This is a genomic window from Streptomyces sp. 63XJN7_1_ISO-PGPR-S23-121 (genome assembly GCF_056173025.1).
In genome coordinates, this window is record NZ_CM149653.1 from 4,148,136 (window position 1) to 4,203,605 (window position 55,470).

Sequence of the window (55,470 nt, forward strand, 5' to 3'; positions counted from 1 at the left end):
GCGCCTCCTCGACGGCCGCGAGGGCCGCCGGGCCCGGAGTGCCGGAGAGGCGGTCGGCGGCGTCGCGGACCGACTGGAGCACGTCCTGGAGATCGTCGTGCTCCGCGGCGAAGCGGTGGATGAGCGCTTCGGTGGAGGGCGTGAGGGCCGGCCGCCCGGCCCGCCCGGGGCGCAGGGCCCGCAGGGCGTTGAGGATGACGGCGACGTCGATGGCCTCCTGCAGCAGCGCGCCGGTCGCGGGCGGGAGGAGACCGACGGCGGCCGCGGCCATGGCGGCCAACGACAGCAGCATGCCGCCGAGGGCGCTCTCCACGGCGATGCGGCGCGACCGCTGGGCGACGGTGACGGCGTCGGCGAGGCGGTCGACGCGGTCGGTGGTCAGGACGATGTCGGCGGCCTCGGAGGAGGCCGTGGAGCCTCGGGCACCCATGGCGACGCCGATGTCCGCGGCGGCCAGGGCCGGTGCGTCGTTGACGCCGTCTCCGACCATCACGGTGACGGCGCGTTCACGCTCGGCCCGCACGGCGGCGACCTTGTCGGCGGGGCCGAGTTGGGCGTGGACGCCATCGAGGCCGAGCACGGCCGCGACCTCCTGCGCGGGTTCCGCCCGGTCGCCCGTCAGCATCAGCAGACGCTCGATGCCGGCCGACCGGAGCCGGCGCAGGGCCTGGGGAGCGTCGCTGCGCACGGGGTCACGCAGCAGCACGGCGCCGGCCAGGCGCCCGTCGACGGTGAGCCATGCGACGGCCGCTCCGTCGAGCAGGGCGCGGTTGTCGACCGCTTCGGCCCAGGCGGGCCGCGCCCGGGCGGTGCCGGTGCGTCCGATGAAGACGCGGTGGCCGTCGACGGTGCCGCCGGCCCCGCGGCCGGGTTCCTCGGTGACGTCCGCCGGCACCGACAACTCCAGGTCGCGCTCCCGCGCGGCATCGACGATGGACCGGGCCAGTACGTGGGGGGAGTACTGGTCGAGCGAGGCCGCCGTCCGGAGGACTTCCGCCGCCGTGCGGCCGGGAGCGGCCGTGACGTCCAGGACGCTGGGACGGCCCCGGGTCAGGGTTCCCGTCTTGTCCAGCAGGAGGGTGCGGGCGCGGCCCAGGTTCTCCAGCGCGCCGCCGTCGCGGACGACCACGCCGAGACGGGACGCGCGGGAGAGACCGGAGACGACGGCGACCGGTGCCGCCAGCAGCAGGGGGCAGGGGGTGGCGACCACGAGGACGGCGACCGCGCGCACCGCGGAGCCGCTGAGCAGCCACGCCAGTGCCGCCACGGCGAGGGTCAGGGGCAGGAACCGGGCGGCGTACCGGTCCGCCAGCCGCACGACCGGCGCGGCCTCCGCCCCGGCCTGCTGTGCCAGGCGCACGATGCCGGCGTAGGTGCTGTCCCGCTCGGTGGCGGTGGCGCGCAGTTCGAAGGCGCCGCCGGCGCTCACGGCGCCGCTGCGGACTCCCTCACCCCGTTGCCGTACGACCTGAAGGGCCTCGCCCGTGAGCACCGACTCGTCGAGGACGGCGGCGGCGCTCTCGACGCGGCCGTCTACCGGGACCACCTCACCGGGTCCGACGACCAGCAGGTCTCCGGCGGTGATTTCGCCCAGCGGCACCGTGGTCACCTTGCCGTCGGTGCGGCGGCGGGCCGAGCGCGGCGCGTGTGCCAGGAGCGCACGCAGATCGTGGGACGCGCGCCGCTGGGCGGCCTCTTCCAGGGTGCGGCCGGTGGCCAGCATGAACGCGACCAGGACCCCGGCCAGATACTCACCGACCGCCAGGGTGCCGCCGAGCGCCAGTACGGCGATCAGGTCGACGCCCGCGTGCCCGCGCCGCAGCGCGGCCACCACCCACACCACGGCGGGGACGGCGGCCGACACGGTGCCCAGCCCCCAGAAGAGGTCCGCGAGGCCCGCCGCGCCGGCGAGCCGGGCGATGCCGCCCGCGACGAGAGCCGTGGCCGTGACGGCGAGGAGGCCGGCCTCGAGCCGCGGGACCGACCGCGCCGCCGTCGAGCGGCGCAGTCGCGTCACGGGGAGGGAGAGGTTCATGGGCACCTCGGTCCGTACGGCGCGGCGGCGTCGAGCCGCTCCTTCCATCACAACGCGGCGCGCGGTCCCGGCGGCAGGGGACGACCGGCCCTCCGCGAGGGCCGGTCGGACAGCAGCGTGGAGGCCGGCACGGCGGACGGGTGCACGGTCCTGCGGAGCGGACCGTTGCTCAGTCCGGTTCCATGTAGGGGCGGCGGAGGATCTTCGCCTGATCCGATCCCCAGGGCCGGACGGCTGCCAACGCCTGTGCGACCGCGGACTCGAGTGAGCCGCTGGTGTCGACCGCGACCGCCTCGGGCCACGGCTGTTCCCTGGCCGCCATGTCGCCGGCCACGCCGGGGTCAGCATCGGACGCGCCGGGGGCGCGTGTGCTCAGGCGGGCCGCCGCCGTCTCCTCGGGAACGTGACAGTGCAGGGCCACGAGGTCGGCGCTGGTGCGTTCGGCCGTCCGCAGTGCTCTCTCGCGCTGGGCCGAGTCGATCCACGTGGCGTCCAGCACCACGGACTCGCCCCGGAGCAGGAGGGCCCCCGCGCGGTCGAGCAGCTCGGCGTAGGTCCTGGCCGTCCACTCGGGCGAATACAGGCCCTCGCCGTAGCCGGCGGCGGCGGGCTGCTCGGCGGGGAGCCCCGCCATTTCCTTGCGCAGGCGGTCGCTGCTGAGCAGTACGGCGCCGAGCCGGTCGGCCAGCGCGCCGGACAGCGTGGACTTTCCGCTGCCGGGCAGTCCGGCGACGAGCGTCAGCCGGACGACGGAGGTGCGCAGGTGGCGCAGCGCCATGGCGGCGAGCCGTTGTGCCACCGCCTGCGCGCCGGGCGCACCCTGCCGGGCCTGGATCAGGGAGACCTTGGCGCGGACGAAGGCGCGATAGGCGACGTAGTGGTGCCACAGGGAGGGCGGCGCGGGGTCCCCGGAGTATTCGCCGTACTGGGCCAGGAAGAACGCCGCGGACTCGGGGGCGCCGAGTCGTTCGAGGTCCATGGCCAGGAACGCGGCGTCGTCGAGGCCGTCGACATGGCGGAGACGGTCGTCGAATTCCAGGCAGTCGAGGATCCGCGGTCCGTCGTCGAGGCAGAAGATGTCGTCGGCGAGCAGGTCCCCGTGCCCGTCGACCACGCGCCCCTGCTCGATGCGGGCGTCGAACAACGGCTTGCGGCCCGCCAGATAGCGGCGGACCAGCCGTTCGGTCTCCGCCGTGCCGTCCAGTGCCGGGCCCTCGTCGGCCAGGGCGGCGACCTGCGCGAAGCCGGCCTCCCAGCGCGAGGACAGGGCCTCCCGCGTGCCCTGTTCGGCGATGACGGGGCCGCGGGGCGCGGCGGCGTGCCATACGGCGAGTTGTCTGGCCACGGCCCGCAGGGCGCTGTCGACGGGAGCCCCGGTCCGCACCAGATGCGCGAGGCGCAGGCCGGCGGGCATGCGCCGCATCACGACGAGTGGCTCGGCCTCTTCCTCGCCCGGGGTGCGGAGCTCGCCCAGCCCCAGGTACACGTCCGGTGCGAACCGCCGGTTGAGCTCGATCTCGCGCTCGCAGGCCGCACGGCGGGACGCCGGCGTGGTGTAGTCCAGAAAGCCGAGGTCCACCGGCTTCTTGTGCTTGTACACGCGGTCCCCCGCGAAGAAGAGCATCGCGGTGTGCGTCTCACGGGCGTCCGCACGCTCCGGTACGTCACCGTCACGCCGGCCGGCGGAGACGGGCGGGTGCGGTGGGCGCACAGGGTCCTCGTGGCGCCCCGGCTCAGTCATGGGGCACCGCTCCCGCGGTCGCGTCGGCCGACCAGGACGACATCACAGGCAGCCTCCGCTGTGCCGGGATGGTGCGTTCTCCCTTCGAGGAGTACCGCATGCGCGTGGTTGACGCATGCGGACGTCACCGACGGCGGGGAGTGCCCCGGGGTGGCCGTTCAGGGCTCGTGGGCGTCCGGTCGGACGGCAGTCTCTCCTTCGCGGTGCGGCCGGACCGGTGATGCGGCCAGCCCGGCGGGGTCGCCGGCAGGCGCGCACCGGATCCGGCCGCGAGGGGAGGGTCATCCGGTCAGGAACGCCTCGGTGGTCGTCACGAACCGGCCGGCGTCGTCGAGCCAGGGGTAGTGGCCCGCTCCCGGCTGGACCACGAGCGTGGCGTCGGGGAACAGTGCCGCGAACTCGGCCGTCGACCGGGGCGGGCTGTTCAGGTCGAACTCTCCGGCGAGCAGCAGCACGGGAGCCTCGTATCCGGCGAGCGCCGCACGCGTGGCCTCGGGGCTGAAGGCGCCCTCGGCCGCGAAGAGGGCGGCAGCCTCCTCGTTCTCCGGCCGGCTGGACGCCTGGTGGGCCCGTGCCGCGGCGTCCCAACGGCCCCAGAAGAAGGGGGCGAGGGCTTCCCAGTCGCTGCCCGTGCCCGCCGCGACGGCCTCCAGGGCGGCGAACGCGTCGGGGAACCACGGTTCGTCCGCACGAAGCCTCGCCAGCTCGCGCCGCGTCTCCCCGCTGACGGTGATGCCCACGGCCCGGGGACTGGGACCGATCAGGGCGAGCTTGCCGACGTGGGCCGGGTACCGGGCCGCGTACTGCGTCGCGATGTTCGTGCCGGCGGAGTGGCCGAGCAGGTCCATCCGGGGGAGGGCGAGGTGTTCACGGAGCGCCTCGACGTCGTCGACCAGGCGGTCGCAGCGGTAGGACGAGGTGTCTTCGGGGATCGCGGAACGGCCGGTGCCGCGCAGATCCGGGACGATCAGCCGGCGGTGCGCGGACAGGCCGCCCAGGTCGCCGAGGTAGCGGGAGTCCATCGGACCTCCCGGGAGGCAGACCAGCGGGTCGCCGTCTCCGGTCACGCGGTAGGCGAGCCGGGTTCCGTCGGGTGCGGAGAAGGTGGGCATGCCGCGGATCCTGCCACCCATAACCGAGTTGTACAACCCGGTTATGTGCGACGGCGCCGCCGGGGTATATAACCGAGCTGTGACGCACGTGGAGGACACACCCGGAAACCTCGGGACGTTGACCGAGGAACAGGCCGAACGGATGCTCGCCGGCATGAACGAGGTCATTCGCGCGGGCGAGGAGATGCGCAGGCTGCGCGCCGAGATGATCGGGCTGCTCGCCGATCTCGGCTGGACGCAGGAAAGGATCGCCCGGCTCACCGACATGAGTCAGCCCGCAGTCTCCAAGCAGGTGGCGAAGCACAGGACGGGCGACCCGGCGCCCCCGGCGAAGCTCTCGCTCGACCAGCAGGACGTGCCCTGGCTCGAAGGACGCCTCTGGGGCCTCGCCGAGGAGATCTCGGAGAACTACGACACCGCCCGCTGCACGCGCTACGTCCACGCCCTCGCCCGGGGGAAGAAGCGGTTCACGCCTCAGAACGTCGACGAGCTGCGTCGCCTCGTCGAAGCGGACCTGATGCTGCACCGGGCGGAGATGCCCGGCGGCTACCGGGACGCCTACGACGCGATCAGTCGCGGTCTCGACGTCCCCGCGAACGTCACCGCCACCGCGTCGGCCTCCGTGCGCCGTGCCCTCGCGCACCAGATCCAGCGCGACGCGCTCCGAGACGACTCCTGACCCGCGTCAGGTGAACGCGAGTACGTCCCCCACCGGCCGGCGGGGTGTGGCCGGCCCCTTCGGCCCGTACCCCAGACGGAGCACCATCTGCACGTGACCGACACCCGAACCCGGATCGCGTGCCAGCAGGCGCAGCCCCCGGTCCTCCAGGGGGTGCGAGGTCAACGACGTGGACAGACCGGCCAGGGTGCCCTCCAGCAGGACGCGCTCCAGTGCCTGGCCGGCCCTCAGCCAGTCGGCGGGGCCGTCGCCGCGGGTACTGAGCAGGGCCAGGTGCGGAGTGTGCTCGAAGGCCATACTGCCCCGGTCGGCCACCGGCCTGCGCCCGGAGAAGTCGCGCACCGGGGCCTTGCCGTCCTTCTTGAGCGGGCCGAAGGCGTACTCGGGGACGCCGTCGGTGGCCGTGTCCGCCTCGCTGCCCAGCCTCGTCCAGCGCACCAGGTCCTCGTTGGTCTCCGGGTGCATCAGGTCGCGGCTCTCGGCGTCGTGGACCAGGTCGAGCACGGTGTCGGTGTGCCAGCGTCCGGGGAAGAGCAGGACCGCCTCCTCCCGGGCCGCCGCGTCCTCCAGAGCGAGCCGGACACCCTCGGGGACGTCCTCCTCGGAGAACGGGTGGCGGCTGGTGCGGCGCTGCGGGACGGCCGGGTACAGCCGCCACAGGTCCTTCTGCCGCGGAGCGTGCGTCGGATCGGCCAGACGCACGGCCGCCAGCAGGAGCGGGTCGTTCGGGTCGGGCAGCAGGCGGGTCCGCGGCACCAGAGAGGCGTGCACGGCGGAGACACGCAGGTTGAACAGGGCCGCGCCGCAGCCGATGTGCAGCGCCCGGTTCCCGGGGTCGGACCGCGGCATGCTCCGTTCCGGGTCGGCACGCAGCAGCAGGAGGCGCTCGTCGGCCACGAAGCGGAAGCGCCACGGCTGGGCGTTGTGCATGGACGGGGCGGTGGTGGCGTCGGCGACCAGCCTGGTCACCGTATTCGCGTCGAGTTCGGCCCGGGCCACGGGGCCCTCCTCGTGACCCGGCCGGTGGGGGTGGGTGCGCCGGGTGTCCGAGTGCTGCGTCAGGTCCGGGTACGTCTCGGGGTGTTCCATGACGTCCTCCAGGACTTCGCGCTTCTGGACGTTGACGACGTCGGAGGGTCTCGGCCGGTGGGCGTGGCCGGACCCCGTCGCACACCAGGATCCCGCCGCCGGGACGGGCGAGGCATGGGCCGAGCGGCCCGGTGCCGACGGCCGGCCGGCCCTTCCGCCGGGCCGGGGGCGGGCGACGCTGAGAACCGGTCCGGCGCACGCCGGACCGGGCGAGGGTGAGCGTCATGTCGGATGTGACCACCACGGACCTGCACGAGGTGACGATGGCGCTGTCCTACCTCCACGAGGGCATGGACCGGGCCGCGACGTTCAGCCTCTTCGTGCGCGCCCTGCCACCGGAACGCGGCTTCCTGGTGAGCGCCGGAGCCGAACCGGCCCTCGACCATCTGAGCGACTACCTCGTCACGCCCGCGGACAGGGAGGACTTCGCCACCGCGCTCGGCCGCCCGCCCGCTGCCCTGGCCGCTCTGCGCGGCCTGAGGTTCACCGGCGAGGTCCGCGCGGTGCCGGAGGGCGGCGATGTCATCGCCCTGCTGGAGGAGGCGGGGCCGGCCGGCGCCGAACCGCTGCTGCGCACGGTGATGAGCGGCGGACGCCGTCTCGGCCCGCCGGACACGCTTCCGCAGGCGCACGCACGCCTGACGGCCGACCCGGCCGCGCTTCCCGCCGAGGCGCTGCGCGTCCGTGCCCCCGAACCGTGCCGGGCCGTGGTGTCCGAAAAGCTGTCCGGACTGACCGCGGACCTGCGCGGGCGTCTCGGAAGCCCCGACGCGGTCGTGTCCGCCCGTGGTTCGTCCGGCCGACCGGCCGCGTGGGCGACCCGCCGGCTGGCGCGGTGGCACGGCACCGGGCAGCGTGGACACAGCGGACAACACTCATGCGAGGTGATCATGCAACCCTCTGAGGCGGTACCACGGGTGGTCGTGGGTGTGGACGGGTCTCCGTCCTCGTACGCGGCGCTGCGCTGGGCGGCCCGCTACGCGCGGACCGTCGGCGGCGTCGTGGAGGCGATCCACGTCTGGGACACCCCGTCCGCCACGGGCTTCACCGGGCCGGCCATCGACCCGGACTTCGACCTGGAACAGGCACGTGAGCGGTTCGCGGAGGAGCTGGGTGCCGTCTTCCCGGAGGAGCGGCCGCCGGGACTGACGGAGGTACTCGTCGAAGGCGACCCCTCGGAGGCCTTGGTCCTCGCCTCGGAGGGGGCCGACATCCTCGTCGTGGGACGCCGGGGACGGGGAGCCTTCGCCAGGGCGATGCTGGGATCCGTGGGCCAGCGCTGCGCCCAGCACGCGGCATGTCCCGTCGTGATCGTCCGGCAGGAGCAGGATCCGGCGCACTGATGATCCCTTTCACTCGGTCCACGGGGCTCATTCGGTCCACCGGGCTCATTCCGTGCACCGGGCGAGCCGGCACGGGCCCGTAGCCGTCGCCGACGACCGGTACTCACGAACCGCCGGCCGGAACGATGCGGCGCCCGGTCACCCGCTCCATGCCGACGGCCAGCCACATCGAGCGCCCTCCCCCGGCCCAGGGCTCGGTGTGCGCCGCCTCGTCCAGCCCGCGCACCGCCTCGGGATCCGTCACGGCCCGTCCCCTGCCCACGACCAGGACGCTCCAGCCCCGGCTCATCGCGTCGTCGATGTGGTCGACCTCGAAGGCCACCTCCTGGCCCACCGCCTCGGTGGCGGCCGAACCGGGGGCGGTGCGGAAGGCGATCGTCCCGTCCGTCACCTCGTAGTTGACGGGGAGCACCGCGGGGCCCTGCCGCGTGATCAGCGCGAGCCGGCCCACGCCGTGCGTCGACAGCAGGGCGAGGCACTCGTGCGCGTCGAGGTCCCGCAGCAGCGGGTCGCGCAACGCCCGCCCCTGGCCGGAAGGGCGGTCAGCGCCGCCTCCCTGCAACTCGGTGTACGTGGTGCCCAGCGCGTCGGCCAGCCGCACCAGTGAACCGAACCCCGGATCGGCCGTGTGCGTCTCCAGGTAGGCGAGGTACTGCGGCGCCATGCCGGCGCGGCGGGCCACCTCCTCCAGACCGAGGCCCTCTCGCCGCCGGGCAGCCGTAAGACGCCGTCCGATGTCACCGGCCTGCCCGGTCCGCACCGCGGGCTCCGCCGGTGACTCGTGAGACCCGTCCGACAGCGCACTTCCGCCCGGTTCCGGCGCCTCCGGACCGCCGTGGTGCACATGTGCGTCCGGGCCCGGGAACACGAGCGTGACATCACCCGTGTCGGACCAGCGGACGTCGTACGGCGGCGTTCCGTCGTCGTGGTGCAGACCGACGATCTCCCCGTCCCGCCGGGTGACGCCGTCGGCCGGACTTTCGACGATCAGCCGGTCGCCCAGGTGTGCGTACATGACCGTGCCCTCTCCGTCGACGGGTCTCTCGGTCCAGCGTCACGCGCCGGCGCCGCGTCCACCAGACGGCTGACGGTCCCGGCGGGCCCCGCCGAACGGCCCCTTCTCGTCGCGGGCGGGCCCGAGGGCGGTGGGCGCCCCCAGGGACGGAGCCGCCGCCCAACCCGGTCCACCCCGGTCCACCCGGGTTCATCAGGGCCCTCCGGCCCAGGTGGGTCGCGAGGGGTGCCCGAACGGCCCCTGCACTCCCGCTCCGGCCGGCGTCAGGCTGGAGACGGCAGCCGGAGGTGAGCACGATGCGTGAAGCCCGGACCGTTCGGCGGTCTCTGTGGCGTTGGCGCCGCAATCCGCTGCGGCGCCGTGAGGACGTGCTCGATGCGTGGTTCCTGGTGGTGATGTGGCTGGCCATCGCGGTGGCCGGTCCCGTGGCCGGAGTGCTCGGGGCCCAGGCCGGCGCGGACGACGCCGCACAGCGGCGAGCGGATCGTCACGCGGTCACGGCCACGCTCGTCGCGGACGCCACGGGAAGTGGCCCGGTCGGCGGAACGACGGGGGGCCGTGTCGACACGACGGTGCGCTGGACGGCCTCCGACGGGACACAGCACTCGGGGAAGGCATCGGTCGACAAAGGGCTGAAGGCCGGTTCGCGGGTGACGGTGTGGACGGACCGGCAGGACCGTCCGGCCGCCGCGCCGCCCACCGCGGCCCAGGCCGGACTGGACGCCGCGTTCACGGGTGCCGCCTCGTCCTTCGCCGTCGTCGCGGCGGCGGCCACCGGGTACTGCGGAGCCCGGTTGGTGCTCGACCGGCGGCGCCTTGCCGCCTGGGAGAGCGAATGGCGGGAGATCGGATCCCAGTGGGGGCGGACAGCCAGCTGAAGCGGAACGTGCGGAGAGGAGACGCGATGAGCGGCTTCATGGTCGTCGGCACGGACGGTTCCACGCCGGCCCTCGACGCCGTCGCGTGGGCGGCCCGTGAGGCCTCGCTGCGCAAGATCGCGCTCCGGGTGGTGCACGCGCTGGCCCGGCCGGCGCGCCTGCCTCTGGACACCGCCCTGCCGAAGGCGGTCAGGGACCACTTCCGCCAGGGGGCGGACGCGGTGGTGGAGGAAGCGGTGCTCAGGGCCCGGACGACGGCACCCGGCGTCGACGTGTCGGGCCTGGTCCGCCCCGGAGAGGCGCTCGGCGTCCTGACCACCGAGTCCCGGACCGCCGAGCTGATCGTCGTGGGACATCGCGGCCTGAACGGGTTCGCGGGACCGCTGACGGGGTCCACGGCGACCGGGCTGGCCGCCCATGCCCGGTGCCCGGTGCTGGTCGTCCGGGAACCGGAGGCGCCGGTCGGCCCGATCGTGCTGGGCCTGGACGGTTCGCCCGCGGGATCGGCGGCCCTGCGGTTCGCCTTCGAGGAGGCCGCGGCGCAGGGTGCCCACGTCGTGGCGCTGCACGCCTGGACGGCGTGGAACGCCCCCGTGCCGCCGCCGGCGGATCCGTCCGAGCCCTACGCGTACGGGCCCGGTGTACTGGCCGCGGAGGAGGAGCGGCTCCTGGCCGAGACCCTGGCGGGCACGAGTGACCTGTATCCCGACGTCAAGGTGGAACGCAGGACCGTGCACGGCCCGACGCGTCCGGCACTGATCGAGGCGAGCCGCACGGCCCGCCTCACGGTGGTCGGCGCCCGGGGTCGCGGGGGCTTCACCGGACTGCTGCTCGGTTCGGTCAGCCAGGCCGTCCTCCATCACGCACACAGCCCTGTGGCAGTCGTACGGGGATGACCTCCCGGCACGGCCGGGCGAACCCTCTGGAGTGAGGTGCCGACCATGAGCACCGGTACGAGTCCCGCCCCGATCGTCGTCGGCGCCGATCCCGATCCGGACGAGCGCATGGCACTCGCCTGGGCCGCCGACGAGGCCCGGCGGCGGGGACGTCCCCTGACGGTGGTGTACGCGCAGGGTGAACCGGTCCCCGGATACCGGCCCGAGGGCGGCCGTCCTTCGTGGGAGCAGTGGTCGGAGGAACTGCACGTCACGGGCAACGACGTGCTGAGGACGGCGCTCGCCTTCGTCGAGGACCGCCTGCCCGCCACGGAGATCTCCGTCGTGCTGGCCGAGGGGCGTCCGGCATGGGTGCTGGCCGAGCAGTCGCGGCACGCCGAACTGGTGGTGATCGGGTCCCGGCACCTGGCCGGAACGGGGGATCCCGCTCCCTCCGCCGCGGTCGCGCTGCCCCTGACCGCCCGCGCCGGCTGCCCGGTCGTCGTCCTGCGCGAGCCCGAACACGCCCCGCGGCGGCCGCCGCACCTAGTGGTCGGTGTCGACGGCAGCCCTCATTCGGCGGCCGCCGTCGACTTCGCCTTCGAGGAGGCGGGGCTGCACGGCGCGAACCTGCGGGCCCTGTACGTGTGGCACACCCCCCTGCTCGGGGTCCTGGACGAGCACGCGGCGCTCGAGGAATGCCGTCGGGTCCTCGCCGAGACGGTGGCGGGGCGCGCCGCCGCCCATCCGGAGGTGGAGCTGCACCACGAGGTCGTCAAGGGACACCCGGTGCAGGTACTGGCCGACGCATCGGCCCACGCCCTCGGCCTGGTCGTGGGCACCCGTGGGCACGGCGGCTTCCGCGGCATGCTGCTGGGCTCCGTGAGTCAGGGCGTTCTGCACCACGCACGCTGTTCCGTGATCACGGTGCCCCACCGGCGGGACCGGTGAGCGTGCGGGCGGCCACCGTGGAGGAAGGGGCACGATCATGACGCCGACGCCGTCGGTGGTGGTGGGAGTCGACGGCTCCCCGTCGAGCCGGCAAGCGGTCAGGACAGCGGCACACGAGGCCGGACTCCGCGGTGCCGAGCTCCAATTGGTGCACGCCTTCGGCTGGCCCATCCCGCACGTGCCTCCGGGCAGCCCGCCCTGGAACCCCGGCGGGACAGGGATCCGCGAGCTGGTGGACGGCACCCTGGCCGAGGCCGAGGAACTGGCGCGCCGAGTGGCTCCGCAGGTCACGGTGGCCCGCCAGGGAGCCAGGCCCTGCTGCACCACGCGCACTGTCCCCTCGTCGTGGCACGGCAACGGCACGAGTGAGTGGGGTGTGCCCGGCTCCGGCCCGGCGGGGTCCGGGCGTCCCTGGGACGCCGGTGCCGCCCGTCAGATCTCGGTGAGCAGGTCCTCCACCTCGTTGACGTCGGCGATGCGCTCCACGGCCCCGGTCAGGGCGGCGATGCGCTCCGACTTCAGCGCACCGGTGAGGGTGACCGTGCCGTTGCGTACCCGCACTCTCACCTGTGCGGCGGGAATGCCGAGCTCGCGCAGGACGCGGGCGACGATCTCGTCGTGGATGGCCGTGTCGTCCCGCACTAGGGCGTGCAGCAGTTCGTTGCGGCTGACGACGCCGATCAGCCGGTCGTGGTGATCGGTGACGAAGATCTGCCGGACACGGGAGCGGGCGGCCCGCCGCGCGGCCTCGACCACGGTGGTCCACGGCCTGACGGTGACCGCCGGCGCCGTCATGAGCGCGGCGGCCGTCGCGGCCTCGTCGCCGCGGACGTGCCCGGGGAACAGCAGGGCGTGCAACCCCCGGTCCTTCTCCGCCCCGGCGAAGGCCGCGGCGCGGGCGAGCAGATCGGACTCCGCCACCACGCCGACGACGTGCCGCTCGTCGTCGGTCACGGGTACGGCGCCCACCTGCCGCCGCGCCATCGTGCGCGCGATGTCCAGGTACGGGGTGTCGACCGTGACCGTCGGCACGGCGGAGGACCGCTTCATGATGTCGGACACCTGGAGGCCGACGTCCGGGGTCGGCCGTTGCGCGACGCGAGGTCCGCCCGCGTCCCACGGGCCGCCCTCCGGTGACAGCTCCTCGGCGGTGGTCCCGGCCGAGTGGGACGCCATGGCCTGCAGGTAGCGCACCATGAAGTCCTGCCGGTGCCGCGGGGCCGGCCGCACGGCGGACGGTACGGCACGGCGCGCCGGCGTCGGCGCCCGACCGGCTTCTCCGGTTTCCGGGTCCCTCATGGCAACCTCCCTCGCCGCACGCTTCCCGTCCCCGGTTCCACCGTCCCTCCGGCGCCGGCCCCGGTACAGGGCCGCCCGGGCCCTGTACCCGGCCGACCAGCCCTCGTGCCGGGGAGTCGTCGGGAGCGGGATCATTCCGCGGGGTACCGGCCGACGAGTTCCCGGCCGGTGACGAGCTCCGGTTCGATGCGCACGAAGACCTCGACGGGCCAGGCGACCCAGGAGAGGAGGCCGGTGCGGACGAGGCGTTCGTGCTCGGTGCGGTCGGTCACCACGGACGCGGGTCCGGTGACGACGACGCTCCAGCCCGAGCGGGACGCCACGTCGACCTCGTCGGCCTCGAAGGCGACCACGGCTCCGTCGATGGCACGCACCAGCTCCGAGGCCGCCGACGTGCGCAGCAGCACGGCGCCGTCCGGGTCCAGGAGGTAGTTGACCGGGAGAACCGCCGGGAGGGCGTCGCGCGTGTGGACGATACGGCCCAGGGCCGCCCGCGCCAGCCGCTGCCGGCACTCCTCCAGATCCAGTTCACGGAATCCGTCGTTGCGGTACATGAGCCTGTCGTCCTTCAGGCGTCCGGAGGCGGCCCTCCGCCCTCCGGTCCAACGGCGGCCGGGGGCGGCGGCCTCAGCCCGCGTCCGCGGTGACCACGTCCCGCCGGGGCCCGCCCAGCACGACCTTGAGCGCCCCGGTGTCGGCGGCCCGTGAGAAGACGTCGTACGCCTCCTCCATGCGGTCGAGTGGGAAGGTGTGCGTCATCAGCTGGGTGAGGGGCAGCCGGCCGGCCGTGGCCATGCGCAGCAGCGTGGGTGTGGAGTGGGTGTCGACGAGACCTGTCGTGATGGTGACGTTCTTGATCCACAGGTCTTCCAGGTGCAGTGTCACCGGCTTGCCGTGCACGCCGATGTTGGCGACGTGTCCTCCGGGGCGCACCATGCGCGTGCACGTCTCGAAGGTCTCCGGCACCCCGACCGCCTCCACGACGACGTCCGCGCCGAGGCCTTCGGTGAGATCCTCGACCAGTTGCTCGGGGCCCTCCCGGGCGTCGGCCACGACCTCCGCGCCGAGCTTCCTGGCGGCCTCCAGCCGGGACGCCGCCACGTCCACGGCGATGACACGCTCGGGCGCGAACAGGCGGGCGGTGGCGATGGCGGCCAGTCCGATGGGACCGGCGCCCACCACGACGACCGTGTCCCCGGGGCGTACGCGTCCCCTGAGCACCCCCACCTCGTAGGCCGTCGGGAAGATGTCGGCGAGCATCACGGCGTCCTCGTTGGTCACCGCGCCGGGCAGGGGGTGAACGGAGAGATCGGCGTACGGGACGCGGACGTACTCCGCCTGCGCCCCGTCGATCAGGTGCCCGAGGATCCAGCCGCCGCCTCCCCGGCACTGACCGTACGCGCCCTCCCTGCAGTACCGGCACCTGCCGCAGGCGGTGATGCAGGACACCAGCACCCGGTCCCCCGGACGTACGGTCCGTACGTCGCCGCCCACTTCGACGATTTCGCCGACCGCCTCGTGTCCGAGGACGGTGCCGGGGCGGACCTCGGGGACATCGCCCTTGAGGATGTGCAGGTCGGTCCCGCAGATCGTGACGGCGTCGACTCTGACGACCGCGTCTGTGGGCTCGTCGATCTCCGGATCGGGTACTTCTTCCCAGGCGGAGCTCCCAGGGCCGTGGAACACGTAACCCTTCATCTCGTTCCTCACCCTCTCGCGGCTGTTCGGAGGTGTTCGGGAAGCGCCGCCGGCCCACCTTTCGCGCTGATCAGCGCAGGCCGGCACGGTGGCGGACGTCCACGGATTCCAGCCTGTCGGGAGTGACGACGGCGCGCTTGGGCCGGTCGGCCCCTCAAGGGGCCCGACCTCCGCGGCGAGGCCGGTCCGCCGGGGCCGCGGAAGAGGCCGGCCGGCCCCCGCCCCTCACCGTTCCGTCACCGCTCCGACCGGCCTACCGGCACCCACCAGACCAGGCGGGTGCCTCCGCCCTCCCGGCTGCCGAGTTCGAGGTCCCCGCCCAGCGTCCGCGCGCGTTCCTGCATGTTGCGCAGGCCGCTGCGGCGTCCTCCGGGCGCGAGGCCGACTCCGTCGTCACTGATCACGACCCGCACGAGCTTGCCGTCGGTCTCGAGCACCACGTCGGCACGTTCGGCGCGTGCGTGGCGGGCGACATTGGTGAGTGACTCGGAGAGCACCGCCATGATGTGGTCCGCGGTCTCCTTGGACACATACGTGTCGAGCAGACCCTCCATCCGGACACCGGGCGCGAAGCCCAGGAGCGGCGCGGCCTCACCGACCGCCCGCACCACCCGCGCGCGCAGGCCGGGAGTCGTGCCGTCGTCGCGGGAACGCAGGCCGAAGATCGTCGATCTGATGATCTTGATGGTCTCGTCCAGATCGCCCACGGCACGCAGTACACGTTCCTTGGCCGTCTCGTGCTCGATGAACCGGCCGGCGCTCTGCAGGGTCATCGCCGTGGCGAACAGGCGCTGGATCGCGAGGTCGTGGAGATCGCGGGCGATCCGGTCGCGGTCCTCCAGCAGGGCGATCTGCTCGACGTCGCGACGACGGTCCGCCAGCTCCATCGCGACGGCCGCCTGAGCGGCGAAGACCTGCAACGACTCCGTCTCCTGTGCGCTGAACTCCTCGCTGCCGGTCCCCCGGGCCAGCAGGACCACGCCCCGCACGTCTCCGCCCGAGCCGATGGGAACGGTGACCGCTGGGCCGAGGCCGTCGAAGCGCCGCGGTCCGGCCGAGATGCGTCTGTCCCGGGACACGTCCGGACTGCTCACCGGCATGCCACAGGCGAAGGCCTGGCCGACCAGGCTGCCCTCGACGGGCAGGACCATCCCCCGCAGTACCTCGGCCCCGGTCCCGATGGCCAGTTCGACCGTCAGCGAGTCGGTGCCACGTACCGGGATGGCCACCATGCCCAGCGCCGCGGCGGTGATCTCCCGGCTCCGCTCGGCGATCAGTCCCAGCACGTCGCCCTGGTCGGCGCCGGACATCAGCGTGTGCGTGATCTCGGCGTTCACCTGGAGCCACCGCTCGCGCAGCCGGGACTCCTCGTACAGCCGTGCGTTGTCGATCGCCACACCGGCCGCCACGGCCAGCGTCGACAGCACCGACTCGTCGTCCCCGTCGAACTGCAGTCCGTCACGCTTCTCGGTCAGGTACAGGTTGCCGAAGACCTGGCCGCGCACCCGGATGGGCACGCCGAGGAAGGTGTTCATGGGCGGGTGATGGGCCGGGAATCCGTACGACGCCGCATGCTCGGACAGCTTCACCAGCCGCAGTGGCGCGGGATTCCGGATCAGCTCGCCGAGAATGCCGTGCCCCTCCGGGAAGTGGCCGATGTCCGCGATCTGCTCCTCGTCGACGCCCACGGTGTGGAAGGCGGACAGCCGCTGCCCGTCGGGACCGATCACGCCGAGTGCGGCGTACTCGGCGTCGACCAGGCTCGCCGCGGCCTCGACGATGGTGCGCAGCACCTGTTCGAGCTCCAGGTCCCGCCCGACGGAGAGCACCGCCTCCAGGAGACTGTGCACACGGTCCCGCGTGCCACGGGCGGCGTCCAGGCGGGCTTGGAGCTCCCCCAGCAACTCGTCCAGCCTCAGCTGAGGCAGCTGCACATGTGCTTCACGGGCTTGTTCCGAGCTACCCACCGCTCCGCCTCCGTGGCCCTGGAGTCCCGACCGTTCCCGCTCTCCTGCCACGGTAACGGCTCAGGGCGAAGGTGGATGTCCGGCTCTCGTCCGCCACCCGCTCCTACTCGGTCACCCTCCTGCGACTCCGGCCGGTCATCGCTCAGTGCGCCGTGGACCGCATGCCGCTCTGGGCCTGTGTGGCGATGACGGCGGCCTGGATGCGGCGCTCCACGCCCAGTTTGGCGAGCAGGCGGGAGATGTGGTTCTTCACCGTCTTCTCGGCCAGGTAGAGCCTCTGGCCGATCTCGCGGTTGGTGAGTCCCTCCCCGATCAGGGCGAGGATCTCCCGCTCCCGCTCGGTGAGTCCGGGCAGGGCGTCCGGCTCCCGCTCGGGCTCGTTGCCTCCCCGCAAGCGGGCCATCAGTTTGGCCGTGGCGGTGGGGTCGAGCAGCGACTGGCCGCGGGCGACCGTACGCACGGCCGAGACGAGGTCCGATCCCCCGATCTGTTTCAGCACGTACCCCGAGGCCCCTGCCATGATCGAGTCGAGCAGCGCCTCCTCGTCGTCGAACGACGTCAGCATCAGACAGGCCAGGTCCGGCAGTCGCGAACGCAGCTCGCGGCACACGGTCACCCCGTCGCCGTCCGGCAGGCGGACGTCCAGCACCGCCACGTCCGGCCGCAGAGCGGGTACCCGCACGAGAGCCTGTTCGACGGTGGCTCCCTCTCCGACCACGGTGATGTCCGGTTCGTCGTCCAGGAGGTCGTGCACTCCGCGCCGGACCACCTCGTGGTCGTCCAGCAGGAAGACCCTGGTCGAGGTCGTCCCGCCGGCTCGCTCGCTGTCCACCATCGGCTCTCCTCGGCGTGAGTACGGACGCGAGTACCAGTCTGGCGCGCATCCGGATTCCGCGACCAGGGCCGGTCGGTCCTGTACGCCCCGCTCCCACGTACTGAAGGGAGCCGTCCGCAGCTCGCCCTCACCGAGGAGGGGCAGGTCGTCACGCGGCGGGCCGTCGAGGTGGTCCAGGAGTTGCTCCAGCAGCTTCTGGAGCCGCTCGGCGGCCTCGGGTCCGCACGGACGCGCGCGTTCACCGACGAGCTGAGGACCCTGCTCGACGCACCTCTCGCACCTTCCGCACCGAACGACGAGAGCACTCAGGGGACACCATGACCACCTCCGCTTCGACTGCCGCTGACGCCCGCTCCCTGGCCCTGGCCCACTACGCCGCCCGGGGTGTCCTGGAGCATGTCCTGGCGCGGCACGGCATCACGTTCCAGTAGCAGATCACCCTGCGCGCCGCCCTCACCGCCGACGCCCCGCGGACACCGGACGATCTCGTCGCCGAGGTCCGTGACTCGCTCAAGGCCGATCCGGCCGCCATCCGCGCCACTCTCGACGAACTGCTGGCCAAGCAGCTCCTCGTCGCCGACGGCATACACCTGCTCCCCACGGACGCGGGGCGTGAACTGACGGCCGCCGTCGGCGCCCGCATCTGGGGCGGGATACCGGCCGAGGACCTGGCGGCCGCCGGGCGCGTCCTCGCCCTGGTCAAGCAGCGCGCCGACGCGGAACTCACCGCGCCGACCGCCTGACCGGGCCGCGGGCAGGAGGGTGGCTGTGAAGGGCGGTCGCCTCCGCGGCGTAGAGCACTGCGGGGCTTCAGCCGAACGATCGTCCCCGCAGGTATGAGATGAGGCCCGGGGTCACAGTTCCCTTCACAGCCATACCTCCGACAACACTCACGGCCGCGCCTGCATTCCCGCACGCAGCGCCGCCCGCCCCGGCCACCGAGGCGGCGCGGGGCGGGCGCGGCGGGAGGGCGCGGGTCAGCCGACCTGCCACATGAAGCTGCCGCCGTTGTTCGCCGCGACGGCGAACATCACGATCATGAGGACGATGTCGACCACACCGAGTCCGATGGCCCACTTGGCCATCGTGGAACCGGTCTGCCGCAGGGCCACGGCACCGAAGACGATGGCCAGCGGACCGAGGACGATCGGCAGGGCGAACAGGCCAACGATGCCGCAGACCAGTCCCGCGATCGCCAGGCCGCCCGTCCGGCTCGTGTGGTGCGCGCTCGTTCGGCTGTAGGACGACATCGGTATCTCCCAAACTGTCGCGGTTGGCTTCTTTTATGCCTTCGGTTCCTTTCGGATTGCCCGTCCCTGCCGGGTCATGCCTCCCAACTTCCTTGACCCGGCGAAAAGTTGTCCGGCAGCTCGCCGCCTTCGGACACGGCACCCGTGGTACGGCACAGGCTTGGCCACTCCCAGCGCGGGCGGGGGTCCGCGTCTCAAGGAGGGTGCCGCACGTGGCCGTTGAGTACTGGTACGCCTCGGTCGCACGCCGGCTCGGAGCCCCACCGCGCCTCGCCCCGTGCTGCACGTACGACGTCACCGGCGCACCCTGGAAGGTACGGCGCCCGGGGCGTACCGCTGCGCGGCACCCCGACCGCGCTCGCCCTGGAGTTTCCCACTCACGAGGTGACCGACCATGAGCTCGGACGAAACGCGCGAACGGCTCCGGCTGATGCGGGAGAAGGCCAGGAACCTGGCCGACGCCGCGGAGCGGGCCGGCGATCCGCAGCAGCGTGCCCGTCTTCGCGAGGAGTCGCGCTCGCTGGAATCCCGTTGCGAGCAGGAGAGCGGCATGCGCAGCGGGGACATCTACCCCACGGAGTAGACACCGCCCCCGGCGGCGTGGGCCGGTGCGGCGCGCGCCGGGGAGGGAGTGCTGGGAAGATGGAGGCAGGGCGCCACCCGTGACGTGGCGAGGGCGGACGGGTGGTGGACACCGTGGCCGAAGCCGATGACAACTCCGGAGGAGCAGGTTCCCCGTACGCCGGCCCCTCGGGTGATCCGTTCCTGCGTACCCGGTTCGCCGTTCCCGCGCGGCCGGCCACGTTCCTGCGCCGGCAGCGGCTCGTCGAGCATCTCGACCGGGCGCTCACCACACCGCTGACCCTGGTCAACGGCGCGGCCGGGGCGGGCAAGACCCTGCTCACGGCCGACTGGGCCTCCGGACTGCGCGAACCGGTCGCCTGGCTCACCGTCGAGGCGGGAGACCGACGACCCGGGGTCTTCTGGGCCTACGTCTTCGAGTCCCTGCACGCCTGCGGGGCACGGGCGGCCGGCGTGGTCGGAGCCCCCGCGGACCCGGGCGGCGTGGGACGCGGACTGCTGGCCTCGCTCGCCGCCGAGCTGGACTCCCGTGACCGTCCCGTGGTCCTGGTGCTGGACGAGTACGACCGGATGACCTCCCCCGAGGTCGCGGAGGAGCTGGAGTTCGTACTGCACCACGCCGGACGGGGACTGCGTCTCGTCCTCGTCACCCGCACCGAACCGCTGCTTCCGCTGCACCGCTACCGGGCCGCCGGAGAGCTGACGGAGATCCGCGGCGCCGAGCTGTCGTTCACTCCCGAGGAGGCCGGTGTACTGCTGGGGCGACACGGCCTGCACCTCCCGGCACACGCCGCGTCCGCCCTGGTGGAGCGCACCCGGGGCTGGGCCGCCGGGCTGCGCCTGTCCGCGCTGGCGGCCCGGGAGACCACCGACCCCGAGCGGTACCTGAAGGAGTTCGAGGCGGGTCACAGCACGGTCGCGGACTTTCTGCTGGCCGAGGTCCTGAAGGGCAGGACGGAGGAGACGCAGGACCTGCTGCTGCGGGTCAGCATCCTGGACCGTTTCTGTCCCGGCCTGGCCGACGCCCTGACCCTGCGGACCGACGCCGAACCCCTCCTCGCGGGGCTGCACCGGGAGAACGCGTTCATCGAGCGGCTCGGGCACGCCTGGTACCGGCTGCACCCGCTCTTCCGGGAGATCCTCCGGGCCCATCTGCGCGAACGCATGCCGGGCGTCGAACCGGAACTGCACCGGCGGGCCGCGCGGTGGCTGCGCGGTGCCGGCTTCCTCCCGGAGACGCTCGCGCACGGCGCCGCCGGCGGCGACTGGGACCTCGCCGCCGGCGCGCTCGTCGACGACCTCGCGATCGGCCAGCTCTTCACGGGCCTGCACGCGAACGGCCTGACGCAGCTCTTCGCCGGCATGGGGTCCGGGGCCGGGAGCCCGGCGAGCGACCTCGTGCGGGCGGCCGGCGCGCTGTCCCGACGCGACCTCGACCAGGGGCTGACGCAGCTGCGGCGCGCGGAGGAGCGGTTGTCCGACAGCGCACCCGGCCAGGGACCGGCCCGGCTGAGCTGCACGCTGCTCGAGGCGCTCGCCGCGCGGCTGACCGGATGTCCGCCACGGGCCGAGCAGGCCTGCGCGGCCGCCGAGGAGCTGCTGCGGGAGCTGCCGGCGGAACTGCTGGACAGGCACCCGGAGCTGACCGCGCTGCTGATGACGCATGTGGGCTCGACGCGTCTCTGGGAAGGCCGTTTCGACGGCGCGCGCGCCGTCCTGACGAGGGTGGCCGGAACCCCGGGCGGGGCGGCCACGGTCCTGCCCCGTACAGATTCCGTGGGACACCTGGCGCTGCTCGACTACCTGAACGGCTGGCTCGGCCGCGCGGAACGCAGGGCCCTGGCCGCGGTGTCGGAGGGAGAGCGGGCGGGTCTGCCCCGGCCTCCCGGAGCGGGCCTCGGCCGGCTGGTCCTGGCCGCGGTGGCCGTGGACCGCCATGAACTGGACCGGGCCCGGGCCCTGCTCGACGAGACGGCCCGGCTCCCGGCGCGGGAGCACGATCCGGTGCCGACCGCGGGGCGGGCCCTCGTCACGTCGCGCCTGCTTCTCGACAGCGGCGACGTGGGCTCCGCCGTCGGGGCTGCGGAGCCCGTCGTTGCCGCGGCCGTGGCATCGCCCTGGGCCGAGAGCCACGCGGCGCTCGTCGTCTCCGCCGCCTTTCTGGCCGAAGGACGGCCGGACGAGGCCGTCCGGACGCTCCACGGCGTCTCCGGCGACCAGCCGGTGTGCGCGGTGGAGGCCGCGGCGATCCAGAGCGCCGCAGGACACACCCGGGAAGCCGTCGACCTGCTGGACACCGTTCGCGCCGAGGGACGCGCCGGCCCCGTGGTGAGCGTGGGAGCGGCACTGGTGAGGGCCCGGGCGGCCCAGGAGTCGGGGAACGCGGCGGCCGCCCGCGGGCTCGTCGCACGGGCGCTGCTCGACGCCCGGCGCGAGCGGCTGCGGCGACCCTTCCTCAAGGCAGGAGACTGGATCGGGCCGCTGCTGGCCACGGCCCCGTCGCGCGACCTGGCCGCGGGCTGGCTCGTCACCGGCCCACCGCGGCGGCAGGGTGGACGACCGCGGCCCGAGCCGGGCCCCGCGCCCCTGGTGGCGGTGGAACTGAGCGCACGCGAGCGTGACGTCCTGCGACGGCTGGCCCGCATGATGTCGACGGAGGAGATCGCCGACGATCTGTGCGTGTCGGTCAACACGGTGAAGACCCACCTCAAGAGCGCGTACCGCAAACTGGCGGTGAACCGGCGCAACGAGGCGGTGCACCGGGCTCGCGACCTCGGCCTGCTGTGACAGCGCGCCCGGGCAGCGGCCCTCCCCCGTGGAGGGTGAAGCACGCGGCGCCCTCGTCGGGTCCGATGGAAGGACGTACGCCGCGACGCGGGAACGGCGGCGGCCCGGCGCGAGGTGCGGGTCACCGCTCGGGCGTTCAGGCGCCGGCGTACCGGGCCGACTCGGCGAGGTGGACGACGTGAAACACTGGCGGGCCTTGATGGTCCTGGGCACGGCGCAGTTTCTGATGGTCCTGGACACGTCCGTCATGAACGTGTCGATCAGCCGGCTGGTCGAGGACTTCGACACGGAGGTCACCGCCATCCAGGCCGTCATCACCCTGTACGCACTGGTCATGGCCGCCTTCATGCTCATCGGCGGCCGGCTCGGCGACATCGTGGGGCGGCGCCGCATGTTCCTCACGGGGCTGGCCGTCTACGGTGTCGGGTCGGCCGTCACCGCCGTGGCGCCCACGCTGTGGGTCCTCACGCTGGGCTGGTCCGTCGTCGAGGGGCTCGGAGCCGCCATGGTGCTGCCGGCCATGGCGGCCCTGGTCGCGGAGTCCTACCGCGGACGGGACCGGGCCGTCGCCTACGCGGTCATCGGCGGGCTCGCCGGAGCCGGCATCGCGGTCGGCCCGCTGCTCGGCGGCTGGATGACGACGTACCTCACCTGGCGGCTGGTCTTCGCCGGCGAGGTCCTGGTCGTCGTGGCCGTGCTGCTGTGCCGAAGGGTGATCGCGACGCCTGCCCCGGCCGGACCGCGTCCCCGGCTGGACGGCGTCGGCGCGGTGCTGTCCGCCGCCGGGCTGGGACTGGGCGTACTCGGGGTTCTGCAGAGCAGCACCTGGGGCTGGGTGCAGCCCCGCAACCCGCCCTTCACCGTCCTCGGCTTCTCCCCCACCCTGTTCGTCGTGGGCGCCGGGGTCGCCGTGCTGGCCGTCCTCCGGTCCTGGGAGCGGCGGCGGGAGGGCCGCGGCGCCGACCCGCTGGTCCACCTGGCCCTGCTGGGCCGGCCGGTGCTGCGGGCCGGTCTGACGACGCTGCTGAGCCAGAACCTGATCCTCCTCGGGCTGTTCTTCGCCATCCCGCTGTACCTCCAGGTGGTGCAGGGCTTCGACGCCTTCCAGACGGGGCTGCGGCTGCTTCCCGTGTCCGCCACCATGCTGGTGACCTCCCTGTGCGGATCCTCGCTGGGGCGGCGGGTGGGACCGCGCCGGGTGGTGCGGCTGGCCCTGGCGATCCTGGTGGCCGCCGTCGTGTGGCTGCTGGCCACCATCGACCCGGCCATCGACGACGCGCAGTTCGCGGGAGCGATGGCCGTGCTCGGCGTGGGCGTCGGCCTCCTCGTGTCGCAGCTCGGCAACATCGTCCAGTCCGGCGTGGCCGAGGACGAGCGCAGCGAGGCCGGCGGGCTCCAGTTCACGGCCCAGAACCTGGGCTCGGCGCTGGGCACCGCGCTCATCGGGTCGATTCAGGTCGGCGCGCTGGCCCACGCCTTCACCGGCCAGGTCGCCGACGACCCGCGGCTGTCCCCGGCGGCCCGCGAGCAGGTCGGGATCCGCCTGGAGGCCGGCGTCACCTTCGTCGCCACCGACCAGGTGCGCACCGCGGCCGAGCAGGCCGGACTGCCACCTCCCGAGGTGGACGCCGTCACCGACTCCTACGCCTCCGCACAGCTGGACGGGCTGAAGGCGGCGATCCTGGCCACGGGCGGCGTCGCGCTGGTCACCTTCCTGGTCACGTCGCACCTGCCGGCCGCCCGGGCAGGCCGTCCGGACGAGCCCGTGCCCGATACCGACCCGGCCGGGACGACCGGATCGACGCGCTGAGCGGCGAAGGGGAACGCGGATGTCCGGAGGCGAGAGCGGAGCCGGAGGCGCCGCCGGCCGGCGGGAGCGGCGGACCGAGCGGCGGGCGCACGCCGACTACACCGGCGGCGTCTACGGCTCCATGCTCGCGGCCTCCGTCGTGGTCGGCGCGGGCGCCCTGGGATCGTTCCCCCGTGCCGAGCTGGTGCTGCTGCTGTTGCTCACCGGCCTGGTGTTCTGGCTGGCCCACGTCCATGCCGAGCTGTTCGGCGCGCGGCTCGCCAGGAACCCACCGGACCGTCGGGAGATCCTGCACGTGTGCCGGGACGAGTGGCCGATCGTCAAGGCGGCCGTACCGCCCGCCGCGGCCGTGGCCGTGAGCCCCTTGCTGGGGCTGGACGTCCAGGGTGCCCTGTGGCTGGCGCTGTCCGTCGCCGTCGCCGGCCAGGTGGGCTGGTCCGTCGCCGCGGCCCACCGCGCGGGCGCCTCGGGGCGGCTGATGGCCACCACCGCGTCGGTCAACGTACTGCTCGGCCTGCTGATCGTCGTCTTCAAGATCGCGGTGACGCACTGAGGCCGCGCCGGCGAGTCACCTGTACAGGGTGAGGACGCGGAGGGCCGCGAAACGGATGATCGGAGGTGGAGAGCGCCGTCCGCGCCCGAGCGCGGATGAGTTCCGAGCCCGTCCGGTGGGAGGGACCGCGCGTGCGCTACGAGATCCGAGTCGAGGGACACCTGTCGGAGACGCTGGCCAACGCGTTCCCGGAACTGGAACACGTGGTGATGTCCGGCCAGACCGTCCTGTTCGGCAGGGTCGTGGACGAGGCGCAGCTGTACGGTCTGCTCGCGCGTTGCCAGTCACTGGGGCTGCGTGTCGTCGAGATGCGGCAACTCCCGGAGTGAGAACGCGTGTCGGCGCCGGTGATCAGTGACGTTCCGTATGCGGTGCGCTGTAGTGCGGTGCCGCCGCGTGCCGGGCGAGCGCTTGATCCCGTCGGCTCCGAACGGCTGAGCATCGTCCCGGCTTGACCCTGACGCCGCTGGAGACATGACGATCGCGCTGCAGGCAACACGCGGATCGTCATCGGAGGCGCAGGACATGCGAGGCAGAGGCATTCATTACGACACCGGCACCTTTCCCAACGGCGACACCTCCCGCCCCGTCTTCGACGCCGACGTCGTCGCGCGGGACATACGGGTCATCGCCGATGATCTGCATTGCACCGCGATCCGCATCACGGGCGGTGACCCGGAGCGGATCGAGACCACCGCACGGCATGCGGCGACCGCCGGGCTGGAGGTCTGGTTCTCGCCGTTCCCGTGCGAGATGACCGACGAACAGATGATTCCGTACTTCGCCGACTGCGCCGAGCGAGCCGAGCGCCTACGTCGTGACGGCGCCGACGTCGTCCTTGTCACCGGCTGCGAACTGAGCCTGTTCGCCCGCGGATACCTGCCCGGCGACACCTTCAACGAGCGCATCCCGGTCCTGGCAGGCCCCGACCGCGAGGCCGCGCTCCGGCCCCTCCCCGAGAAGGTCAACGCCTTCCTCGGCGAGGCCGTCCGCACCGTCCGCCCCCTCTTCGCCGGACCGGTCAGTTACGCCTCGTGCCCCCTGGACGGCGTGGACTGGAGCCCGTTCGACATCGTCGGCCTGGACGCCTTCCGGGGCCTGCGCAACGCCGCCACCTACCGCGACGACCTGCGTGAGGAGTTCGTCCACGGCAAGCCGGTCGCCATCATGGAGGTCGGCTGCTGCACCTTCCACGGGGCGGGTGACTACGGCGGCTCGGGCTGGTACGTGGCCATGGGGGCGGACGGTGTCACCCCCAAGCCGGACCTGGTGCGCGACGAGAGCGAGCAGGTCCGTTGTCTCGACGAGCTCATGCCCGTCTTCGAGGACGAAGGCGTCGACTCCGTCTTCTGGTTCAGCTTCGCCGGCTTCGGCACCCCCCACCGTCTGTCCGGACCGGATCCCGACCTCGCCTCCTACGGCATCGTCAAGATCCTCGACGAGCACAGCGAGTACCCGGCGGACGCGCGCAGGTACCCCGACATGCCCTGGGAACCGAAGGAGGCGTTCCACGCCCTGGCGAGCCGCTACCAGGCCCTCGGGCAACAGAGGGCTGCCCAGCACCTGGGTATCCGGTAGGGCCGCCGAGGACCCGGTTTCGCCTGCCCGACGCGACAAGTGGTTCTCCGACACCTCCGAAGCGACTCTCAGCGACGTTCCGCCTTGATCCGGCCCGAGCGGCAGGCGGCGTTCAGGGCTTCGTGGTCCCGCTCGTTCTGGTCGGCGTACGACTGGGCGAACTCGGCGAGCGCGCGGTCGAAACGGTCGCTGCCGCCCAGGTAGGCGGCGAGCGCGAGGGGGTCGCCGGAACGGGCGTGGGCCCGCGCCAGGCAGGCCCCGCACAGGCGGCCGAAGAGCGAGAGCAGGTCGGGGCCCATGGTCTCCGGCCGCGCGATGCCCTTCCAGTCCCAGAGCTGGCGCACGTAGAAGTCCCGGCCCTGCCCGTCCAGGCCCGTGACGTGGGTCCAGCCGAGGAAGATGTCGCTGGTGGTCTGGATCAGGCGCTCCCCCGTCACGACGCGGCGGCCCTGGTTGTCGTAGCGCTCACCGCCGGTGTGGGCGGCCAGTACCGACTCCGAGGCCTCCTTGGCCTGGAGCAGCAGGGGGTCGTCGTCGTCCCTGCCGAGCAGGAGGAGCACCCAGCAGCGGGTGCCGACGCTGCCGACGCCCACCACCTTGCGGGCCATGTCCACCAGCCGGTAGTGGCGCAGCAGGTGCCGGCGCTCGGCGGGCAGCGTCCGTGCGTAACCCTCGACGAGGGACCGCAGTTCCTTCTCCCGGCCGGCCTCGGACGGGTCGGCCAGCAGGTCTTCGAGCGGGGTGATCAGCGGTGGGTCCGGTGTGATGCGCCGGCCCTCCGCCGTGAGGCGGGTGAGCTTGGCGAACGCCCTCAGGTGGGTCCGGGTGCGGGCCTTGACGGCGGCATCGCGGAGGCGGCCTCCCGCCCCCGTCTCCGTCGCCATCAGCTCTCGCACGTGGTCGGCGTCGTCCTGGGCGTACCAGATGTCCAGGGTGGGCATGCGGGCGAACTCGCGCATGCGCTGCCGGTAGGCGCCCACGCAGGCCCGCACGGTGCCGTTCTGCTCCTTGGCCGAGAACCCGTTCTCGCGCGCTGCGATCACGAACCCCGCGGCCAGACGCTTGACGTCCCACTCGAACGGTCCGGGCAGGGTCTCGTCGAAGTCGTTGATGTCGAAGACCAGGCGGCGCTCCGGCGAGGCCAGGAGCCGGAAGTTCAGCGGATGGGCGTCCCCGCACAGCTGCACCTGGAGTCCGCTGCCGGGCAGCGGCGCCAGGTCCGCCGCCATGATCCCCGCTGCGCCGCGGTAGAAGCGGAACGGCGATTCCAGCATCCGGCCGTAGCGGATCGGCACCAGTTCCGGTACGCGCTCGGCGGACTGGCTCTCCACGAGCTCGACCGGATCGGGACGTCGCTGGCCGGGCTCGTACCAGCCGTGGCACGACCGCGAGGCCCGCTTGCGGGCCTGCCTGCCGTAGGCGGCTCGCTCGGCCGGTGTCAGGGAGGCGGTGAAGGCGCCGGCTGCGGTCATGGTGTGCCTCCGGTTCCGCGGGACCGGCGTCGCCACCGCCCGTGCCCGTGCGGTTCGTCCCGCGTCTCTTCGTGTCGTCGGCACCGATCCGGCCGACGGCCCGGGTCTCCAGCTCACCGCCCCGATGGCTCGCACGGATCACCCCTGACGGGTGATCCCGGTGCCGCCGCGGGACCGCCCCGGGCGCGGGACCGGTGAACCGTCGGCGCGCCGAGCGGCTCGTGGGCGCCCGGAAGGGACGCCGTGCGCGGCCGCCACACTCACCCGCGCCGGGTGATGTCACCCGGCGCGCCTCGTGACCACTCTGGAAGAGGTACGGAACGACTCTGCCGGGCCCCGCCCGGAACGGAGGACGGACATGAGCGCACAGACCTATCTGGCGTACGACTATCCGCTGCTGGGCGCCTTCTGGACCCTGCTGCTGTTCTTCCTGTGGATCATGTGGTTCATCCTGCTCTTCCGCATCATCACCGACATCTTCCGCGACGACGGGCTGAGCGGCTGGGCGAAGACCGGCTGGCTGGTGTTCTGCATCGTCCTGCCCTTCCTGGGCGTCTTCGTCTACGTCGTCGCCCGCGGCAGGAACATGGGCCGCCGGGAGGCGGTACAGGCCCGCGCGCAGCAGGAGGAGTTCAACTCCTACATCAGGAAGACCGCGGCCGGCGGCCGCTCCAGCAGCGTCGACGAGCTCACCCGGCTCTCCGAGATCCGGGACCGGGGGGTCATCACGGACGAGGAGTTCCGCCGGGCGAAGGAACTGGTGCTGACCGGTCACGGTCCGTCGGACCACCCGGGAACCACCGGCACCGGCGCCTCCGCCCGCTGAGGCAACCGCACACCACGAATCGAGGCCGAAGAAGATGACCGCACCACACGCCCGTCCCGCACACACCGCCAGGCAGGACTGGGCGACCGGTCTGACCGCCTTCGCCGCCGTGATGCTCTTCCTCGTCGGACTGCTCGACGTCTTCCGGGGCATCATGGGGATCGCCGAGGACGACGTCTTCGTCACCACGCCCAACTACGTCTTCGCGTTCGACCTCACCGGCTGGGGCTGGGTCCACCTCGCGCTGGGCGCGCTCGCCATGGTCGTCGCCGTCGGACTGCTCAAGACGGCGATGTGGGCCCGGGTCCTCGGCGTCGCCATCGCCGGACTGGTGATCATCGCCAACTTCCTCTCCCTGCCGTACTCCCCGGTGTGGTCCGTCGTCATGATCACCATCTCCGGCTTCGTCATCTGGGCCCTGTGCGTGGTGCAGCGCGGCAGCAACCTCTACGACACCTCCGGTGACCGCGGGACGCGCTAGCGGCGAGGCGGGGAACAGGGACCGACCGGTGCGGTCACGAGGTGACGGTCCGGGACCGGAAGGAGCAGTGTCCCGCCCGCACGTCGCGTTCGCGCCTACCGTGAACAGCACACGAGACGGTCGGCGGCAGACGGGCAGCACGATGGACGGACAGCAGGTCGACTACGCGGCGGTGTTCCACGCCCTTCCCGGCATGGTCGCACTCCTCGACCGCGACCTCGTCTACGTCGACGTCAACGAGGACTTCACCCGGCTCACCGGCCGCCCCCGCGAGACGCTGATCGGCCGCCACATCTTCGACGTCTTCCCCGAGAACCCGGACGAGCGGGCCGCCACCGGCATGCGGGAGACCCGGGCGTCCCTCCTCCGCGTGATGGCCACCGGCGATCGCGACACCATGGCCGTGCTCCGCTACGACATCGAGGACTCCGACCGTCCCGGCCACTGGCGGGAACACTTCTGGAGCCCCGTCAACGCGCCCGTGACGGGCCCCGACGGCCGCGTGGCACTGATCGTGCACCGGGTGGAGGACGTCACCCAGCTCATCCGCGCCCGGGACGGCGCGGGGGACGGCGACCGTGCGCGGGTCCTGGAGTCCGAGCTGTACACCCGATCCCGCGAGCTGCACGCGGCCAACGAGAGGCTGCGCGCGTCGCAGGCCAGGGACCAGCAGGTGGCCCTCGCCCTCCAGGAGGCGATGCTCCCCTCCCTCAGGCCCGTCGGACACCACCGGGCGGCCGTGCGGTACCGGCCCGCGGTCGGCGGGCTCCGGGTGTGCGGCGACTGGTACGAATTGGTCGACCTGCCGGGGGACCGCATCGCGGTGGCCGTCGGGGACGTCGTCGGCCACGGCCTCGGCGCGGCCTGCGTCATGGGGCAACTGCGCAGTGCGCTCAGCGCGGCGGCCCTCGTCGCCGACGGCCCGGCACAGGTCCTGAAGGTCCTCGGGCTGTACGCCCGCTCGGTCGAGGGCGCGGAGTCGACCACCGTGGCGACCACCTTCGTCGACTGGCAGGACCACACCGTCACCTACAGCAGCGCCGGGCATCCCCCTCCGGTGCTGCTCGCCCCCGACGGCACGACGACCTTCCTCGACGAGGCCACCGACCCGCCGCTCGGCGCCCGCCCCGAACACGTCCCCCGACCTCAGTCCACCCTCCCCTTCACCGAGGGGGCCACCCTGGTCCTGTACACCGACGGCCTGATCGAGCGCCGAGGCGAGGACATCGACGTCGGCCTGGCCCGCCTCGCCGACTGCCTCGCCCGCCACCGCCGGGCCGACCCCGAACCCCTGGCCGACGCCCTCCTGGCCGATCTGCTGGGCGACGACGGCAACACCGACGACACGGCCATCGTCGTCGTACGCCTGTGAGCGGCCCGCCGCGTGAATGGAGAGACACCATGACTCGGACCAGCACGGACAAGGCGCACGCGCCGTTCTTCTCCCGCCCCGGCGTCCGCCGCCTCATACCGTTCGCCCTGATCACCGCGATCGCTCTGATCTTCATCTTCGAGAACCGTGCCAGTGTCGAGATCCGCCTTCTCGTTCCGATGGTGACCATGCCGCTGTGGGGCGCGCTCCTGATCGCCTGGGGCCTCGGCATGCTCGCCTGCCTCTTCACCGTGCGCCGGCGGTCCAGCCGGCACTCACGCCGGATGGGGTGACGCGGCGGTGCCGGCCGGCACGCCGGTACGCGTCGACCGGCTCCAGTGGAAAGGCCCCGGCACGGTGGCCTCCGGCGGCCGCGGGACTCGTCACTGCCGGCTGGGCCGTCCGACGCGTGCCAGGAGGACGGCGATGTCGTCCTGGGCGGGTGCGGGGGCGAAGTGGCTGAGCAGGGTGTCGCCCATGCGGTCCAGTGGGTGGTCGCCGCCGCTGAGCAGACCGGTGAGGTCGCGCAGGCGCTGGTCGAGGTCACCGCCCCTGGTCTCGATCAGGCCGTCCGTGAAGAGTACGAGGACGCTGCCCGGGGGCAGCACGACGTCGGTGGTGACGTAGGGGATGTCGCCGATCCCGAGGGGGCCCCGGGAGGCAGGCCGAGCAGGCGTGCGGTGCCGTCCGGGGTGATGAGGACGGGCGGCGGGTGCCCGGCGCACGCGAGCCGGCAGTGTCCGGTCGTGGCGTCGCAGACCGCGTACAGGCAGGTGGCCAGCATCGCGTCGTCGATCTCCTGCACGGTGCGCTCGAGGTGGCTGAGCACCTGGTCGGGCGGCAGGCCGAGGTGGGCCAGGCTGCGCACGGCGGTGCGGATCTGCCCCATGGCCGCGGCCGCGGTGATGCCGTGGCCCATGACGTCGCCGATGACCAGGGCGGCCGTACCGGGGCCCAGCGGGACGACGTCGTACCAGTCGCCGCCGACCTCGTTGACGTCCGAGGCCGGCTGGTAGCAGTGGGCGATCTCCATGCCCTGCGGCGGGCTCAGGTGCCGGGGCAGCATGCTGCGCTGCAGGATCAGGGCGGTGTCGTGCTCGCGGTGGTAGAGCCGGGCGTTGTCGATGCTGAGCGCGGCACGGGCGGCGAGCTCGCCCGCGAGCGCGAGGTCGGCGGTGCCGAAGGCGGGGCTGCCGGCGCCGCGCAGCAGGGTGGCGACGCCCAGGACGAAGCCTCGGGCGATGAGCGGGACCATCATCGTCGAGTGCACGCCCAGCCGGTGGAGCCGTCCCGGGGTGGCGGTGTGCCGGGCGGCCCGGGCCAGCGTCGCGGCGTCGAAGTGCTCCAGCAGGTAGGGGCGGCGGTCGACGAGCGACTGGGCGTAGGGCGCACCGATGGGGAAGTGGAGTGTGGCGCCGACCGGGGCGAGGGCGTCCGCGGCCGTCAATGCGCGGGCCGGAGCCTTGCCGAGCCGGCGCATGACCGCGCCGGACACCAGGCCCGTCAAGGGGTCGGCGCCCTCGATGACCTCGGCGAGGACGTCGACGGCGGCGATGTCGGCCAGGCGGGGCACGGCGACGTCGGCGAGTTCCTGCCCGGTGCGCGCCACGTCCAGTGTGGTGCCGACCCGCAGGGAGGCGTCGTTCAGCAGTTCCAGCCGGGCGCGTCCCCCGGAGGTGGCCGCGTCGTCCTCCTGGTGCGCGGTGATGTCGATGATCGACGCGCTGACCCCGAGCGGGCGGCCGCGGGGGTCGTCCAGGCGGAAGTAGGAGCAGGCCCAGACCCGGTCCAGGTCGGGGGTGGCCGGGGTGCGGCCGACGCGGCGGAAGTTCACCACCGCTTCGCCCGTGTCCAGTACCCGGCGCATCGCCGTCTCCAGCCGAGCAGCGTCTGCGCCGCCATCGCCCACTGCACCGTGCGGCCGTCGCCGTCGCAGACGACGAGCGCGACCGGCAGCACGTCCCACCAGGCCGCCTGCTCGACCGCAGTCGGCTGTTTCCGCGCCCAGGATTCCGGCATGCCGTCTCTTGATGACCAGGGCAATGACCAGGGCATTGCGTCACGTGGTTCAGCTGCGGAGCCGCCACGGTCGCCCGGTCGGGGCCGGCCGTCCTGGCCCGTCCGTCGGGAAGACCGAAGACGTCGCTCCTCTCCTGCTGTCTAACCCATGTGCCGTGAACCCGCATCCCGGCGCTCCTGTTCACCCTCGACTCGGACGTGGCCGCCGACGACCACGGCTCACCGCTCGTCGCCCCGGCCGCCGCCGAGGCGCTGGGACAGGTCACGGACACCTTCTCCGCCGCGCTGGGCGGACGCACCGGGACACTCGCCCTGGCGGAGTCGCTCTGAGGGGCGACGGGTGCCGGCCGTGCCGGCCCGCCGGGGACGCGGCGGGCCGGCCGGTCCGGCGGGCTCAGGGCAGGAGTTCCGCCACCAGCGCCGCGACCTGCGCCACCTCGATCAGGAAGCCGTCGTGGCCGCGGGGGGACTCGACGACCCGGAGGCCGTCGGCCGTGCCGATGCCGGCCGCCAGCTCCGCCTGCTGCGACAGGGGGTAGAGCCGGTCGGTGTCGACCCCGGCCACCAGGGTCCTGGCGGTCACCCGGCCCAGCGCGGCCCGCACACCGCCACGGCCCCGGCCGATGTCGTGGCTGTTCATCGCCTCGTTCAGCACCACGTAGCTGCCCGCGTCGAAGCGGCGTACCAGCTTGGCGGCGTGATGGTCGAGGTAGGACCCGACCCGGTACCGTCCGCCCGACCACGGGTCCTCCTCGGCCTGGGCGGAACGGCCGAAGCGGTCCTGGAGTTCCGGCTCGCTGCGATAGGTGACGTGGGCGAGCCGCCGGGCGAGACCGAGTCCGGCGTGCGGCCCGTGCGGATGGGCGTGGTAGTGCCCTCCGCGCCAGTGCGGGTCGGAGCGGATGGCACGCAGCTGGATGTCGGCCCAGGCGATCTGCTCGGCGCTCGCGGCGGCCGTCGTGGCGAGCAGCAGCAGCGCGTCGGTCCGTTCGGGATGCGCGACGGCCCACTCCAGCGCGCGCATGCCGCCCATCGAGCCGCCCACCACCAGGGCCCAGCGTTCGATGCCCAGTGCGTCCGCCAGGCCGGCCTCGGCGGCGACCTGGTCCCGCTGGGTCAGGAACGGGAAGTCACCGCCCCAGTGACGTCCGCCGGGACGCGGTGAGGCCGGGCCCGTGCTGCCCTGGCAGCCGCCGAGGACATTGGGGGCCACGACGAACCAGCGGTCCGTGTCGAGGGCCCGCCCGGGCCCGACGAGCCCGTCCCACCAGCCGGGAGTCGGATGTCCGGGCCCGGCGGGACCGGTCACGTGGCTGTCACCGGTGAGGGCGTGCAGCACCAGCACGGCGTTGGACCGGTCCGGAGCGAGCCGCCCCCAGGTCTCGAAGGCCAGCCGCAGGGAGGGGAGCCGGCCGCCTGCCTCCAGGCTGAGCGGCGCCTCGCGCTCGTACCACTGGCGACGCCCGGGCGGGTCCCCCTCCCGCCAGGCCCCGGAGGCCGGCGGGAAGGGGACCTGTGCAGGCGTCAGTACGGTGTTCAGGACGCGCCCTTCGCCGCCCGGAACCCGGCCTCCAGGTCGGCCTTCAGGTCGGCTAGGTTCTCGATGCCGACGGAGAGCCGCACCAGACCGGGCGAGGCGCCGGTGGCCGCGAGCTGCTCCTCGTCCAGCTGGCTGTGGGTGGTGGACGCCGGATGGATGATGAGGCTGCGGACGTCACCGATGTTGGCGAGGTGACTGAACAGTTCGACGGCGTCCACGAAGCGCTTGCCGGCCTCGACGCCGTCCCGCAGTTCAAAGGCCAGGACGGCGCCCCCGCCGCGGGGCAGGTAGCGCCGGCCGGCTTCGTACCAGCGGTTGGACGGCAGCCCCGGATAGTGGACGGCGGCGACCTCGTCGCGCTGCTCCAGCCACTCCGCGAGGGCCTGGGCGTTCGCGGAGTGCCGCTCGATGCGCAGGCTGAGTGTCTCCACGCCCTGGAGCAGCAGGAACGCGGAGTGCGGGGAGATGGCGGGGCCGAGGTCGCGCAGCAACTGGACCCTCAGCTTGACGGCGAAGGCACCGGGGCCCAGCGCGGGCCAGTAGCGCAGGCCGTGGTAGCTGGGGTCGGGCTCGGTGAAGTCGGGGAACCGGTCGGAGCGGGCGCCGAAGTCGAAGGTCCCGCCGTCGACGACGACTCCCCCGATCGTGGTCCCGTGCCCGCCGAGGAACTTGGTGGCCGAGTGGACGACGATGTCGGCGCCGTGCTCGATGGGCCGCAGCAGGTACGGGGTGGGCACGGTGTTGTCCACGATCAGCGGGACACCGGCTTCGTGCGCGACGTCGGCCACGGCCCGGACGTCGAGCACGTTGCCGCGCGGGTTGCCCAGCGACTCGGCGAACAGTGCCTTGGTGCCCGGCCGGATCGCCGCCCGCCATGCCTCGACGTCGTCCGGGTCGTCGACGAAGGACACCTCGATGCCGAACCTGGGGAGCGTGTGGCGGAACAGGTTGTACGTGCCCCCGTACAGGGAGGCGCTGGAGACGATGTGGTCACCCGAGCCGGCCAGCGTGAGAAGGGCCAGGGTCTGCGCCGCCTGCCCGGACGCCAGCGCCACCGCCGCGATTCCGCCTTCCAGGGCGGCGACGCGCTGCTCGAAGACGTCCTGGGTGGGGTTGTGGATGCGGGTGTAGATGTTGCCCGGCTCGGCGAGCGAGAACAGGTCGGCGGCGTGCCGCGTGTCCCGGAACACGAACGACGACGTCTGGTAGATCGGCGTCGCCCTGGCGCCGGTCACCGGGTCCGGTGCGGCGCCCGCGTGAATCTGCTTGGTCTCGAAGGACCAGGCCGAGGTGTCGGGCCCGGTGGACTCCTCGTCCGGCGTGTGACCGGCGGTGACGGAGTCGATCGGCTGGCTCATGGTGCTGCTCCCTTGTACGGAGGGCGGAGTGCGTGACGCGCGGGTGCGCGCCGCGGCGGGACGTCGCGGCGCGCCGACGGCGCGGGGGAAGAACCGCAAGACCGAGCGTCGTGCCCGGACGAGGGCAGCGGTCGGCGCGGCGGGGAGGAGGGACGGGCAAAGGCCCGGGCGAGGCGTCAGCCCTGAGCGGTACAGCCCGTGGTGGTGACACGCACGTAGTCGACGTGGCGGCGGGTCACGAGCACGGTCATGACGTCAGAGAAGCACACCGCCGCGCCGTGGCACCAGTACGGCGGGCGACGACGCGGATCCTGACACACGCCCGCAACACAACTGCCGTGGACGTAGTCGGGGTTGCCGCATCGGCCGGCCCGCGGCGCGGGCGATCACGGTCGGTATCCTTCCTGGCATGTCGACCCCCGTACCGCCCGCTCACGGCACGTCCTCCGGCGACCCGGCCCCCACCGCACCGGCACGCCGCTCGCGTCCGGCCCCGGCCGTCGCCCTCGTCGCGGGACTCGTGCTGGGCGCGGGCGGGGTCGGCGCCGCCTGGGCCCTGAGCGGCGACGGCGACTCCCCCGGCAACGACGCGGCCCGCGACGCCCGACACGCCTGCGACGCGCTGCGCGGCTTCGACGAATCCGACTACGGGGCCAAGGGCGCCGAGGGCGACGTCGCCCTGAACCGTCTCGCCGCCGCCGTCGTGCTGTCCGACGCGGCAGCCGCGGGTGAGGCCGAGTACAAGCCGCTGGCCGAGGCCATGCACCGGGTGCAGAACCAGCACTACCGCTTCGCGGACTTCACCGAACCGGAAGTGCGCAAGGACCTCGAGGCCGCCCGGTCGGAGTGCGCCGGTCTCTGACCGCCGGGTCAGCCGGCCCCCGGGTCGTCGTCCGCGGCGGCTCCCGAGGCTTTCACGAGCACCTCCCCGGCCGCCGTCCGCACGTACAGCACCGACCGCCCGGACCGCCGTCGTTCCACCAGTCCCGCGTCCAGCAGCACGCGCAGGTGTCCTCCGACCGACCCCAGGCCCTTCCCGGTGACGGCGACCAGCTGCGTCGTGCTCATGGGAGTTCCCAGCAGCACCAGCAGTCCCGCCCGCGCCGTGCCGACGAGTGCCCCGAGTGCCGTCGGCACCGGGCGCCGGTCGTGGTCGTCGGCGAGCACCCCGAGACACGGGTAGACGACGGCGTAGCGTTCCTGCCCCTCCCACGACACCCAACTGGTCCTCGGTGTCACCGGCATGAACAGCAGATCGGCCCCTGCGGAGATCTGCCGCGGCGGACAGTCGTTGGGGTTGACCTGGAGACGGCTCTCCCCGATCCACCGTGCTCCCGGTTTGAGCGAGTCCAGTACGGCGGCCCAGCCGCCCTGGCTCACCTGCGCCGTCCGGGCGACCGCGTCGGCCTCCAGGACGCGCCGACGGCGCTCCCAGTACGGTCGTACGGTCTCCTCCCAGACGTACGCCAGGAGCGCGGTCGCCCGCTCGGGCAGGTCGTCCCGCTCCAGAGCGTCGGGGAGCCGCCCTCCGAGGGACACCCGGAGGTCGGCGCGGGCCTCGGCGGCCCCGGTCTCCCGCACCCGGGTCACGGTCTCCTCGAAGCTCTCCCCGACGCACGAGGTGGGACAGAAGAAGTCGGCGATCCAAGAGGTGCCGAGTGCTGCCCGCACGAGCGGGGCGGTCACCGGGTCGCCCGCGAGGCGCGCGCGGTAGCCGGGCAGGTGTGCGCGCAGCCATGCCTCCTCGCCCGGATGGGCACCGGTCCCCGTGTGCAGCAGCTTCAGGCTCGCGAACGTCTCGGCGAACGGAGAGAGTACGAACCGGCTGCGGGCGAGGGTGTCGGTGCCGATCTGCCACAGGCCCATGCGCACGACCTTTCGGGTGTCGGCGAAACAGTACCCGCGCTCCCCGGCCCGGTCCGAGACTTCGGCGCATGCGCAGTTACCGCTCCCTGTTACGCACCCCGGAGTTCACTCCGTTCCTGCTCTCCTTCGCGGCCTTCGCCGTGGCCCAGACGATCGGCGGTCTGGCCCTCGGCACGTTGGTGTTCCGGGCCACCGGCTCCCCGTTCCTGTCGGCGGTGAGCATGTTCGGTCCGCAGCTCGCGCAGTTGCTGGGCGGCGCGTTCCTGCTCTCGGGCGCCGACCGCCTGCCCCCGCGAGCGGTCCTGTCCGGGCTCGGTCTCGCCTTCGCGGCCGGTACGGCGGTGCTGGCGGTGCCGGATCTGCCCGTCCGGGCGGTCTTCGCCGTCGTCCTGGTGCAGGGCCTGGTGGCGTCGCTGGGCGGTGGGGTGCGCGGGGGACTGATGACCGAGATCCTGACCAAGGACGGCTACGTCCTCGGACGTTCGGTGTACAACATGCTCTGGGGGCTGACGCAGATGGCCGGTTTCGCGACGGGCGGCGCGCTGCTGGTGCTCCTGTCGCCCCGTCTCTGCCTGCTCCTCGCGGCGGCGGTGTACGCGGTGTCGGCGCTCGTCACGCGCCTGGGTCTCACCGCCCGGCCGCCGCGCTCCCCGGGCCGCCCGTCGGTCTCGGCGACCTGGCGCACCCACTCGGTGCTGTGGTCCTCGCGTTCCCGTCGTCTGACGTATCTCGGTCTGTGGGTCCCCAACGGGCTGATCGTCGGCGGCGATTCGCTGTACGTCTCCTACGCCCCGGGAGCCGCCGGCACGCTGTACGCGCTCGGGGCACTCGGTATGTTCGCGGGTGACCTGGCGGTGGGCCGCCTGGTGCCGGTCACGGTGCGCCCCCGTCTCGCCACGCCGCTGCGCCTGCTGCTGGCCGTTCCCTACCTGTTCTTCGTCCTGCGGCCGGGGATGGCGCTGTCGGCCGTGGCGGTCACGGTCGCCTCCGTCGGCTTCGCCGCGAGCCTGGTGCTGCAGGAACGCCTGATGTCGCTCACCCCCGACCACCTCGCGGGCCAGGCTCTCGGCCTGCACACCACCGGCATGGCCGCCCTGCAGGGCGTCGGGACCGTCCTCGCGGGCGCGTTGGCCCAGCTGACCTCACCGGCCGCGGCGATGACGCTGATGGCGGCCGGGTCCGTCACCGTGACTCTCGCCCTCGCGGCGTGTGCGCCCCGCCGCCGGCGGTCGCCTCGTCGTCCGTCGGGTCCGCCTGCCGATCACGCCGGGGATCCCGCGTCACTCGCTCGAGAAGGCACGCTTCCGTGTCGCCGTGACGATCCATACCGCCCCGGGGATGCGGACACCGTCCGCCGTCTCGAACTCGGAAAGTGATTCCCGCACTTCGGCCCGGAGACGGGTGACGGTCGCCGGGTCGACGTCGCGCGGGTTGTGGCGCGTCGGGCCCATGGAGAAGACGAAGTCGGCGGCGTCGCCGGCGTCGGCACCGAAGGTCATGGGCGCCGCGCAGGGTGCCACCTCGACGTCGGTGAACCCCCTGGCGGCGAGCACCCGGCGGATGCGGGTGGGTTCCAGGAGTGACCCCATGCCCCGGGAAGCGGGGGACGCCTCGCGCAGGAACGGTGACAGGGCGGCGGTCGCCCGGGCGTAGGCGCTGTCGGGGCCGGCGGGCTGCGGGCCGAGGAACGCGAGGCGGCCGACGGGCACGAGCGCCTTCCGCAGATGGGTGAAGGCCGCGACGTGGTCGGCGAAGAACATGACACCCCCGCGGCTGATGAGGACGTCGAACCCGCGGTCGGGAAACGGGTGCACCTGTGCGTCGCCCTACTCGAAGGCGACATTGACGAGGCCCTCCGCCGCCGCGTCACGGCGGGCGCGTTCCAGCATCGGCCCGGACAGGTCGACTCCCACGACGTTCCCGTCGTACGCCCGGCGTGCTGCCTGGCGCGTCGTCTGGCCGGTACCGCAGCCGACGTCGAGGACCGAGTCCCGTGCCTCGATGCCCGCGGCGGCGAACAGGGGTGCGGGGCGACCAAGCTGCAGGAGATCGCCGACCGGGCGGGGGTGGCGGTGCAGACCATCTACTTCGTCTTCCGCAACAAGCCCTCGCTGCTCAAGGAACTCGTCGACGTCGCGATCGCGGGCGACGACGAGCCCCTCCCGACGATGGAACGGCCCTGGTTCACGGAGATCAGGACCGCGCCCACGGCCGGGTCCGCGCTGGCCGCACTGATCACGGGTACCCGCGGGACGCTCGAACGCATCGCGGCCGTCAACGAGATGGTCAGGGCCGCGGCGGCGACCAATCCGGAGATCCGGGATCTGTGGCCGGAGCGTACGGGCCCGCGCTTCACGGTGATCTCCACGGCCGCGCAGGCCCTGGCCGGGAAGCCGGGCGTCCTCAACGACCTCCCCGTCGAGGAAGCGGCGGACATCCTGTACGCCGTCCTCAGCCCGGAGCTCTTCCTGGTCCTCACTCGCGACCGCGCGTGGCCGCCGGCCAAGTGGGAGCGATGGGCGTACGACACTCTCAGCGCCCAGCTACTGGGCGACTGAAGGATTCTGACCGGTCGGCTTCGAGAGGACGACGGCCGTGATCACCCGGGGCCGGCGAAGGCCTCGGCCCGGGCGCCCGGGGTGCGCGCCCGGGGCCGTGGCGTGCGGCGTGACGGCGTCGCCGTCAGGCGGAGAACGCCTGCGCCCCGAGCCGCGTGCGACGATACGGTGAACTGACGTTCGGGGGAATGGTTCGGCGGGGGGGACGGCATGAAGCAGGGTGAGCGGGAGGAGCGCCGGACGGCACCCGGGGCAGTGGTCGCCGTCGGGGCCGTAGGGGTGCTGGCCGTCGCCGCGCTCGTACTGCGGCCCGCCGAAGGGCTGCTGCACGCGGGCAAGGGGCCGCTGGGCCACTGGGGCATCGTCGCGATCGGGCTGTCCGTCGCCTGGGCGGTGGGGGCCACGCACGCCGCCCAGCGTCTGCGGCCGCGGATCGGCGCCGACCGCGTCGGGTTGCCACCGGGCGAGGAACGGCTGCGGCAGGCCGCCGTGCCACTGCTGCTCGCCGGGCCCGGTGTCGTCGGCGTCCTGGCCCTGGTGCTGCACGCGTTCACCCGCGACAGCACACCGCCCCCGTCGATGGACCTCCCGCCGCCCTCCCCGACGCCGCCGCCCTCCATGCCGCCGGCCCGCAACAGGTCCACGCCCGGCGAGGATGCGGGGCACGCCATGTCCCTGCCGCTGTACCTCCTGCTCGGTCTGCTGGCCGTGCTCGTCGTCCTGATCGTCGCGGTGGCCGTCGTGCGGCGCCTGCGACGGATCGGGCTGACGGTGCCACCGCGCCCCGACCTCGCGGGCACGCGAGTGGAGGACGACGACGCGAGGTTGCTGCTGTCCGCCGTGCGATCGGGCCGGCGTGCCCTGGCCGACGCCGGTGACGCCCGGGCGGCCGTCATCGCCTGCTACGCCGCGATGGAGGACGCCCTCGTCGCGTCCGGCGTGCGGCGGCACGCGTCCGACAGTCCGGCCGACCTGCTCACCCGCGCCGCCGCCGCGGGTCTCGCCCCGAGTCCGGCCGCGCCGCGTCTGACCGCACTGTTCCGCGAGGCCCGCTACTCCTCACACCCGATGGGTGCCCCGCACCGCGAGGCCGCGGCCGAGGCCCTGGAGGAGATCGCCTCGCTGCTCCAGGACCGGGAGACCGCGCGGTGAACCGGGCCACTGACCGGTTCCCCGAGCCGGAACCGCTCCCGCTGCGCCGACTCGGGCTGCTCGGCGGGGCGGTCGCCGGTTCCGGTGTCCTGCTCGTCCTGCTCCTCGACGGACCCGTGGCGGCCGGTGCCGTCGTGGCCGTGCTCGTCGTCGCGGCGCTGGTGGCCGCCCGGTACGTCGCCGGGGCGGCCGCCTTCGACAACGGACGGCGCGAAGAGGTACGGCTGCTGCGGACCCGGGCGCCGGGCATGGGCGAGTGGCGACGGAACATCCGGACCGCCACCGGCCCCGACGGGGTCCTCTACTACCGCGCGGTGCTCCGGCCCGAACTGCGCCGCCTGTACGCCGCCGTGCTCGCCGAGCACCACCATGTGTCGCTCGACCAGCAGCCGGAGCGGGCCGCCGAGCTGATCGGGCCCGGACTGTGGCCGTGGCTGGGGCCGGAACCGCCCCGGACCGGGCCCGACGGCGACGTTCCCGTCGACGTGCTGCGCGACCTCGTCGACCGGCTCGAAGCACTCGGCACACCCGCACCGCGAACTCCGAGTCCCCGTACCCGTACCCGTAAGGAAGAAGCGACGTGACGAGCCCCTCCGTGTCCGAGCCCCGCACCGCCGAGCAGGTCGGCCGGCAGGCCGATGCCGTACTGCGCGAGGTCGGCCGTGCCGTCGTGGGCAAGTCGGACGCCCTCGAACTCGTGATGCTGGCCGTGCTGGCCGGCGGGCACGTCCTGGTCGAGGACCTGCCGGGGCTGGGCAAGACGCTCCTCGCGCGGTCCTTCGCCACCACGCTCGGCCTGGACTTCCGCCGGATCCAGTTCACGCCCGACCTGCTGCCGTCGGACGTCACCGGGGCGCCGCTGTACGACCAGCGCACCGGCGAGATGGTGTTCCACCCCGGGCCCGTCTTCACGCACCTCCTGCTCGCCGACGAGATCAACCGGACGCCGCCCAAGACGCAGGCCGCGCTGCTCGAGGCGATGGCCGAGTCGCAGGTGACCGTGGACGGCGAGACCCGGCCGCTCGCCGAACCGTTCCTGGTGATCGCGACCGCCAACCCGGTGGAGTACGAAGGCACTTACTCCCTCCCCGAAGCCCAGCTGGACCGGTTCCAGCTGCGCGTGCGGATGGGGTACCTGGACGCCCGCGAGGAGCTGGCGATGCTGCGCGCGCGGATCGACCGGGCCGCGCCCGAGGCCGTGCTCGACACGCTCGCCGGGCCGGCCGACGTCCTGGCGTGGCGGGCCGTCGTGGAGCGCGTGGAGATCGACGACGACCTGCTGGAGTACGCCGTCGCGCTGGTCGGCGCGACCCGCGGCCATCCCCAGATCAGCATCGGCGCCTCGCCCCGCGGCGGACTCGCCCTGGTCCAGCTCGCGCGTGCCCGGGCCGTGCTGGACGGCCGGGACTACGTCGTCCCGGAGGACCTCAAGAGCCTCGCGGTGCCCGCGCTGGCCCACCGGGTTTCGCTGCGGCCGGAGTTGTGGGTGCGCGAGGTGTCCACGGACGACGTCCTGCGTGAGATCGTCGACAGCGTCGAAACGCCGTCCACGCGGCGCACGGCCGCCGTCCCGTCGTGACCGCGTCCGCGTCGCGGCCGAGTGCCGCGGTGGTCCGTGCCCTGGAGGGGCGTACGTGGCCGACGCAGCCGCCGCCCCCGCCGCCCGGCGGGCCGCGTCCGGACGAGCGGACGTTGCGTCTGCTGACCGTCGCCGTCGTCGCGCTGTCCGCCGCCCTGCTCACCGGCCGGGCGTGGCTGTTCGCGCCGGCGGCGGCGGCGCTGGTGCTGCTCGCGCTCTCCCTGCCCCGCGCCTACGCGCGTCGCATCGAGACGTCGACGACCGTCGAGCCGAGGCGCTGCTTCGAGGGCGACACCGTCACCGTCCGCATCTCGGTGGCCCACGACGGCAGCGCCGTCCGTCTCGATCCCGGTGTCACGCTCGGCCCGGGCCTGCGTCTGGACGAGGTCGTCGTCGGCTCATCGACGGTGACGTTGCGTCACACCGCGCTGCGCTGGGGGCGCTGGTCGCTCGGTCCGGTGGACCTCGACGTGTACGACGCCGGGGGCACCGTGCGCCGCACCGTGCGGGTCGAGGCGGCCGAGGTGTCCGTGTTCCCGCAGGCCGCGCAGGCCCGGTTCACGCCGATACCGGCGCGGCTGCCGCAGCGGCTCGGTGAGCACGCCTCGCTGGAGGCCGGAGAGGGCGTCGAGGTCGTCGGGGTGGGGCCGTGGGTGCCCGGGGAGCGGCAGCGGCGCATCCACTGGCCGTCGACGACCCGCCGCGGAGCCGTGCAGCTGCACCGGTTCGCGGCCGAGCGGGCCGCCGACGCGGTGATGCTGCTCGACGCGTTCGGCGACGTCGTGGACCCGGTGACCGGGGTGTCGTCCCTGGACGAGACGGTGCGCGCCGCGGCCGGACTGGCCCGGGCCTATCTGCGCACCCACGACCGGGTGGGGGTCGTCTCGACCGGGGGCACCACGCGATGGCTGACGCCGGGGACCGGGGACGCGGCGTTCTACCGCATCGTCGAGAGCGTCCTCGACGTCCGCAAGGACCGCCGTTTCGACGGGTCCGGGCTCGAGCGGGTGCCGCCGCCGGCGCTGCCGGAGGGAGCGCTGGTGTACGTGTTCACTCCGTTGAGCGACGCGCGGGTGCTGAAGGTACTGCGGGATCTCCAGGGGCGGGGGCGCCGTCCGGTCGTCGTCGAGATACCGAGCGGGGATCCACAGGTCGAACCCGGTGATGTAGCGGGTGAGTTGGGGCTCCGGTTGTGGCATGCGGACCGGGACGCGATGCGGTTCGCGCTGCGGGACAGCGGGGTGCCGGTGCTCCGGCACGTCGTGGGCGAGCCGTTGGATCTGGCGCTGGCGCCGTTGCTGTCGGGTCGGATCGAGAGCCGGGGGCGAGGTCGATGACGGTGCGCGGTACGCGGGTGGGCCTCCGCGAGTACGTCGAGTACTGGGCCGGGACGGTGCCGGTGCGGGTGCTCGGTGTGGCGGCCGTCGTGCTGGCCTGGCGGCCGTGGGTGACGGTGACCGGTGTGCGGGGGGCGGTGCTGTTCGGGTGCGCGGTCGTCTGCGCGGCGTGGGCGGCGGCCGCGGTGGACCGGCGGCCGTCGCTGGAGTCGGCGCGCTGGTCTCACGTTGCGTCGCGGCACCGTACGACGGTGCTGGCGGGGGGTGTCGTGGTGATCGCGGCGTTCGGGGACCCCGCGTGGTGGGAGAGGGTCGGGGTGGTGACGCTGCTGGTCGCCTACCTGGTGGCGAGCGAGACGTGGCTGTGGCGGCGGGAACGCGGGACCGTGCGGGTGTGGGCGGAAGCGGTCGGTGCCTGTGCGGGGGCCGGGCTGGTGCTGGTTGCCGCGGCTGCTCCGGTGACCGGGACGGGGTCCGGGCTGGGTCGGGTGGTAGCGGCCGGGTTGGTCGCTGGGTTGGCGGTGGCCGGTGGCGCGGTGATGGGCGTCCGGCGGTGGGGCGGCAGGGGGACGGAGGCCGGGGCGCAGGGCCCGCACCTGACCCGGTAGCGGTGATCCCCGCCCACGGCTTGTGCCCTTCGCACCCGGCGACGAGGAAGCCACGCCCGGGGCGCGCCCGTCCGGAGACACATCATCACGCTGGGTGAGGGTTCGTGTGGCATCCGAAGGAGGCGGGAGGGATGCTCGGCCGGGGGCCCTGTTCGCCGCGGTGAAAGGACACGCAATGCCGATCTGCACGACGCGAGACGGTGTCGAGATCTTCTACAAGGACTGGGGGCGTGGCCGTCCGGTGGTGTTCAGCCACGGCTGGCCGCTCAACGGTGACGCGTGGCAGGACCAGCTGAAGGCCGTCGCCGACGCCGGTTACCGCGGAATCGCGCACGACCGGCGCGGTCACGGCCGTTCGACGCCGGTGTACGACGGCTACGACTTCGACACCTTCGCCGACGACCTGAACGACCTGATCACCAGCCTCGACCTGCGGGACGTGACGCTCGTGGCGCACTCGATGGGCGGCGGCGAACTCGCCCGCTACATCGGCCGCCACGGCACCGGACGAATCCGCTCCGCCGTCCTGCTGTCCGCCATCCCACCGCTGATGCTGCAGGGCCCGGACAACCCCGAAGGCGTCCCGCAGTCCGTCTTCGACGACATCAAGGCCGGGATCCTCAAGGAGCGTTCCCAGTTCTGGAAGGACACCGCGGTCGGCTTCTTCTCCGCCAACCGCGAGGGCGACAAGGTCACCCAGGGCAACAAGGACGCCTTCTGGTACATGGCCATGGCGCAAACCATCGAAGGCGGTGTCGACTGCGTGGACGCCTTCGGCACGACGGACTTCCACGAGGACCTCAAGAAGTTCGACATCCCGACACTCGTCGTGCACGGCGACGACGACCAGGTGGTCCCGATCGACGCCACTGGCCGCAAGTCCGCTCAGCTCATCGCGGACGCCGAGCTGAAGGTCTACGAGGGCGGCTCGCACGGCATCGCCCTGGTGCCGGGCGACAAGGAACGCTTCAACCAGGATCTGCTGGAGTTCCTCAAGCGGTGACCTGCCTGTCCGCCGTCCGCCAGGTCCTGGACGGTGCCGCGGGTGGTGCTGGGCGGAAGCGGGCCATTTACATAAACTATGAATATAAAAATGCTATGCTTCGGGCATGAGTCGTCAAGGCACCGCTCCTGGCGCGTCCGCCGACATCGGCGCAGCCCTCTACAGCCTGGCCACCAGGGCCGCGAGACGCCTGCCCCGGGACATGAGCCTGACGTCCGCCGCCACCCTGGCCACCCTGGACCGGACCGGCCCGCGGCGCATCACCGATCTGGCCGCGGTCGAGGGCGTCACCCAGCCCGCGATGACCGCCCTGGTTCGGGTGATGGAGCAGTCCGGCCTGGTCGAGCGGCGGGGCGACGCGTCCGACAAGCGGGTCACGCTGGTGTGCCTGACCGAGGCCGGCGCCTCCTATGTCCGGACGCGGCACCAGGCGGGCGTCCACGCTTTCGAGCGGTTGATCGGCGAGCTCACCGGCGACGAGGTCGAGGCGCTGATGGCGGCCCTTCCGGCGCTGAAGCATCTGGCAGAGCTCGAGAGCCAGGACCGCGAAGGGCCGAAGCAGTGACCGGGCAGCCGGTCGGCGGGGTCGCGGCGAAGACGTTCCCGGTGGCGCGTTCCGAGGCGCGGCTGCTGGTCCCCGCCCTGATGTTCATCGCTCTGGTCGTGGCGGCGGTCGGCAGCCTCGGGGCACCGCTCATCACCAGCGTGGCGACCTCGTTCCACGTCTCGCTCGGCAGCGCGCAGTGGACGCTGACCGTCGCGCTGCTCAGCGGCGCGGTCGCCACGCCGGTCCTGGGCCGGCTCGGAGCCGGCCCGCACCGGCGGGCCACGATCCTCGCCACGCTGGCGGTCGTCGTCGCCGGCAGCGCGCTCACCGTGCTGCCGCTGCCGTTCGCGTGGCTGCTGGCCGGCAGGGCGGCCCAGGGCGTCGGGCTCGGGCTGACGGCGCTGATGATGGGCGTGGCCCGGGACCACCTCCCCGAGAAGCGCGGCGCGGCCGTGATCGCCCTGATCTCGGTGGTCTCGATCATCGGGGTCGGCGTCGGCTACCCGCTGGCCGCCTTGCTCGCCGAGCTCGGCGGGGTACGGGCCGCCTACGGCCTCGGTCTGGTCGTCACCGCCGCCGCGCTCCTGACCGCGTGGCGCTCCATGCCCGAAGCACCCGAAGGACGCTCCGCCCACGTGGACGTGGCAGGCGCGGTCGTCCTGGCCGCCGCACTGCTCCTGGTGCTGTTCCTCGCCGGCGAACGGAATCTGTGGAGCCGGCACCTCGCCGTGGCGGCGAGCCTCACCGTCGTCGCGGTGGTGCTGCTCTGCGTCTGGGCCGTCATCGAGCTGCGCAGCACGACGCCCCTGGTCGATGTGCGGGCGGTGCGGCACCCGGCGGTCGCCGGGGCGAATCTCGCCATGTTCGTCGGCGGCATCGGCATGTACCTCCTGCTCACGCTCATCACCCGGTACGCACAGACGCCGCACGGCACCGGCTACGGCTTCGGGCTGACGACCTTCGTCGCCGGGCTGGTCCTCATCCCGTTCTCGATGCTGGGGTTCGTCGCCGGCAAGCTCACGCCGCGCGTCCGGACGCGGATCGCCGACCCCCTGCTCCTGGCCGGCAGCGCCGTCGTGGTCGGCGGTGGGTTCGCCCTGTTCGCGGCGGCCCGGTCGGACCTGGCCGAACTGTTCGCGGCGATGGGCGTGCTCGGCTTCGGCGTCGGCGGCTTCTCGGCCGCGATGCCCGGCGTCATCCTGGCCGTCACCCCCAGGAGCGAGACGTCGAGCGCCATGAGCTTCAACTACGTCGTCCGCAGCGTCGGGTACTCCCTGGGCAGCGCCATCGGCGGGCTGATCCTCGCCGCGGGCACCGGCCCCGGCCACCTCTTCCCCGACGACAGCGCCTACACCACCGCGGCGCTGGCCGGCATCGGCGCCATGGCGATCACGACGCTGACGAGCCTCGCTCTCACCCGCCGACGCTCGTCCGCGACCAACCCGTGAGTCGGTTGCACTCATCCCAACACTGGAGGTTCCGTGCCCAAGGGCTACTGGGTCAGCGCCTACCACACCATTTCGGACCCTGAGAAGCTGGCTGCCTACAACAGGCTGGCCGGTCCGGCCGTCAAGGCCGGGGGCGGTCGGACCCTCGCCCGTGGCGGTCGGGTCGTGGCGCATGACGCCGGAATCGCCGAGCGCACCGTCCTGGTCGAGTTCGACAGCTTCGAGCAGGCCGTCGTGGCGCACGAGAGTGCGGCCTACCAGGAGGCGCTGGCCGCCCTCTCCGACGGCGTCGAGCGCGACTTCCGCATCGTCGAGGGCATCGACTGACCGAGGTCCAGCCGGATCTTCACCGAAGCCCGGAGTAACCGCCGGCCTCCGGCCTTCGTGATCCCGGCAGGCCGGGCCTGCGACGCCCCGCCTGCCTCATCCGGTCAGCGCCATGATCCAAGAGGAACGGTTCTAGTCCCTCGGGTCCGGCTTCCAGTCCGGGGCGAGGAGTCCGAGGACCACCTCGTCCAGGAACTCGCCCATCACCCAGGCCGAGGAGCGCAGCACGCCCTCGCGGACGAACCCGTTGCGCCCGGCGGAGCGCAGCATCGCGGCGTTGTCCGACAGGGTCTCGATCTGCAGCCTCTGCAGGCCGCGCACGGCGAACCCGTAGTGGCACAGCACCGCGACCACGTCGGTGCCGTAGCCCTTGCCGCGGCAGGACGGCAGCAGCCCCAAGCCGATGTGCGCGGACCGGTTGTGCAGGTCGATGCCCCACAGATTCGCGGTGCCGACCAGCGTGCCGCCGTCCAGCTCCACCACCGAGAAGGGGACGTGCCCCTCCTCGTCGTCGTCCACCACCAGCCGCGGGTCCTTCGCACCCGGCGTGATCGGCCGCCACGGCCGGCCTCCGGCGCGCGAGGAGTTGACCACGTCGTCGTAGAGCTCGGTCCGCAGGACCGGGATGTCCGCCTCGTGCCGGGCCCGCAGCCCGACCTTGCCCCCTCGTAGCATGCGAGCTTCCTATCCGATCGGGCCGGCCGGCGGCAATCCGTTTGGACGGCCGGCCCCGGCTCGGCACCCCACGGAGCAGCGGTTACCTGGGGTCGGGCTCCCGGGCGGTGCCGGTGGCCCGGGAGGTTTCCTCTCCGTGCGGGTGCTTGCTTCGCCGGGCCGCGCCGAGTGCGGCGAGCACCGCACCGACGGCGACGACCACCAGGCCGCGCAGCCACACCTCGGCCTCGATCTGCGTGGCCAGCACGACGCAGGACACGGCACCCAGCACGGGCAGCACGGTCGGCGTCCGGAAGTGGTCGGTGCCGCCCGGGTCGCGGCGCAGGACGAGCACGGCGGTGTTGACCATGAAGAAGACCACGAGCAGCAGCAGGACCAGGGTGGACGCCAGGGTGGCGACGCTGCCGGTGAGCGCGAGGAGCATCGACAGCAGGGTCGTCACCGCGATCGCGGCCCACGGTGTCCGGCGGCCGGGCAGCACCTTGGCCAGCCCGGCGGGCAGGAGTCCGTCCCGGGCCATGCCGTAGGCCAGCCGGGAGGACATGATGCCGGTGAGCAGCGCGCCGTTGGCGACGGCGACGAGCGCGATGGCACTGAACAGGCGCGTCGGGACTCCTCCGGCGGCCTTCACGACCTCGAGCAGCGGGCCGCTCGACTCGGCGAGCCGGGAGGTCGGTACGGCCGCGGACGCGGCGACGCCCACCAGGACGTACACGGCCCCCGCGGTGGCCAGGGCGCCGAACAGGGCGCGGGGGTAGGAACGCCGCGGGTCGCGGGTCTCCTCGGCGACGTTCACGGACGTCTCGAACCCGACGAAGGAGTAGTACGCCAGCACGGAGCCGCTCAGCACGGCCGCCGCGGCCCCCTTCTCCGGCGTGCCGAGCTGGACGAGGCGTCCCGCGTCGCCGTCGCCGCGCAGCAGCAGCCACCCGCCGAGGACGATGATGACGACCAGGCCGCTCACCTCGATGACGGTGGCGACGACGTTGGCGCGGGTCGACTCGGTGATGCCTCGGGCGTTGACCAGCGCGAGCAGGGCGAGGAAGAGGACGGCGACGACGCCCACCGGGAGCGTCACGAAGGCGGACAGGTAGTCGCCCCCGAAGCCCCGGGCGAGGGCCGCCACGGAGACGATGCCGGCGGCGAGCATGCAGAACCCCGCGATGAACCCGGCGAACGGCCCGAAGGCCCGCGTGGCGTAGTGGGAGGCCCCGCCCGCCCGCGGGTACTTCGTCGCCAGCTCCGCATAGGACGCGGCCGTCAGCAGCGCCAGCAGCAGCGCGACGACGAGCGGCACCCACACGGCTCCCCCGGTGTCGGAGGCCACCTGCCCCACGAGGACGTACACGCCGGCGCCGAGGACGTCGCCCAGGATGAAGAAGTACAGCAGCGGGGTGGTCAGCGCGCGCTTGAGCGCGGGACCCGATACGTCCGCCGACGGTTGTGTTCCGACATTCGCCATGTCGCCTCATGTCCCCCGAATACGGAAGACCACGCTCACGGTGCGTCCCACGGTGCGCGACCTTCCTCCGTGTTCTTCGCCACAGCACCACTGCAAATTTCCGGGTCCGGAGCGCGGCGATTCACCGCATTGCAGCACTGTTGTACGCCGATTCTTCGGCCTGGAGTCGGTTCTGCCAGCTCATGACCCCTGAGTAACCCTGCGCGAGACGACGGCTTTATGATCGTTAACGAACTGCCGCGTCACGCCCGCGCCCCCTTCCGGAGGGTTCTTGACGACCGCGAACGCAGGAGGTCGAGCGGGACGCGTCAGTGACACGCGTGATGAAAGGTGAACTCCATGGCCCTCGGGCTGCTCCGACGCCGGCGTTCCCGCGGCTCGTCCGATGCCCCGCCGAGCCTGTCGGTCCCCCTGCCGCCCGGCGCGGGAGGTTTCGGTTTCGAGGTCGTCGACCCCATGGGACAGCCCATGGGCGGAGCCGACGTCACGGTGACCGCGGTGGACAGCCACCGCGTGGCGACCCACGGGACCACCGACCCGAACGGCTACTTCGTGGCCACGCTGCCACCCGGCTCCTACAGCGTGATGACGGTGGCCGAGGGCCTGGCGCCGGCCCGCGAGAACCTCGACATCACCGCCGGAGTGGCGCTTCCTCCCGTGCGTGTCGCGCTGGAGTCCGCCCGCCAACTGGAACTGCCGACGGCCGGCACCTGGCTGTTCGACCCCCCGCACACCGCGATCCGCTTCATCGCCAAGCACGTGGGCATGGCCCATGTGCACGGCCGCTTCACCCGCTTCCAGGGCGGTATCCGCGTCGCGCCGAACATGGCCGACTCCCACGTCTCGGTGCGCATCGACGCCTCGAGTCTCACCACGGGCAACAACACCCGTGACAACCACCTGCGTTCCGCGGACTTCCTCGACGTCGAGCGGTATCCGTACATCGACTTCACCAGCACCCGGTTCGTCTACCGCGGTGGGTCCAAGTGGACGCTGCACGGCACGCTCACCATGCACGGCACCAGCCGCTCCGTCGGTCTCGACACGACCTACCTCGGGACGGTGAACGGCGGCTACGACCAGGAACTGCGTTGCGCGGCGCTCGCCAAGGCGGAACTCCACCGGGAGGACTTCACCCTCAACTGGCGTTCCATGCTGGCCCGCGGCATCGCGGTGGTCGGGCCGACCGTCCAACTGGAGCTGGACGTGCAGGCGATGTACCGCACCCACGACACCCCCACTCCCCCGGAGTAGGCGACGGTGGCCGGGGATCCGCCGGGCGGCCTCGTCGTCGTCATCGAGGACGTTGTTAGGCTCCCCCGGTGAGGATTCCGGGAACCGAAGAGATCCGTGCGCTGCACCGGAAGTACGCCCCGACCACCGAGGCGTTCGATCTCGTGCACACCCACTGCGAGATCGTCTGGAGCATCGCCGAGCAGCTCCTCACCGCGCCCCGTCTCGGTCACCTGGACGCCGAACTGGTCCGCGCCGGCTGCCTGTTGCACGACATCGGCGTCTACCGCCTCTACGGGGACGACGGACGGCTGGACCACGGCAACTACATCCGGCACGGGCTGCTCGGCCACGGGATCCTGGAGGACGAGGGCTTCCCGGAGACGCTGCGCCGCTTCTGTTCCCACCACACGGGAGTGGGGGTCACCAAGGAGGACGTCGTGACCCAGGGCCTCCCCCTGCCCGTCGCCGACTACCTGGCGGTGACGGACGAGGAGCGGCTGGTCATGTACGCGGACAAGTTCCACAGCAAGTCCAGGCCCACGGCGTTCCTCACAGCGGACGAGTACGCCTCCCAGGTGCGCCGCTTCGGTGCGGACAAGGTCACCGCTTTCCAGGCCCTGCGCACGGAGTTCGGCGATCCCGACCTGTCCGTGCCGCCGCCGCGCGGCGCGACGCCCGCCCGGCCGTGACCGCCGTCGGCTACGGTACGGCGCACGGAGTCACCCACGAGGAGTCGAGACATGGTCGGTCGTCCGAGCGCGCGTTGACGTTGTGGGCCGTGACCGGCCCGTCATCGCGTGCTGCCCCTGATGCGCGGCACAGCGAGCCTTCCCCCGCCCGAACACCGCCGGCACACCGTTCAGGTGCCGGCGGCGGGCCTCGTCGTCGGCCACCCGAGGGACTCCCGTGCCGTCCGCTTCCCCCGCCGTACCCGATTCCGTCGAGCCCGTGCCCTCGAGCCTGTGGGGGGACGCCGACTTCCGCAGGCTCTGGCTGGGTCAGACAGCCTCTCAGCTCGGTGAACACACGAGTCTGGTCGTCCTGCCGCTCCTCGCGGTCCTGACGTTCGACGCCAGTGCCGGTCAGCTGGGCGTCCTCCGCGCGGTGGGCCAGGCGCCGGTGCTGCTGCTCTCGCTCGTCGCCGGCGCGTGGGTGGACGGGTGGCGGACCCGGACGACCATGGTGCTCGCGGACGCCGGCCGGGCTCTGGCGCTGGGCGCCGCCGCATCGGCCTGTGTCCTCGGCCTCATGGTCCTGCCCGGCCTGCTCGTGCTGGCCTTCGCCGTCGGAACGCTGTCCGTGTTCTTCGACGTGGCCTACCAGACGTCTCTGGTTCGCATGGTGGAACGCGACCGGCTCGTGCGGGGCAACAGCGCACTGGAGGGCAGCAGGTCCGCGGCACAGGTCGGGGGTCCCGCTCTCGGCGGTGCGTTGGTGTCGCTGCTGTCGGCACCGGTCGCTGTCGCCTCCGGCGCACTGTTCTTCGCGTTGTCGTTCCTGTCGATCCGGCGCGTCCGCCGGTCCGAAGCGGTCCCGGGACGCGCGGAGCACGCGCCCCGGGTCCGGCGCCGCGTTCGCGAGGGCCTGCGCTTCGTGGCCGGCGACCCCGCACTGCGGACCGTGTGCCTGGCCTCGGCCGTCTTCCAGTTCTCCTTCGCGGCCGTGACGACCGTCCAGCTTCTCTTCCTGCCGCGGGAACTGCACCTGTCGGGCACGGTCGTCGGGCTCGCGCTCGCGGCGGCGGGGCCGGGGGCGCTGGTCGGCTCGGCGCTGGCCGCACGGCTGCCGAGCCGGTTCGGTCACGGCGTCGTGCTCGTGTGGGCGGCGGTGCTCGGCGACGGCGCGTTCCTGTGTGTGGCGGCGCTGCACGGTTCGTCGGCCGTGACGGTCACCGCGCTCGTCGCGGTCGGCTTCGTGTTCGGGCTCGGCGGCCAGTTGGTGAACGTCACGCTCATGGCCGTCCGGCAGGCCGTCACTCCGGACGGGATGCAGGGCCGGGTGGCCGCGACGATCACGTTCGCCGGCATGGGGACGGCGCCGCTGGGTTCGCTGGCCGGCGGATTCCTCGCGGCGGAGTGGGGGCTGCGCACGAGTCTCCTCGTGACGGCCGCGGGCATGATGCTCTCCCCGGCGGTGATGGCCTTCTCCCCGCTCGCCCGCCTGGGCCGTGAACTTCCGGAACCGGGCCGCCCATGACGCGGTTCACCGCCCGAGCGGCCTGCGCCTGACGCGGCCCCCATGCTGGTGGGGGCGTCTGGGTAGGCTGGGAACGGCAGCACAACGCGAACGAGATCAGGAGCAGACGTGAGCGAGCCGGCGCCCATCGCCCAGCAGCAGCAGATCGCCAGGGAACTCCACGTGGCAGAGAACTTCGACGCCGAGCAGGAGATCGAGCGCCGGGTGGCCTTCCTCGCCGAGCGGCTCACCTCCACCGGTCTGCGGTCCCTCGTCCTCGGGATCAGCGGCGGAGTGGACTCCACGGCCGCGGGCCGCCTGTGCCAGCTCGCCGTCGAGCGGGCCCGCGCCGCCGGCCACGAGGCGCGTTTCTACGCGATGCGGCTGCCCTACGGCGCCCAGGCCGACGAGCACGACGCGCAGCTCGCGCTCTCCTTCATCCAGGCCGACCATGTGCTGACCGTCGACGTCAAGCGCGCGAGCGACGCCGCGCTGGAGGCCGCGGTGACCGCCGACGTCGCCTTCCGCGACGCCCACCACCAGGACTTCGTCCTCGGCAACATCAAGGCCCGGCAGCGCATGATCGCCCAGTACGCGGTGGCGGGGGCGCACGACGGCCTGGTCGTCGGTACCGACCACGCCGCCGAGGCCGTCTCCGGTTTCTTCACGAAGTTCGGTGACGGCGCCGCCGACCTGGTGCCGCTGACCGGCCTGACCAAGCGCCGGGTGCGCGCCCTCGCCGACGCGCTGGGTGCTCCCTCCGAGCTGGTGTGGAAGACGCCGACGGCCGACCTGGAGACCCTCGCCCCGGGCAAGGCCGACGAGGACGCCCTCGGAGTCGCCTACGACGACATCGACGACTTCCTGGAGGGCAAGCCGGTGGACGAGGCGGTCTTCAAGAAGATCGTCGCGCGCTACCACCTCACCGAGCACAAGCGTCAGCTGCCCATCGCCCCCTGAGGGAGTGGGTGTCACCGCCCGCCGGGTGTCCGCCCGGCGGGCGGCGGGGCCGGATGCCGGTGCCGCTCGGTACGACGCCGTTCTGCTTGGGCGGCCACGCCGACCTGACGGTGGATCAGCAGCACCGCGATGACCGGGCCGTACGTAAGCTGGGATTGCCACGATCCCCACGCCCAGCCGGCGTGACGGAAGCGATGGCCTGGGTTACCGCTGCCGTCCCTACTGCGCATCCGGTTACGGAGTCCGACATGACCACACCCATGGACCTGCTGATCGTCACCTTGGAAACCGCCTCCGACCGCCCTGTGGAGAAGGGCGATCTCTCGCTGGCGCTCGCGGGGGCGGAACTCGTCGACCTGCTCGGCACCGGAGCCGTCACTCTGCACGGCGACCGCATCGTGCCCGGCACGCAGCGGGGCATGGACGATAGTCTGCTGGACGAGGCGGAGTCGTCGCTCGACCGGGTGGCGCCGTACGAGTCCGTCGAGGATTGGCTGTGGCGCCGGGGCCGCGGCCTGTCCGAGGCATATCGCGCCACGCTGGAAGCGGAAGGGGACGACACCCGGCAACGGCGCGGCTGGCTTCGCCGCAGGTCCGACCGGCAGACTCCGGTCGACTCGCCGGCCTGGCGCCACGCGGCCGAGCGCTGGAGGTCGGGCGAGCCGGTCCTCTCCGGCCTCGCCGCCGTCGTGGGGGTGCACGACGAGCCGGTCGGCGACTTCGAGGGTTTCGACGCCGACGCGCTCGTGACGGTACTGACCGCCGTCGAGGACGCCGTGACGGAACTCGCGGGGGTACGGCAACAGCGGCAGATCGAAGAGGCGGCCTTCGACAACATCTGGCGAGCGCCGTGACGTCGTGCGAGGCCCGGCGGCGGACCACTCCCCCGGCCCCGGGACTCGGCCGTCCGGGGGCTTGACCGACGACACGCCACGCCAAAGTGCGCACGGCATGCATCACGGCGGGATCATCCGAGGTAGAGAAGGGCGGCGACGCCCAACCCGAATCAGCAGATCGTCAAGTGCGCGACCTGCAGCGCGTGTTCCCCAGCTGCGCCGAAGCCCGTCCCTCCGTGACCGAGGCGCGGTACCCAGCCCCGAAGCGTGTGTTCCCTGCTCCTCCTGTTCCGTTCGACGTCGCCCCCTCCGGCACCGGCCTACGACTCTCGAGCACCGCGGTCCCGAGAGCGCGGACCGGGCCCTGGCCCCAGGTCAGTACGCACGAAGGGGAGGTACGCAATGCGCGAGTGGAAGGTGTGGCGGAGGTTTCGCAGGAGCTGCGTCATCGTGGCGGCCGGCATGACGGCCACGTACTGGACGCTGCGCACCGTGCAGGCCGGGATCGACCTGTACGGGTCCGTCGGCCACTGGGTGTGACGGCCCGGGAAGCCGA

Annotated in this window: 54 protein-coding genes and 5 pseudogenes (1 of these 59 cut by a window edge); 38 read left to right on the forward strand and 21 right to left on the reverse strand. The window is 73.0% G+C overall.

All coding sequences use genetic code 11. The features are described 5' to 3' along the window. The 3 genes from AC0VYN_RS18515 to AC0VYN_RS18525 form a co-directional block, all read right to left on the reverse strand. Positions 1-2,035, reverse strand: the 5' portion of a protein-coding gene (locus AC0VYN_RS18515) for a heavy metal translocating P-type ATPase (protein ID WP_475531818.1). Its footprint begins 296 nt before the window's first position; only the first 2,035 of its 2,331 coding nucleotides appear in the window; it begins with the start codon at positions 2,033-2,035; the stop codon falls past the left edge of the window. Between the two features lie 169 nt (positions 2,036-2,204). Further along, on the reverse strand, positions 2,205-3,776 hold the full coding sequence (locus tag AC0VYN_RS18520; protein ID WP_475531819.1) for a bifunctional aminoglycoside phosphotransferase/ATP-binding protein: 1,572 nt from the start codon (positions 3,774-3,776) through the stop codon (positions 2,205-2,207). Between the two features lie 281 nt (positions 3,777-4,057). Then, positions 4,058-4,888 carry an alpha/beta fold hydrolase gene (locus tag AC0VYN_RS18525; protein WP_475531820.1) on the reverse strand — a complete coding sequence of 277 codons (831 nt, stop codon included), beginning with the start codon at positions 4,886-4,888 and terminating at the stop codon, positions 4,058-4,060. A gap of 79 nt (positions 4,889-4,967) precedes the next feature. Between AC0VYN_RS18525 and AC0VYN_RS18530 the strand changes: the two genes are divergently transcribed. After that, entirely contained in the window at positions 4,968-5,567 is a 600-nt protein-coding gene (locus AC0VYN_RS18530; protein ID WP_475531821.1) for a sigma-70 family RNA polymerase sigma factor, read from the forward strand. Between the two features lie 6 nt (positions 5,568-5,573). Here AC0VYN_RS18530 and AC0VYN_RS18535 read toward each other — a convergent pair whose 3' ends face one another. Beyond that, the gene (locus AC0VYN_RS18535; protein WP_475536915.1) at positions 5,574-6,566 is read right to left on the reverse strand and encodes an Acg family FMN-binding oxidoreductase; all 993 of its coding nucleotides are present in this window, start codon (positions 6,564-6,566) and stop codon (positions 5,574-5,576) included. A gap of 380 nt (positions 6,567-6,946) precedes the next feature. On the opposite strand from AC0VYN_RS18535, the pseudogene AC0VYN_RS18540 reads away from it, so the two are divergent. Together AC0VYN_RS18540 and AC0VYN_RS18545 are read left to right on the forward strand one after the other, a co-directional pair. Beyond that, positions 6,947-7,114 (forward strand): annotated as a pseudogene (locus tag AC0VYN_RS18540) (nicotinate phosphoribosyltransferase); the annotation flags it as partial. A gap of 432 nt (positions 7,115-7,546) precedes the next feature. Continuing rightward, positions 7,547-7,999: a universal stress protein gene (locus AC0VYN_RS18545; RefSeq protein WP_385466340.1), complete on the forward strand. Its 453-nt coding sequence runs from the start codon at positions 7,547-7,549 to the stop codon at positions 7,997-7,999. 103 nt (positions 8,000-8,102) lie between these two features. On the opposite strand, the gene AC0VYN_RS18550 is transcribed toward AC0VYN_RS18545, so the two are convergent. Then, positions 8,103-9,014, reverse strand: a complete 912-nt coding sequence (locus AC0VYN_RS18550) for a pyridoxamine 5'-phosphate oxidase family protein (protein WP_475531822.1) — start codon at positions 9,012-9,014, stop codon at positions 8,103-8,105. Between the two features lie 296 nt (positions 9,015-9,310). Between AC0VYN_RS18550 and AC0VYN_RS18555 the strand changes: the two genes are divergently transcribed. The 4 genes and pseudogenes from AC0VYN_RS18555 to AC0VYN_RS18570 form a co-directional block, all read left to right on the forward strand. Further along, positions 9,311-9,892 carry an Rv1733c family protein gene (locus AC0VYN_RS18555; protein WP_475531823.1) on the forward strand — a complete coding sequence of 194 codons (582 nt, stop codon included), beginning with the start codon at positions 9,311-9,313 and terminating at the stop codon, positions 9,890-9,892. A 26-nt stretch (positions 9,893-9,918) separates the two neighbouring features. After that, on the forward strand, positions 9,919-10,788 hold the full coding sequence (locus tag AC0VYN_RS18560) for a universal stress protein (protein WP_475531824.1): 870 nt from the start codon (positions 9,919-9,921) through the stop codon (positions 10,786-10,788). A 45-nt stretch (positions 10,789-10,833) separates the two neighbouring features. Further along, positions 10,834-11,718, forward strand: a complete 885-nt coding sequence (locus tag AC0VYN_RS18565; RefSeq protein ID WP_475531825.1) for a universal stress protein — start codon at positions 10,834-10,836, stop codon at positions 11,716-11,718. Positions 11,719-11,755: 37 nt separating this feature from the next. Next, positions 11,756-11,905 (forward strand): annotated as a pseudogene (locus tag AC0VYN_RS18570) (universal stress protein); the annotation flags it as partial. Between the two features lie 245 nt (positions 11,906-12,150). On the opposite strand, the gene AC0VYN_RS18575 reads toward AC0VYN_RS18570, so the two are convergent. From AC0VYN_RS18575 to AC0VYN_RS18595, 5 genes are all read right to left on the reverse strand, one after another. Beyond that, positions 12,151-13,017, reverse strand: a complete 867-nt coding sequence (locus AC0VYN_RS18575) for a CBS domain-containing protein (RefSeq protein WP_475531826.1) — start codon at positions 13,015-13,017, stop codon at positions 12,151-12,153. 131 nt (positions 13,018-13,148) lie between these two features. Then, complete coding sequence (locus AC0VYN_RS18580) at positions 13,149-13,571, reverse strand: pyridoxamine 5'-phosphate oxidase family protein (RefSeq protein WP_385466361.1); 423 nt, start codon at positions 13,569-13,571, stop codon at positions 13,149-13,151. A gap of 73 nt (positions 13,572-13,644) precedes the next feature. After that, complete coding sequence (locus tag AC0VYN_RS18585) at positions 13,645-14,715, reverse strand: zinc-dependent alcohol dehydrogenase family protein (protein ID WP_475531827.1); 1,071 nt, start codon at positions 14,713-14,715, stop codon at positions 13,645-13,647. A 236-nt stretch (positions 14,716-14,951) separates the two neighbouring features. After that, positions 14,952-16,682 carry a sensor histidine kinase gene (locus AC0VYN_RS18590; protein WP_475531828.1) on the reverse strand — a complete coding sequence of 577 codons (1,731 nt, stop codon included), beginning with the start codon at positions 16,680-16,682 and terminating at the stop codon, positions 14,952-14,954. Between the two features lie 142 nt (positions 16,683-16,824). Then, positions 16,825-17,517, reverse strand: a complete 693-nt coding sequence (locus AC0VYN_RS18595) for a response regulator (RefSeq protein ID WP_475531829.1) — start codon at positions 17,515-17,517, stop codon at positions 16,825-16,827. 117 nt (positions 17,518-17,634) lie between these two features. Here AC0VYN_RS18595 and AC0VYN_RS18600 point away from each other — a divergent pair. Both AC0VYN_RS18600 and AC0VYN_RS18605 read left to right on the forward strand, forming a co-directional pair. After that, a pseudogene (locus tag AC0VYN_RS18600) lies at positions 17,635-17,838 on the forward strand (MarR family transcriptional regulator); the annotation flags it as partial. Next, positions 17,835-18,260, forward strand: a pseudogene (locus AC0VYN_RS18605) (MarR family transcriptional regulator). The pseudogenes AC0VYN_RS18600 and AC0VYN_RS18605, both read left to right, overlap by 4 nt. Before the next feature lie 234 nt (positions 18,261-18,494). Here AC0VYN_RS18605 and AC0VYN_RS18610 read toward each other — a convergent pair. After that, positions 18,495-18,767, reverse strand: coding sequence for a DUF4190 domain-containing protein (locus AC0VYN_RS18610; protein ID WP_475531830.1), 273 nt, complete (start codon positions 18,765-18,767; stop codon positions 18,495-18,497). Positions 18,768-19,161: 394 nt separating this feature from the next. Here AC0VYN_RS18610 and AC0VYN_RS18615 point away from each other — a divergent pair, with 394 nt between their 5' ends. From AC0VYN_RS18615 to AC0VYN_RS18640, 6 genes are all read left to right on the forward strand, one after another. Continuing rightward, positions 19,162-19,350, forward strand: a complete 189-nt coding sequence (locus tag AC0VYN_RS18615) for a DUF6381 family protein (protein WP_385466378.1) — start codon at positions 19,162-19,164, stop codon at positions 19,348-19,350. Positions 19,351-19,463: 113 nt separating this feature from the next. Next, positions 19,464-22,136 (forward strand): winged helix-turn-helix domain-containing protein, encoded by a 2,673-nt coding sequence (locus AC0VYN_RS18620; RefSeq protein WP_475531831.1) that lies wholly within the window; start codon positions 19,464-19,466, stop codon positions 22,134-22,136. A gap of 178 nt (positions 22,137-22,314) precedes the next feature. After that, entirely contained in the window at positions 22,315-23,946 is a 1,632-nt protein-coding gene (locus tag AC0VYN_RS18625) for an MFS transporter (RefSeq protein ID WP_475531832.1), read from the forward strand. Between the two features lie 19 nt (positions 23,947-23,965). Next, positions 23,966-24,499 carry a hypothetical protein gene (locus AC0VYN_RS18630; protein WP_475531833.1) on the forward strand — a complete coding sequence of 178 codons (534 nt, stop codon included), beginning with the start codon at positions 23,966-23,968 and terminating at the stop codon, positions 24,497-24,499. Between the two features lie 131 nt (positions 24,500-24,630). Next, a complete protein-coding gene (locus tag AC0VYN_RS18635) occupies positions 24,631-24,828 on the forward strand; it encodes a hypothetical protein (RefSeq protein ID WP_385457304.1) in 198 nt (65 codons plus the stop codon). A 196-nt stretch (positions 24,829-25,024) separates the two neighbouring features. Further along, positions 25,025-26,077 (forward strand): hypothetical protein, encoded by a 1,053-nt coding sequence (locus AC0VYN_RS18640; protein WP_475531834.1) that lies wholly within the window; start codon positions 25,025-25,027, stop codon positions 26,075-26,077. Between the two features lie 68 nt (positions 26,078-26,145). Here the strand turns inward: AC0VYN_RS18640 and AC0VYN_RS18645 are convergent, their stop codons facing one another. After that, positions 26,146-27,549, reverse strand: a complete 1,404-nt coding sequence (locus tag AC0VYN_RS18645) for a DUF2252 domain-containing protein (RefSeq protein WP_475531835.1) — start codon at positions 27,547-27,549, stop codon at positions 26,146-26,148. Positions 27,550-27,907: 358 nt separating this feature from the next. On the opposite strand from AC0VYN_RS18645, the gene AC0VYN_RS18650 reads away from it, so the two are divergent. From AC0VYN_RS18650 to AC0VYN_RS18665, 4 genes are all read left to right on the forward strand, one after another. Then, the gene (locus tag AC0VYN_RS18650) at positions 27,908-28,375 is read left to right on the forward strand and encodes an SHOCT domain-containing protein (protein WP_475531836.1); all 468 of its coding nucleotides are present in this window, start codon (positions 27,908-27,910) and stop codon (positions 28,373-28,375) included. A 34-nt stretch (positions 28,376-28,409) separates the two neighbouring features. Next, positions 28,410-28,856: a DUF7144 family membrane protein gene (locus AC0VYN_RS18655; protein ID WP_475531837.1), complete on the forward strand. Its 447-nt coding sequence runs from the start codon at positions 28,410-28,412 to the stop codon at positions 28,854-28,856. A gap of 142 nt (positions 28,857-28,998) precedes the next feature. Beyond that, entirely contained in the window at positions 28,999-30,228 is a 1,230-nt protein-coding gene (locus AC0VYN_RS18660; protein ID WP_475536916.1) for a PP2C family protein-serine/threonine phosphatase, read from the forward strand. A gap of 29 nt (positions 30,229-30,257) precedes the next feature. Continuing rightward, entirely contained in the window at positions 30,258-30,521 is a 264-nt protein-coding gene (locus tag AC0VYN_RS18665; RefSeq protein ID WP_475531838.1) for a hypothetical protein, read from the forward strand. A gap of 90 nt (positions 30,522-30,611) precedes the next feature. On the opposite strand, the pseudogene AC0VYN_RS18670 reads toward AC0VYN_RS18665, so the two are convergent. After that, positions 30,612-32,137: pseudogene (locus AC0VYN_RS18670) on the reverse strand (SpoIIE family protein phosphatase). Beyond that, complete coding sequence (locus AC0VYN_RS18675; RefSeq protein WP_475531839.1) at positions 32,059-32,247, reverse strand: hypothetical protein; 189 nt, start codon at positions 32,245-32,247, stop codon at positions 32,059-32,061. The pseudogene AC0VYN_RS18670 and the gene AC0VYN_RS18675 overlap by 79 nt, the downstream one beginning before the upstream one ends. 198 nt (positions 32,248-32,445) lie before the next feature. Between AC0VYN_RS18675 and AC0VYN_RS18680 the strand changes: the two genes are divergently transcribed. Beyond that, the gene (locus AC0VYN_RS18680; protein ID WP_475531840.1) at positions 32,446-32,577 is read left to right on the forward strand and encodes a hypothetical protein; all 132 of its coding nucleotides are present in this window, start codon (positions 32,446-32,448) and stop codon (positions 32,575-32,577) included. Between the two features lie 64 nt (positions 32,578-32,641). On the opposite strand, the gene metX is transcribed toward AC0VYN_RS18680, so the two are convergent. Then, entirely contained in the window at positions 32,642-33,787 is a 1,146-nt protein-coding gene (gene metX / locus AC0VYN_RS18685) for a homoserine O-acetyltransferase MetX (RefSeq protein ID WP_475536917.1), read from the reverse strand. Next, entirely contained in the window at positions 33,784-35,145 is a 1,362-nt protein-coding gene (locus tag AC0VYN_RS18690; RefSeq protein WP_475531841.1) for a bifunctional o-acetylhomoserine/o-acetylserine sulfhydrylase, read from the reverse strand. The genes metX and AC0VYN_RS18690 overlap by 4 nt, the downstream gene beginning before the upstream one ends. A 409-nt stretch (positions 35,146-35,554) precedes the next feature. On the opposite strand from AC0VYN_RS18690, the gene AC0VYN_RS18695 reads away from it, so the two are divergent. Beyond that, on the forward strand, positions 35,555-36,007 hold the full coding sequence (locus AC0VYN_RS18695) for a hypothetical protein (protein ID WP_475531842.1): 453 nt from the start codon (positions 35,555-35,557) through the stop codon (positions 36,005-36,007). A gap of 8 nt (positions 36,008-36,015) precedes the next feature. Here the strand turns inward: AC0VYN_RS18695 and AC0VYN_RS18700 are convergent, their stop codons facing one another. Continuing rightward, positions 36,016-37,011, reverse strand: coding sequence for a helix-turn-helix domain-containing protein (locus tag AC0VYN_RS18700; RefSeq protein WP_475531843.1), 996 nt, complete (start codon positions 37,009-37,011; stop codon positions 36,016-36,018). A 68-nt stretch (positions 37,012-37,079) separates the two neighbouring features. Between AC0VYN_RS18700 and AC0VYN_RS18705 the strand changes: the two genes are divergently transcribed. After that, complete coding sequence (locus tag AC0VYN_RS18705; RefSeq protein ID WP_475531844.1) at positions 37,080-38,387, forward strand: MFS transporter; 1,308 nt, start codon at positions 37,080-37,082, stop codon at positions 38,385-38,387. Here the strand turns inward: AC0VYN_RS18705 and AC0VYN_RS18710 are convergent. Beyond that, on the reverse strand, positions 38,292-38,825 hold the full coding sequence (locus tag AC0VYN_RS18710) for a hypothetical protein (RefSeq protein ID WP_475531845.1): 534 nt from the start codon (positions 38,823-38,825) through the stop codon (positions 38,292-38,294). The two genes, AC0VYN_RS18705 and AC0VYN_RS18710, sit on opposite strands and share 96 nt — an antisense overlap. Before the next feature lie 12 nt (positions 38,826-38,837). Beyond that, complete coding sequence (locus AC0VYN_RS18715) at positions 38,838-39,056, reverse strand: class I SAM-dependent methyltransferase (protein ID WP_475536918.1); 219 nt, start codon at positions 39,054-39,056, stop codon at positions 38,838-38,840. Between AC0VYN_RS18715 and AC0VYN_RS18720 the strand changes: the two genes are divergently transcribed. From AC0VYN_RS18720 to AC0VYN_RS18765, 10 genes are all read left to right on the forward strand, one after another. Beyond that, complete coding sequence (locus AC0VYN_RS18720) at positions 38,967-39,569, forward strand: TetR/AcrR family transcriptional regulator (protein ID WP_475536919.1); 603 nt, start codon at positions 38,967-38,969, stop codon at positions 39,567-39,569. The two genes, AC0VYN_RS18715 and AC0VYN_RS18720, sit on opposite strands and share 90 nt — an antisense overlap. 210 nt (positions 39,570-39,779) lie before the next feature. Further along, positions 39,780-40,721: a DUF4129 domain-containing protein gene (locus AC0VYN_RS18725; RefSeq protein ID WP_475531846.1), complete on the forward strand. Its 942-nt coding sequence runs from the start codon at positions 39,780-39,782 to the stop codon at positions 40,719-40,721. After that, complete coding sequence (locus AC0VYN_RS18730; protein ID WP_475531847.1) at positions 40,718-41,305, forward strand: hypothetical protein; 588 nt, start codon at positions 40,718-40,720, stop codon at positions 41,303-41,305. The genes AC0VYN_RS18725 and AC0VYN_RS18730 overlap by 4 nt, the downstream gene beginning before the upstream one ends. Further along, positions 41,302-42,300: an AAA family ATPase gene (locus AC0VYN_RS18735; protein WP_475531848.1), complete on the forward strand. Its 999-nt coding sequence runs from the start codon at positions 41,302-41,304 to the stop codon at positions 42,298-42,300. The genes AC0VYN_RS18730 and AC0VYN_RS18735 overlap by 4 nt, the downstream gene beginning before the upstream one ends. Further along, complete coding sequence (locus tag AC0VYN_RS18740) at positions 42,297-43,637, forward strand: DUF58 domain-containing protein (RefSeq protein ID WP_475531849.1); 1,341 nt, start codon at positions 42,297-42,299, stop codon at positions 43,635-43,637. The genes AC0VYN_RS18735 and AC0VYN_RS18740 overlap by 4 nt, the downstream gene beginning before the upstream one ends. Then, a complete protein-coding gene (locus AC0VYN_RS18745; protein ID WP_475531850.1) occupies positions 43,634-44,245 on the forward strand; it encodes a hypothetical protein in 612 nt (203 codons plus the stop codon). The genes AC0VYN_RS18740 and AC0VYN_RS18745 overlap by 4 nt, the downstream gene beginning before the upstream one ends. 175 nt (positions 44,246-44,420) lie before the next feature. Then, the gene (locus tag AC0VYN_RS18750; protein WP_475531851.1) at positions 44,421-45,248 is read left to right on the forward strand and encodes an alpha/beta fold hydrolase; all 828 of its coding nucleotides are present in this window, start codon (positions 44,421-44,423) and stop codon (positions 45,246-45,248) included. Positions 45,249-45,450: 202 nt separating this feature from the next. Further along, positions 45,451-45,813 carry a MarR family winged helix-turn-helix transcriptional regulator gene (locus AC0VYN_RS18755; RefSeq protein WP_475536920.1) on the forward strand — a complete coding sequence of 121 codons (363 nt, stop codon included), beginning with the start codon at positions 45,451-45,453 and terminating at the stop codon, positions 45,811-45,813. Beyond that, on the forward strand, positions 45,810-47,243 hold the full coding sequence (locus AC0VYN_RS18760; RefSeq protein ID WP_475531852.1) for an MFS transporter: 1,434 nt from the start codon (positions 45,810-45,812) through the stop codon (positions 47,241-47,243). Before AC0VYN_RS18755 ends, AC0VYN_RS18760 begins: the two co-directional genes overlap by 4 nt. Positions 47,244-47,276: 33 nt before the next feature. After that, complete coding sequence (locus tag AC0VYN_RS18765; RefSeq protein WP_475531853.1) at positions 47,277-47,570, forward strand: DUF1330 domain-containing protein; 294 nt, start codon at positions 47,277-47,279, stop codon at positions 47,568-47,570. A gap of 132 nt (positions 47,571-47,702) precedes the next feature. Here AC0VYN_RS18765 and AC0VYN_RS18770 read toward each other — a convergent pair whose 3' ends face one another. Continuing rightward, positions 47,703-48,245 (reverse strand): GNAT family N-acetyltransferase, encoded by a 543-nt coding sequence (locus AC0VYN_RS18770; protein WP_475531854.1) that lies wholly within the window; start codon positions 48,243-48,245, stop codon positions 47,703-47,705. 82 nt (positions 48,246-48,327) lie between these two features. After that, positions 48,328-49,707 carry an APC family permease gene (locus AC0VYN_RS18775; protein WP_475531855.1) on the reverse strand — a complete coding sequence of 460 codons (1,380 nt, stop codon included), beginning with the start codon at positions 49,705-49,707 and terminating at the stop codon, positions 48,328-48,330. 339 nt (positions 49,708-50,046) lie between these two features. On the opposite strand from AC0VYN_RS18775, the gene AC0VYN_RS18780 reads away from it, so the two are divergent. From AC0VYN_RS18780 to AC0VYN_RS18805, 6 genes are all read left to right on the forward strand, one after another. After that, a complete protein-coding gene (locus tag AC0VYN_RS18780; RefSeq protein ID WP_475531856.1) occupies positions 50,047-50,961 on the forward strand; it encodes a YceI family protein in 915 nt (304 codons plus the stop codon). Positions 50,962-51,029: 68 nt separating this feature from the next. Continuing rightward, a complete protein-coding gene (locus tag AC0VYN_RS18785; protein WP_475531857.1) occupies positions 51,030-51,632 on the forward strand; it encodes an HD domain-containing protein in 603 nt (200 codons plus the stop codon). A 217-nt stretch (positions 51,633-51,849) separates the two neighbouring features. After that, a complete protein-coding gene (locus AC0VYN_RS18790; RefSeq protein WP_475531858.1) occupies positions 51,850-53,139 on the forward strand; it encodes an MFS transporter in 1,290 nt (429 codons plus the stop codon). A 108-nt stretch (positions 53,140-53,247) separates the two neighbouring features. Beyond that, positions 53,248-54,078, forward strand: a complete 831-nt coding sequence (nadE, locus tag AC0VYN_RS18795; protein WP_475531859.1) for an ammonia-dependent NAD(+) synthetase — start codon at positions 53,248-53,250, stop codon at positions 54,076-54,078. A gap of 248 nt (positions 54,079-54,326) precedes the next feature. Further along, positions 54,327-54,932, forward strand: a complete 606-nt coding sequence (locus tag AC0VYN_RS18800; protein ID WP_475531860.1) for a GOLPH3/VPS74 family protein — start codon at positions 54,327-54,329, stop codon at positions 54,930-54,932. Between the two features lie 384 nt (positions 54,933-55,316). After that, the gene (locus AC0VYN_RS18805; RefSeq protein WP_385457357.1) at positions 55,317-55,454 is read left to right on the forward strand and encodes a hypothetical protein; all 138 of its coding nucleotides are present in this window, start codon (positions 55,317-55,319) and stop codon (positions 55,452-55,454) included. Positions 55,455-55,470 lie beyond the last annotated feature (16 nt).

What these genes read in the sequence shown, in the direction of transcription:
- AC0VYN_RS18780 (WP_475531856.1), top strand. Translation starts at nt 50,047, where the DNA reads ATGGCCCTCGGGCTGCTCCGACGCCGGCGTTCCCGCGGCTCGTCCGAT.
- AC0VYN_RS18775 (WP_475531855.1), bottom strand. Translation starts at nt 49,707, where the DNA reads ATGGCGAATGTCGGAACACAACCGTCGGCGGACGTATCGGGTCCCGCG.
- AC0VYN_RS18525 (WP_475531820.1), bottom strand. Translation starts at nt 4,888, where the DNA reads ATGCCCACCTTCTCCGCACCCGACGGAACCCGGCTCGCCTACCGCGTG.
- AC0VYN_RS18725 (WP_475531846.1), top strand. Translation starts at nt 39,780, where the DNA reads ATGAAGCAGGGTGAGCGGGAGGAGCGCCGGACGGCACCCGGGGCAGTG.
- AC0VYN_RS18550 (WP_475531822.1), bottom strand. Translation starts at nt 9,014, where the DNA reads ATGTACGCACACCTGGGCGACCGGCTGATCGTCGAAAGTCCGGCCGAC.
- AC0VYN_RS18755 (WP_475536920.1), top strand. Translation starts at nt 45,451, where the DNA reads ATGAGCCTGACGTCCGCCGCCACCCTGGCCACCCTGGACCGGACCGGC.
- AC0VYN_RS18750 (WP_475531851.1), top strand. Translation starts at nt 44,421, where the DNA reads ATGCCGATCTGCACGACGCGAGACGGTGTCGAGATCTTCTACAAGGAC.
- AC0VYN_RS18615 (WP_385466378.1), top strand. Translation starts at nt 19,162, where the DNA reads ATGAGCTCGGACGAAACGCGCGAACGGCTCCGGCTGATGCGGGAGAAG.
- AC0VYN_RS18800 (WP_475531860.1), top strand. Translation starts at nt 54,327, where the DNA reads ATGACCACACCCATGGACCTGCTGATCGTCACCTTGGAAACCGCCTCC.
- AC0VYN_RS18610 (WP_475531830.1), bottom strand. Translation starts at nt 18,767, where the DNA reads ATGTCGTCCTACAGCCGAACGAGCGCGCACCACACGAGCCGGACGGGC.
- AC0VYN_RS18630 (WP_475531833.1), top strand. Translation starts at nt 23,966, where the DNA reads ATGTCCGGAGGCGAGAGCGGAGCCGGAGGCGCCGCCGGCCGGCGGGAG.
- AC0VYN_RS18585 (WP_475531827.1), bottom strand. Translation starts at nt 14,715, where the DNA reads ATGAAGGGTTACGTGTTCCACGGCCCTGGGAGCTCCGCCTGGGAAGAA.
- AC0VYN_RS18805 (WP_385457357.1), top strand. Translation starts at nt 55,317, where the DNA reads ATGCGCGAGTGGAAGGTGTGGCGGAGGTTTCGCAGGAGCTGCGTCATC.
- AC0VYN_RS18595 (WP_475531829.1), bottom strand. Translation starts at nt 17,517, where the DNA reads ATGGTGGACAGCGAGCGAGCCGGCGGGACGACCTCGACCAGGGTCTTC.
- AC0VYN_RS18520 (WP_475531819.1), bottom strand. Translation starts at nt 3,776, where the DNA reads ATGACTGAGCCGGGGCGCCACGAGGACCCTGTGCGCCCACCGCACCCG.
- AC0VYN_RS18650 (WP_475531836.1), top strand. Translation starts at nt 27,908, where the DNA reads ATGAGCGCACAGACCTATCTGGCGTACGACTATCCGCTGCTGGGCGCC.
- AC0VYN_RS18700 (WP_475531843.1), bottom strand. Translation starts at nt 37,011, where the DNA reads ATGGGCCTGTGGCAGATCGGCACCGACACCCTCGCCCGCAGCCGGTTC.
- AC0VYN_RS18690 (WP_475531841.1), bottom strand. Translation starts at nt 35,145, where the DNA reads ATGAGCCAGCCGATCGACTCCGTCACCGCCGGTCACACGCCGGACGAG.
- AC0VYN_RS18660 (WP_475536916.1), top strand. Translation starts at nt 28,999, where the DNA reads ATGGACGGACAGCAGGTCGACTACGCGGCGGTGTTCCACGCCCTTCCC.
- AC0VYN_RS18640 (WP_475531834.1), top strand. Translation starts at nt 25,025, where the DNA reads ATGCGAGGCAGAGGCATTCATTACGACACCGGCACCTTTCCCAACGGC.
- AC0VYN_RS18555 (WP_475531823.1), top strand. Translation starts at nt 9,311, where the DNA reads ATGCGTGAAGCCCGGACCGTTCGGCGGTCTCTGTGGCGTTGGCGCCGC.
- AC0VYN_RS18565 (WP_475531825.1), top strand. Translation starts at nt 10,834, where the DNA reads ATGAGCACCGGTACGAGTCCCGCCCCGATCGTCGTCGGCGCCGATCCC.
- AC0VYN_RS18665 (WP_475531838.1), top strand. Translation starts at nt 30,258, where the DNA reads ATGACTCGGACCAGCACGGACAAGGCGCACGCGCCGTTCTTCTCCCGC.
- AC0VYN_RS18705 (WP_475531844.1), top strand. Translation starts at nt 37,080, where the DNA reads ATGCGCAGTTACCGCTCCCTGTTACGCACCCCGGAGTTCACTCCGTTC.
- AC0VYN_RS18580 (WP_385466361.1), bottom strand. Translation starts at nt 13,571, where the DNA reads ATGTACCGCAACGACGGATTCCGTGAACTGGATCTGGAGGAGTGCCGG.
- AC0VYN_RS18560 (WP_475531824.1), top strand. Translation starts at nt 9,919, where the DNA reads ATGAGCGGCTTCATGGTCGTCGGCACGGACGGTTCCACGCCGGCCCTC.
- AC0VYN_RS18745 (WP_475531850.1), top strand. Translation starts at nt 43,634, where the DNA reads ATGACGGTGCGCGGTACGCGGGTGGGCCTCCGCGAGTACGTCGAGTAC.
- AC0VYN_RS18695 (WP_475531842.1), top strand. Translation starts at nt 35,555, where the DNA reads ATGTCGACCCCCGTACCGCCCGCTCACGGCACGTCCTCCGGCGACCCG.
- AC0VYN_RS18575 (WP_475531826.1), bottom strand. Translation starts at nt 13,017, where the DNA reads ATGAGGGACCCGGAAACCGGAGAAGCCGGTCGGGCGCCGACGCCGGCG.
- AC0VYN_RS18645 (WP_475531835.1), bottom strand. Translation starts at nt 27,549, where the DNA reads ATGACCGCAGCCGGCGCCTTCACCGCCTCCCTGACACCGGCCGAGCGA.
- AC0VYN_RS18675 (WP_475531839.1), bottom strand. Translation starts at nt 32,247, where the DNA reads ATGCCGGAATCCTGGGCGCGGAAACAGCCGACTGCGGTCGAGCAGGCG.
- AC0VYN_RS18545 (WP_385466340.1), top strand. Translation starts at nt 7,547, where the DNA reads ATGCAACCCTCTGAGGCGGTACCACGGGTGGTCGTGGGTGTGGACGGG.
- AC0VYN_RS18655 (WP_475531837.1), top strand. Translation starts at nt 28,410, where the DNA reads ATGACCGCACCACACGCCCGTCCCGCACACACCGCCAGGCAGGACTGG.
- AC0VYN_RS18770 (WP_475531854.1), bottom strand. Translation starts at nt 48,245, where the DNA reads ATGCTACGAGGGGGCAAGGTCGGGCTGCGGGCCCGGCACGAGGCGGAC.